This is a genomic window from Vibrio ichthyoenteri ATCC 700023, assembly GCF_000222605.1.
Taxonomy (GTDB): domain Bacteria; phylum Pseudomonadota; class Gammaproteobacteria; order Enterobacterales; family Vibrionaceae; genus Vibrio; species Vibrio ichthyoenteri.
Genome location: NZ_AFWF01000194.1, coordinates 1 through 48,226 on the forward strand (window position 1 = coordinate 1; position 48,226 = coordinate 48,226).

The 48,226-nt window shown below is 45.1% G+C and carries 47 protein-coding genes, 1 tRNA gene and 2 pseudogenes; 22 read left to right on the forward strand and 28 right to left on the reverse strand.

All coding sequences use genetic code 11. The features are described 5' to 3' along the window. On the forward strand, positions 1-185 hold a 185-nt coding region (locus RH85_RS23315), incomplete at its 5' end, for a hypothetical protein (protein WP_039949055.1). A gap of 63 nt (positions 186-248) precedes the next feature. Here RH85_RS23315 and csrA read toward each other — a convergent pair. From csrA to pncC, 5 genes are all read right to left on the reverse strand, one after another. Next, complete coding sequence (gene csrA, locus RH85_RS13650; protein WP_006713243.1) at positions 249-446, reverse strand: carbon storage regulator CsrA; 198 nt, start codon at positions 444-446, stop codon at positions 249-251. Positions 447-522: 76 nt separating this feature from the next. Beyond that, positions 523-1,713 carry an aspartate kinase gene (locus RH85_RS13655; RefSeq protein ID WP_006713252.1) on the reverse strand — a complete coding sequence of 397 codons (1,191 nt, stop codon included), beginning with the start codon at positions 1,711-1,713 and terminating at the stop codon, positions 523-525. A 153-nt stretch (positions 1,714-1,866) separates the two neighbouring features. Continuing rightward, positions 1,867-4,449, reverse strand: coding sequence for an alanine--tRNA ligase (gene alaS / locus RH85_RS13660; RefSeq protein WP_006713253.1), 2,583 nt, complete (start codon positions 4,447-4,449; stop codon positions 1,867-1,869). A gap of 405 nt (positions 4,450-4,854) precedes the next feature. After that, positions 4,855-5,895 (reverse strand): recombinase RecA, encoded by a 1,041-nt coding sequence (gene recA / locus RH85_RS13665; protein ID WP_006713254.1) that lies wholly within the window; start codon positions 5,893-5,895, stop codon positions 4,855-4,857. Between the two features lie 214 nt (positions 5,896-6,109). Beyond that, positions 6,110-6,598, reverse strand: coding sequence for a nicotinamide-nucleotide amidase (gene pncC / locus RH85_RS13670; RefSeq protein ID WP_006713255.1), 489 nt, complete (start codon positions 6,596-6,598; stop codon positions 6,110-6,112). 84 nt (positions 6,599-6,682) lie between these two features. Between pncC and mutS the strand changes: the two genes are divergently transcribed. The 8 genes and pseudogenes from mutS (at position 6,683) to yacG (ending at position 15,497) form a co-directional block, all read left to right on the forward strand. Further along, on the forward strand, positions 6,683-9,250 hold the full coding sequence (gene mutS, locus RH85_RS13675) for a DNA mismatch repair protein MutS (RefSeq protein WP_006713256.1): 2,568 nt from the start codon (positions 6,683-6,685) through the stop codon (positions 9,248-9,250). Between the two features lie 240 nt (positions 9,251-9,490). Next, positions 9,491-9,949, forward strand: coding sequence for a pilin (locus tag RH85_RS13680; protein ID WP_006713257.1), 459 nt, complete (start codon positions 9,491-9,493; stop codon positions 9,947-9,949). Then, a pseudogene (gene pilB, locus RH85_RS13685) lies at positions 9,949-11,650 on the forward strand (type IV-A pilus assembly ATPase PilB). The gene RH85_RS13680 and the pseudogene pilB overlap by 1 nt, the downstream one beginning before the upstream one ends. Positions 11,651-11,704: 54 nt before the next feature. Next, positions 11,705-12,928, forward strand: coding sequence for a type II secretion system F family protein (locus tag RH85_RS13690; protein WP_006713258.1), 1,224 nt, complete (start codon positions 11,705-11,707; stop codon positions 12,926-12,928). Between the two features lie 42 nt (positions 12,929-12,970). Further along, positions 12,971-13,840, forward strand: coding sequence for a prepilin peptidase (locus RH85_RS13695; protein ID WP_006713259.1), 870 nt, complete (start codon positions 12,971-12,973; stop codon positions 13,838-13,840). Positions 13,841-13,843: 3 nt separating this feature from the next. Further along, a complete protein-coding gene (gene coaE / locus RH85_RS13700; protein ID WP_006713260.1) occupies positions 13,844-14,452 on the forward strand; it encodes a dephospho-CoA kinase in 609 nt (202 codons plus the stop codon). Positions 14,453-14,486: 34 nt separating this feature from the next. Then, entirely contained in the window at positions 14,487-15,227 is a 741-nt protein-coding gene (gene zapD / locus RH85_RS13705) for a cell division protein ZapD (RefSeq protein WP_006713261.1), read from the forward strand. A gap of 75 nt (positions 15,228-15,302) precedes the next feature. After that, positions 15,303-15,497: a DNA gyrase inhibitor YacG gene (yacG, locus tag RH85_RS13710; protein ID WP_006713262.1), complete on the forward strand. Its 195-nt coding sequence runs from the start codon at positions 15,303-15,305 to the stop codon at positions 15,495-15,497. A 285-nt stretch (positions 15,498-15,782) separates the two neighbouring features. Here yacG and rplS read toward each other — a convergent pair whose 3' ends face one another. The 5 genes from rplS to ffh form a co-directional block, all read right to left on the reverse strand. Then, positions 15,783-16,136, reverse strand: coding sequence for a 50S ribosomal protein L19 (gene rplS / locus RH85_RS13715; RefSeq protein ID WP_006713263.1), 354 nt, complete (start codon positions 16,134-16,136; stop codon positions 15,783-15,785). 49 nt (positions 16,137-16,185) lie between these two features. Next, positions 16,186-16,935, reverse strand: a complete 750-nt coding sequence (trmD, locus tag RH85_RS13720) for a tRNA (guanosine(37)-N1)-methyltransferase TrmD (RefSeq protein WP_006713264.1) — start codon at positions 16,933-16,935, stop codon at positions 16,186-16,188. A 27-nt stretch (positions 16,936-16,962) separates the two neighbouring features. After that, positions 16,963-17,517, reverse strand: a complete 555-nt coding sequence (gene rimM / locus RH85_RS13725) for a ribosome maturation factor RimM (protein WP_006713272.1) — start codon at positions 17,515-17,517, stop codon at positions 16,963-16,965. A 24-nt stretch (positions 17,518-17,541) separates the two neighbouring features. Next, the gene (gene rpsP / locus RH85_RS13730; protein WP_004410028.1) at positions 17,542-17,790 is read right to left on the reverse strand and encodes a 30S ribosomal protein S16; all 249 of its coding nucleotides are present in this window, start codon (positions 17,788-17,790) and stop codon (positions 17,542-17,544) included. Positions 17,791-18,001: 211 nt separating this feature from the next. Then, on the reverse strand, positions 18,002-19,381 hold the full coding sequence (gene ffh, locus RH85_RS13735) for a signal recognition particle protein (RefSeq protein WP_005593966.1): 1,380 nt from the start codon (positions 19,379-19,381) through the stop codon (positions 18,002-18,004). 182 nt (positions 19,382-19,563) lie between these two features. Here ffh and RH85_RS13740 point away from each other — a divergent pair, with 182 nt between their 5' ends. Both RH85_RS13740 and RH85_RS13745 read left to right on the forward strand, forming a co-directional pair. Beyond that, positions 19,564-20,358: a cytochrome C assembly family protein gene (locus RH85_RS13740; protein WP_006713296.1), complete on the forward strand. Its 795-nt coding sequence runs from the start codon at positions 19,564-19,566 to the stop codon at positions 20,356-20,358. Positions 20,359-20,486: 128 nt separating this feature from the next. Beyond that, positions 20,487-21,761 (forward strand): HlyC/CorC family transporter, encoded by a 1,275-nt coding sequence (locus RH85_RS13745; RefSeq protein ID WP_006713298.1) that lies wholly within the window; start codon positions 20,487-20,489, stop codon positions 21,759-21,761. Positions 21,762-21,936: 175 nt separating this feature from the next. Here the strand turns inward: RH85_RS13745 and rpoS are convergent, their stop codons facing one another. The 11 genes from rpoS to folB form a co-directional block, all read right to left on the reverse strand. After that, the gene (gene rpoS / locus RH85_RS13750) at positions 21,937-22,920 is read right to left on the reverse strand and encodes an RNA polymerase sigma factor RpoS (RefSeq protein ID WP_006713302.1); all 984 of its coding nucleotides are present in this window, start codon (positions 22,918-22,920) and stop codon (positions 21,937-21,939) included. A 75-nt stretch (positions 22,921-22,995) separates the two neighbouring features. Then, positions 22,996-23,916 carry a murein hydrolase activator NlpD gene (gene nlpD / locus RH85_RS13755; protein WP_006713304.1) on the reverse strand — a complete coding sequence of 307 codons (921 nt, stop codon included), beginning with the start codon at positions 23,914-23,916 and terminating at the stop codon, positions 22,996-22,998. Between the two features lie 2 nt (positions 23,917-23,918). Beyond that, positions 23,919-24,545, reverse strand: a complete 627-nt coding sequence (locus tag RH85_RS13760) for a protein-L-isoaspartate(D-aspartate) O-methyltransferase (RefSeq protein ID WP_006713305.1) — start codon at positions 24,543-24,545, stop codon at positions 23,919-23,921. Positions 24,546-24,547: 2 nt separating this feature from the next. Then, positions 24,548-25,291 carry a 5'/3'-nucleotidase SurE gene (gene surE / locus RH85_RS13765; protein ID WP_006713307.1) on the reverse strand — a complete coding sequence of 248 codons (744 nt, stop codon included), beginning with the start codon at positions 25,289-25,291 and terminating at the stop codon, positions 24,548-24,550. A gap of 26 nt (positions 25,292-25,317) precedes the next feature. Then, on the reverse strand, positions 25,318-26,400 hold the full coding sequence (truD, locus tag RH85_RS13770; RefSeq protein WP_006713309.1) for a tRNA pseudouridine(13) synthase TruD: 1,083 nt from the start codon (positions 26,398-26,400) through the stop codon (positions 25,318-25,320). A 72-nt stretch (positions 26,401-26,472) separates the two neighbouring features. Then, positions 26,473-26,952, reverse strand: a complete 480-nt coding sequence (gene ispF / locus RH85_RS13775; protein ID WP_039949057.1) for a 2-C-methyl-D-erythritol 2,4-cyclodiphosphate synthase — start codon at positions 26,950-26,952, stop codon at positions 26,473-26,475. A 3-nt stretch (positions 26,953-26,955) separates the two neighbouring features. Then, positions 26,956-27,678 (reverse strand): 2-C-methyl-D-erythritol 4-phosphate cytidylyltransferase, encoded by a 723-nt coding sequence (gene ispD / locus RH85_RS13780; protein ID WP_006713313.1) that lies wholly within the window; start codon positions 27,676-27,678, stop codon positions 26,956-26,958. Beyond that, on the reverse strand, positions 27,678-27,959 hold the full coding sequence (ftsB, locus tag RH85_RS13785) for a cell division protein FtsB (RefSeq protein WP_006713315.1): 282 nt from the start codon (positions 27,957-27,959) through the stop codon (positions 27,678-27,680). The genes ispD and ftsB overlap by 1 nt, the downstream gene beginning before the upstream one ends. 104 nt (positions 27,960-28,063) lie before the next feature. Further along, a complete protein-coding gene (locus tag RH85_RS13790; protein ID WP_006713317.1) occupies positions 28,064-28,867 on the reverse strand; it encodes an undecaprenyl-diphosphate phosphatase in 804 nt (267 codons plus the stop codon). A gap of 21 nt (positions 28,868-28,888) precedes the next feature. Then, positions 28,889-29,374 carry a 2-amino-4-hydroxy-6-hydroxymethyldihydropteridine diphosphokinase gene (folK, locus tag RH85_RS13795; RefSeq protein WP_006713318.1) on the reverse strand — a complete coding sequence of 162 codons (486 nt, stop codon included), beginning with the start codon at positions 29,372-29,374 and terminating at the stop codon, positions 28,889-28,891. Then, complete coding sequence (folB, locus tag RH85_RS13800) at positions 29,371-29,724, reverse strand: dihydroneopterin aldolase (protein ID WP_006713319.1); 354 nt, start codon at positions 29,722-29,724, stop codon at positions 29,371-29,373. Before folB ends, folK begins: the two co-directional genes overlap by 4 nt. Positions 29,725-29,872: 148 nt before the next feature. Between folB and plsY the strand changes: the two genes are divergently transcribed. Beyond that, entirely contained in the window at positions 29,873-30,469 is a 597-nt protein-coding gene (plsY, locus tag RH85_RS13805; RefSeq protein WP_006713320.1) for a glycerol-3-phosphate 1-O-acyltransferase PlsY, read from the forward strand. A 77-nt stretch (positions 30,470-30,546) separates the two neighbouring features. Here the strand turns inward: plsY and RH85_RS13810 are convergent, their stop codons facing one another. Both RH85_RS13810 and tsaD read right to left on the reverse strand, forming a co-directional pair. Next, positions 30,547-31,374, reverse strand: a complete 828-nt coding sequence (locus RH85_RS13810; protein ID WP_174269581.1) for an alpha/beta fold hydrolase — start codon at positions 31,372-31,374, stop codon at positions 30,547-30,549. Between the two features lie 163 nt (positions 31,375-31,537). Continuing rightward, on the reverse strand, positions 31,538-32,554 hold the full coding sequence (gene tsaD, locus RH85_RS13815) for a tRNA (adenosine(37)-N6)-threonylcarbamoyltransferase complex transferase subunit TsaD (RefSeq protein ID WP_006713322.1): 1,017 nt from the start codon (positions 32,552-32,554) through the stop codon (positions 31,538-31,540). Between the two features lie 478 nt (positions 32,555-33,032). Here tsaD and rpsU point away from each other — a divergent pair, with 478 nt between their 5' ends. From rpsU to RH85_RS13845, 6 genes are all read left to right on the forward strand, one after another. Continuing rightward, positions 33,033-33,248, forward strand: a complete 216-nt coding sequence (gene rpsU, locus RH85_RS13820; RefSeq protein ID WP_001145625.1) for a 30S ribosomal protein S21 — start codon at positions 33,033-33,035, stop codon at positions 33,246-33,248. 25 nt (positions 33,249-33,273) lie between these two features. Next, positions 33,274-33,717, forward strand: coding sequence for a GatB/YqeY domain-containing protein (locus RH85_RS13825; RefSeq protein ID WP_006713323.1), 444 nt, complete (start codon positions 33,274-33,276; stop codon positions 33,715-33,717). 142 nt (positions 33,718-33,859) lie between these two features. Then, complete coding sequence (dnaG, locus tag RH85_RS13830) at positions 33,860-35,623, forward strand: DNA primase (RefSeq protein WP_006713324.1); 1,764 nt, start codon at positions 33,860-33,862, stop codon at positions 35,621-35,623. A 98-nt stretch (positions 35,624-35,721) separates the two neighbouring features. Further along, positions 35,722-37,581: an RNA polymerase sigma factor RpoD gene (rpoD, locus tag RH85_RS13835; protein ID WP_006713325.1), complete on the forward strand. Its 1,860-nt coding sequence runs from the start codon at positions 35,722-35,724 to the stop codon at positions 37,579-37,581. 143 nt (positions 37,582-37,724) lie between these two features. After that, positions 37,725-37,800: transfer RNA gene (locus RH85_RS13840), tRNA-Ile, on the forward strand. Between the two features lie 162 nt (positions 37,801-37,962). Next, a complete protein-coding gene (locus tag RH85_RS13845; RefSeq protein ID WP_006713326.1) occupies positions 37,963-39,093 on the forward strand; it encodes a GGDEF domain-containing protein in 1,131 nt (376 codons plus the stop codon). A 77-nt stretch (positions 39,094-39,170) separates the two neighbouring features. On the opposite strand, the gene RH85_RS13850 is transcribed toward RH85_RS13845, so the two are convergent. Continuing rightward, positions 39,171-40,550, reverse strand: a complete 1,380-nt coding sequence (locus RH85_RS13850; protein ID WP_006713327.1) for an NCS2 family permease — start codon at positions 40,548-40,550, stop codon at positions 39,171-39,173. A 487-nt stretch (positions 40,551-41,037) separates the two neighbouring features. Here RH85_RS13850 and RH85_RS13855 point away from each other — a divergent pair, with 487 nt between their 5' ends. Both RH85_RS13855 and RH85_RS13860 read left to right on the forward strand, forming a co-directional pair. Further along, positions 41,038-41,478 carry a hypothetical protein gene (locus tag RH85_RS13855; protein WP_006713328.1) on the forward strand — a complete coding sequence of 147 codons (441 nt, stop codon included), beginning with the start codon at positions 41,038-41,040 and terminating at the stop codon, positions 41,476-41,478. Positions 41,479-41,585: 107 nt separating this feature from the next. Then, the gene (locus tag RH85_RS13860) at positions 41,586-42,422 is read left to right on the forward strand and encodes a hypothetical protein (protein WP_006713329.1); all 837 of its coding nucleotides are present in this window, start codon (positions 41,586-41,588) and stop codon (positions 42,420-42,422) included. A gap of 34 nt (positions 42,423-42,456) precedes the next feature. On the opposite strand, the gene RH85_RS13865 is transcribed toward RH85_RS13860, so the two are convergent. Genes RH85_RS13865 through celB form a run of 4 tightly spaced genes read right to left on the reverse strand, consistent with a single transcriptional unit; the run spans position 42,457 to position 45,390 of the window. Beyond that, positions 42,457-42,774, reverse strand: coding sequence for a PTS lactose/cellobiose transporter subunit IIA (locus RH85_RS13865; RefSeq protein WP_006713330.1), 318 nt, complete (start codon positions 42,772-42,774; stop codon positions 42,457-42,459). An 11-nt stretch (positions 42,775-42,785) separates the two neighbouring features. After that, the gene (locus RH85_RS13870) at positions 42,786-43,091 is read right to left on the reverse strand and encodes a PTS sugar transporter subunit IIB (RefSeq protein WP_006713331.1); all 306 of its coding nucleotides are present in this window, start codon (positions 43,089-43,091) and stop codon (positions 42,786-42,788) included. Between the two features lie 13 nt (positions 43,092-43,104). Beyond that, the gene (locus RH85_RS13875; RefSeq protein ID WP_006713332.1) at positions 43,105-44,070 is read right to left on the reverse strand and encodes a glycosylasparaginase; all 966 of its coding nucleotides are present in this window, start codon (positions 44,068-44,070) and stop codon (positions 43,105-43,107) included. Between the two features lie 3 nt (positions 44,071-44,073). After that, the gene (celB, locus tag RH85_RS13880) at positions 44,074-45,390 is read right to left on the reverse strand and encodes a PTS cellobiose transporter subunit IIC (protein ID WP_006713333.1); all 1,317 of its coding nucleotides are present in this window, start codon (positions 45,388-45,390) and stop codon (positions 44,074-44,076) included. Between the two features lie 285 nt (positions 45,391-45,675). Here celB and RH85_RS13885 point away from each other — a divergent pair, with 285 nt between their 5' ends. Next, the gene (locus tag RH85_RS13885) at positions 45,676-47,439 is read left to right on the forward strand and encodes a lysophospholipid acyltransferase family protein (RefSeq protein WP_006713335.1); all 1,764 of its coding nucleotides are present in this window, start codon (positions 45,676-45,678) and stop codon (positions 47,437-47,439) included. 271 nt (positions 47,440-47,710) lie between these two features. Continuing rightward, positions 47,711-48,226, forward strand: a pseudogene (locus tag RH85_RS13890) (ABC transporter substrate-binding protein); the annotation flags it as partial.

The window sequence follows — 48,226 nt, forward strand, 5'->3', positions numbered from 1 at the left end:
GATACGGTATCAAGCCGTATACTCCCTTAGCAGGGGAGCGCCTTCAGCCTCTCGGCCACCTCACCGTCTTGCGGAGGCACATATTACGATTTACCGAAAATATGTCAAACATTTTCTTGGTAAAAATAGCAAAAAGTCATTCAACCGTTGGCTATTTAATCAAAGCGGTGTTTATTCGAGCTTAAACAAACAAACAACTGCTTTTCTTCACAAAAAAAGCTGACACCGGGCCAGCTTTTTCAAAGTAATTAGTAGTTGCCTGAAGTTGGGGCACCATTACCTTTTTCTGCCTGAATACGCATGTAAATTTCTTCACGGTGTACAGACACTTCTTTCGGAGCATTAACACCGATGCGCACTTGGTTACCTTTAACACCAAGCACTGTTACGGTGACTTCATCACCAATCATTAGAGTTTCACCAACACGGCGAGTTAAAATTAGCATTCTGTGCTCCTTGAGTAATCTCTTAAATATCTTGCTACGAAGCTATTATCCAACAAAAGTTATATTTTCGTAAACTTTATTCGTTTAACGAGGCATGTTTTTGTAGGCAAACGTGTGCTTCATTTGAAGCAATATGGGCATGGTGCAATATGTTAGCTGCTTTGTCGATACTCTCAAGCGATATAGCTAAAGTAATCGACAACCCATCTGATGCTACATGAATCGTTTTGATACTTTGTGCAGCGAGCAATTGACAAGAATGCTCGGCTGATTGTTCAGCTTGCAATCCAACAACCGTTAACAAACCGATAGCTTCACTATTACTAATTTTTTGCTGGAAGGCTAGCTCAAGCTTAGTGTAATCGTCCTGTTTTATCACAACACCTAACCATTCTGGATGTTCGATCACACTACTAATCATAACCCCTAACAATTGACACTGTTTTTCCACATTTAAAAAGTTACTACTTTCTATGTGAATCAGGCACATATCACGCTGGATTGCCAAGCCAGTGATTGCACTTTGACACGCCTCCCCTTTAACTAACGTGCCGCTGTTTAGCTCAAAGCTCGACAATACACGCAGGGGCACTTGATGTCGCCAAGCATATTGAACCGAAGGCAGATGAAGTACTTTTGCTCCATGATAGGCCATACGCTCCATCGATGGAAAGTCGATCTCGGCCAACCGTTGAGCCGCTGTCACCACTCTAGGATCACAACTATATATGCCATCGACATCGGTAAATATCTGGCACTCATGAGCATTTAACGCACCCGCTAAAGTGACCGCCGTCGTGTCCGACCCGCCACGGCCTAGCGTGGTGATATCACCCAACTCATTCATTCCCTGAAAACCGGCCACAATCACAATATTGTCTTGCGCTAACAAGTTAGTGATTAACGTGGTATCGATACGACTTATCGTTGCATCATTGTGACGTGTATCGGTCGTTATGCCCGCTTGGCTTCCGGTCAAAGAACACGCTGCATAGCCAAGCTTGTTGAGTGTCATCGCTAATAGTGCCATCGACACCTGCTCACCAGCAGAAAGCAATACATCGAGCTCTCGCGCTGTCGGAATCGCATCCACCTGCTTTGCCAAGTCCATCAAACGATTGGTTTCACCAGACATCGCTGAAACAACCACGACAAGATGATTGCCTTGTTTCTTCGCATTGATTATATGTTCTGCGACCGCATGAATTCGTTCAATTGAACCGACAGATGTTCCACCAAACTTTTGTACAATCAGGGGCTTTTTCACCAGCCTTCACCTTCCTAAGAACCAAGTCCACTTTGCCATTCGTCAGAGATTACAAACGGCGATTCAATCAGTGAGTATCCTCTACTCAAATTTTCCTCTCCACAAAAAAGAACGCCCAACCAAATGGTTGAGCGTTCATTTCTATTTTAAGGTTTATAGTCGCTCTGCAATCCAAGCATCGACTGAAGCCAGAGCGGCAGGAAGAGCTGAAGCATCAGTACCACCGGCTTGCGCCATGTCTGGACGACCGCCGCCTTTACCGCCGACTTGTTGTGCAACCATATTAACCAACTCACCCGCTTTTACTTTACCGATTAAGTCTTTGGTTACACCGGCAATCAGACCAACTTTATCGTCAGCAACGTTGCCTAGCATGATGATGCCGCTACCCATTTGGTTTTTCAGCTCATCTACCATACCACGTAGTGCTTTGTTGTCTGCGCCATCAAGCTGTGCAATCAACACTTTCACACCCGCGATGTCTTTCACTTGGTCCGTTAGGCTTGCGCTTGCTTGAGAAGCCAACTTGTCTTTCAACTGTTGGATTTCTTTCTCTAGCGATTTCGCTTTGTTAGCCGCTTCTGCCAATTTCTCTTCGTACTTCGCAGTTTGCGCTTCGATTACGTCAAGTGCCGCTTCACCGGTTACAGCTTCAATACGACGAATGCCCGCAGCAATACCACCTTCAGAGGTGATCTTAAACAGACCAATATCGCCAGTATTTTCTGCGTGGATACCACCACAAAGCTCGGTTGAGAACTCGCCCATTGATAGCACGCGAACTTCGTCATCGTACTTCTCACCAAACAATGCCATTGCGCCTTTTTCTTTTGCAGACTCAATATCCATTACATTGGTTTCAATATCGTGGTTACGACGAACTTGTGCGTTAACAATACGCTCAACTTCTTTTAATTCAGCCGCCGTTACGCCTTCAAGGTGTGAGAAGTCAAAACGTAGATTATCCGCTTTTACTAGTGAACCTTTTTGCGTTACGTGCTCACCCAGCACTTTACGTAGCGCAGCATGTAATAGGTGCGTTGCCGAGTGGTTTAGCGTAATTGCAGTACGACGAGCTGCATCAACGATTGCATGTGCTTTATCGCCCTTAGCAAATACGCCTTCCGCCAATACACCGTGGTGAGCAATGGCATTGCCCAGTTTCTGTGTATCTTCAACGGTAAACAGACCCGAATCCGTTTTTAGCACACCTGCATCACCCGATTGACCGCCCGACTCAGCGTAGAATGGCGTTGCTTCAAGAACGATGATCGCTTTGTCGCCAGCAGAAAGTGATTCCACTTCATTGCCTTCAACAAACAATGCTGCGATAACACTTTCGCCTTCAGTGCCGGTATAGCCAGAGAAATCAGTTTCTACGTCAGTCTTGATCACCGCGTTGTAATCAGTACCAAATTGGCCAGCTTCACGAGCGCGTTGACGCTGCTCTTCCATCGCTTTTTCAAAACCTTCTTCGTCAATCGCAAACTCACGCTCACGAGCAACGTCATTAGTTAAGTCAGCTGGGAAGCCGTAAGTATCGTAAAGTTTAAATACGGTTTCACCGTCTAATACTTTACCGTCAAGGTTATCTAACGCTTCGTTTAGAATTGTCATGCCACGTTCAAGCGTACGTCCGAAGTTCTCTTCTTCGATTCGCAGTACTTTCTCTACCAACGCTTGTTGACGTTTTAGCTCTTCGCCAGCGGTACCCATGATACCCGCTAGTACACCAACCAATTTGTGGAAGAATACGCCTTGTGCACCAATCTTGTTACCATGACGAACTGCACGACGAATAATACGACGTAGTACATAGCCACGACCTTCGTTTGAAGGCATTACGCCATCAACGATCAAGAATGAACATGAACGGATATGGTCAGCAATAACGCGTAGCGACTGATTCGATAGGTCTTCACAACCAATCAGTTCAGCTGTTGCTTTAATCAGCGCTTGGAACACATCGATTTCGTAGTTTGAGTGAACGCCCTGCATGATTGCAGAAATACGCTCAATACCCATACCCGTATCTACCGATGGTTTTGGTAGCGGTTCCATCGTGCCGTCAGCTTGACGATTGAACTGCATAAATACGTTGTTCCAGATCTCGATAAAACGGTCACCATCTTCTTCAGGAGTACCTGGACGGCCACCCCAGATGTGATCACCGTGATCGTAGAAGATTTCAGTACATGGACCACAAGGACCGGTATCACCCATTTGCCAGAAGTTATCTGACTCAAATGGTTTACCACCTTTCTTATCGCCGATACGAATGATGCGATCTGCTGGAATGCCCACTTTCTGGTTCCAAATATCAAACGCTTCATCATCGGTTTCGTAGATAGTAACCAGCAGACGGTCTTTTGGTAGCTGTAGTGTTTCCGTTAAGAATTCCCAAGCAAACGCAATCGCGTCTTCTTTGAAGTAGTCACCGAAGCTGAAGTTACCTAGCATTTCAAAGAAAGTGTGGTGGCGAGCAGTAAAGCCAACGTTTTCTAAGTCGTTGTGTTTACCACCAGCACGTACACAGCGTTGAGCCGTAGTCGCTCGAGTGTAGGCGCGTTTTTCTAAACCTAAGAAACAATCTTTAAATTGGTTCATACCTGCGTTAGTGAAAAGCAGGGTTGGGTCGTTATGCGGTACTAACGATGAACTTTCTACGATTTGGTGTCCTTTGGTTTCAAAGAACTTAAGGAACGCGTTACGAACCTCATCTGTGCTCATGTACATGCAGCTCTTCCTGAAAATAGTCGAGATAGAATTTTGCTGTATTGTACACATAAGCAAGCACTAGATGCTAGTTTCGCCATTGCTCTATTTGTGGGGTTTTTGTGGTGTTTTTCTGACCTGATGGGGAAATACGTGCCAATTGCTACTAAAACAATCTATTAGCTTCGATGCTTACCATCGCTCTTCTCTCGCAGATTTTACTCGCCATCTATTCGTTCGAGGCACGCACCGATTTTGCGTCTGATTACCGTTGACTCACCGCAGATGAAATCAATCAATCGATAGCGCGTTATCGCCTCCGCAATATGGGCAATTTTAAACTTAGTCGCGAGAAAAGTTTGGTAACAGGATCGTTAGATAAAATAAAGCCCTGCAAGATAGCAGGGCTTCGATGACTCTAAAGGATTAGAACTCTTCTTCTTGAGGCATTTCGCCTACTTCTGGCTCTTCTGGTTGAGCCGGAGTTAGTAGCATTTCACGCAGTTTGCTATCAATTGTCTTGGCTGCTTCGGTGTTTTCTTTCAGGTATTTACACGCGTTCGCTTTACCTTGACCGATCTTGTCACCATTGTAGCTGTACCATGCACCCGCTTTTTCAATCAGCTTGTGTTTTACGCCTAGGTCAACCAGTTCACCTTCACGGTTAAAACCTTGGCCGTAAAGAATTTGAGTTTCAGCTTGCTTAAATGGCGCAGCAATTTTGTTCTTAACCACTTTGATACGAGTTTCGTTACCCACCACTTCATCGCCTTCTTTGATAGAGCCAGTACGGCGAATATCAAGACGAACTGATGCGTAGAATTTTAGTGCGTTACCACCAGTAGTGGTTTCAGGGTTACCAAACATCACACCAATTTTCATACGAATTTGGTTGATGAAGATACACATACAGTTTGACTGTTTTAGATTACCCGTCAGCTTACGCATTGCTTGGGAAAGCATACGAGCTTGAAGACCCATGTGGCTATCGCCCATCTCACCTTCAATTTCTGCTTTTGGCGTTAGAGCCGCAACAGAATCGACAACCAACACGTCAATCGCACCTGAACGAGCCAATGCATCACAAATTTCAAGAGCTTGCTCACCAGTATCAGGCTGAGAAACTAACAAAGCATCGATATCAACGCCTAGCTTCTTAGCATAGATAGGATCAAGCGCGTGCTCAGCATCGATAAACGCACACGTTTTACCAACACGTTGCGCAGCGGCAATCAGTTCAAGAGTTAATGTCGTTTTACCTGATGATTCTGGACCGTAAACTTCTACGATACGACCCATTGGTAGGCCACCAGCACCCAATGCGATATCTAGAGAAAGTGAACCGGTAGAAATGGTTTCAACATCCATTGTACGGTTGTCACCAAGGCGCATGATTGAGCCTTTACCAAATTGCTTTTCAATCTGACCTAGCGCAGCGGCGAGCGCTTTCTGTTTGTTCTCGTCCATCACTTTCTCCAAACTATCCATCAGGCTTGATGAATAAAAATTTTGTTGAGTCCTGTCCAGTCGCACTGAACAATCAATGAGTGTCATTATACTGTTGATTCATACAGTGTCTATAGCTGTATGAATTTTTTTTGATTTCGCTCGATAGACTACTGATCTAGCGACAATTTTAAACTTAAAAACACGAAACCATGATCGTTCACTCAACTTTCGTTTAATGAGCTTTTAAATAGTCACAAACTGTTTTTAGCGCATATTCAATTGCTTGGAATCGAACTGAGTCTCGATCACCAGAGAAATGGACTGTTTTGACCAGCAGCCAACCGTTTACATCCGCCCAAGCAAAACAGACGGTACCAACCGGCTTATTTTCACTGCCACCACCTGGGCCGGCAATGCCACTCACCGAAATCGCGATAGACGCATTTGATTGCTCAAGCGCGCCAGCAACCATCTCTTGAACCACCGTTTCGCTTACCGCACCATGACGTTGTAATGACTCCGCACGTACTGCCAGCATCTCCATCTTCGCTTCGTTACTGTAAGTAACGAAAGCGCGATCAAACCACGCAGAGCTTCCTGCTATATCGGTCACCGCTGTCGCAATACCGCCACCAGTGCAAGATTCTGCAGTTGCCAGTATTTGCTGATGCTCTGCCAGCAACCTACCCAGCTCCAAACTCAATATTTGATGTGATTCCATATTCAAAATCCTGATTGTGACTTTTCGCCTGAGATCGATTGACGTATCCTAAGCCGCAATTGTCATAAACGAAAGAAGTTAGCCGTGAAAGCCGAACAAAAACACACCCCGATGATGCAACAATATCTTAAGTTGAAAGCCGAAAACCCTGAGATCATGTTGTTCTATCGCATGGGTGACTTCTACGAGCTTTTTTATGATGACGCCAAGCGTGCTTCGCAATTACTGGATATTTCACTAACAAAGCGCGGGGCTTCTGCTGGTGAACCCATTCCTATGGCTGGCGTTCCTTATCATGCGGTAGAAGGTTACCTTGCGAAATTGGTGCAACTGGGTGAATCCGTCGCTATTTGCGAGCAAATTGGTGATCCCGCAACGAGCAAAGGCCCAGTAGAGCGTAAAGTGGTTCGAATCGTCACCCCAGGCACCGTCACCGACGAGGCTCTACTGTCTGAACGTGTTGACAACTTGATTGCGGCGATTTATCAACATAACGGTAAATTTGGCTACGCGACACTCGATATCACCTCAGGCCGCTTCCAATTAACGGAGCCTCAAACTGAAGAAGCGATGGCAGCTGAACTGCAGCGTACTTCACCTCGTGAGCTGCTTTTCCCAGAAGATTTTGATGCGGTGCATTTGATGGCTTCACGCACCGGCAATCGACGTCGCCCGGTATGGGAATTTGAATTAGAGACGGCAAAACAACAATTGAATCAGCAATTCGGTACGCGCGATTTGGTCGGTTTTGGCGTCGAGAATGCCACACTTGGTCTGTTCGCCGCTGGCTGTTTGATCCAGTATGTAAAAGATACCCAGCGCACAGCTTTACCCCACATTCGCTCGCTGACTTTTGATCGACAAGATCATTCGGTAATTTTAGATGCCGCGACACGCCGCAATCTAGAAATCACCCATAACCTCTCAGGTGGCCTTACCAATACATTAGCGGAAGTATTGGATAAAACGGCAACGCCTATGGGGAGTCGAATGCTCAAACGCTGGTTGCACCAACCGATGCGCTGTGCTGATACTTTGAACCAACGCCTTGATGCAATCAGCGAAATCAAAGATCTGACACTATTTGGTGATCTATTACCTGTGCTTAAGCAAATTGGCGATATTGAACGTATTCTCGCTCGACTTGCGTTGCGTTCGGCTCGACCACGCGACCTGGCTCGCCTACGCCACGCAATGCAACAACTTCCTGAGTTAGCGTCCGTAGTCAGCGAACTCAACCAACCGTACCTTGCCAAGCTCGCACAATATGCCGCGCCAATTGATGACGTTTGTGACTTGCTTGAACGCGCGGTAAAAGAGAACCCACCAGTGGTGATCCGCGAAGGTGGTGTGATCGCTTCCGGCTATAGCGCGGAGCTCGATGAATGGCGTGATTTAGCTGATGGTGCAACAGAGTATCTCGACAAACTGGAGCGTGAAGAGCGCGAGCAGCATGGCATTGAAACCCTAAAAGTGGGTTATAACGCCGTGCATGGCTTTTTCATTCAGGTGAGTCGTGGCCAGAGCCATCTAGTGCCAGCACACTACGTGCGTCGCCAAACACTGAAAAATGCTGAGCGTTACATTATTCCTGAACTCAAAGAACATGAAGACAAAGTCTTGAGTTCAAAATCAAAAGCACTGTCGATTGAGAAAAAGCTGTGGGAAGAGTTATTCGATCTACTCATGCCGCATTTAGAGCAGCTACAAAATTTGGCATCGGCAGTATCGCAATTAGATGTGCTGCAAAACTTAGCCGAGCGTGCTGATAGCCTCGATTATTGTCGACCAACACTGACGAAAGAACCGGGAATTAATATCCTTGCCGGTCGACACCCTGTGGTTGAGCAAGTAATGGATGAGCCATTTATCGCTAACCCTGTCGCACTCAACCCATCGCGTAAAATGCTGATCGTTACTGGTCCGAATATGGGTGGTAAGTCGACCTATATGCGTCAAACTGCGTTAATCGCTCTAATGGCACATATCGGTTCGTATGTACCAGCAGAAAGCGCTCAAATTGGTTTGATAGATCGCATCTTTACTCGTATTGGCGCTTCTGACGATCTCGCCTCAGGTCGCTCAACCTTCATGGTAGAAATGACAGAGACAGCCAATATTCTGCACAATGCCACTGAACGTAGTTTAGTTCTGATGGATGAGATTGGCCGTGGTACCAGTACTTATGATGGACTATCGCTAGCTTGGGCCAGTGCTGAATGGCTAGCAAAACAAATTGGTGCACTCACTCTGTTTGCAACTCACTATTTTGAGTTAACTGAGCTACCAAATCAGATGCCACATTTAGCCAACGTCCACTTAGATGCGGTTGAGCATGGTGACAGCATTGCCTTCATGCATGCTGTACAAGAAGGAGCGGCAAGTAAATCTTATGGCTTAGCGGTGGCTGGGTTGGCAGGGGTCCCTAAAGCAGTGATCAAGCAAGCGCGAGCGAAACTCACACAGTTGGAGCAACTCAGTCTTGCGAGCAATAGTTCAATGCCAATCAGTAGCGCGGTTGATATTGCTAACCAGCTCAGCTTAATCCCAGAGCCTAGTGAAGTAGAAGAAGCGCTCGCCAGTATTGATCCTGACGACCTAACTCCTCGTCAGGCATTAGAGGCACTGTATCGATTGAAAAAGCTACTTTAAATCGCCGCTTAGCATTCTCTGCTCAGACATACCGCGCCTCTAAGCGCGGTATTTTTTTACGCAATGTTTCACGGTAATAAAGTCATTAGCGATGGCGAGCTGTTTCAAAGCGAAACGAAAATGTTGTGTAACCCGTAGCCTAAACTCTCCTGTGCGTCTCGGAATAAACCGCGACCAATTTTTCTTTTTTAGCCCCTTGTTCCACTCTAGCTCACACATCAATCCACCAGTGGAGCTTACATGAATAAACCTACCCCTCATTCTCAACACGGTTTTACTCTTATTGAACTGATGGTCGTCATGGCTATTGTGGCCATATTAGCGGTGTTTGCTGTCCCGGCTTATCAAGATTACACCAAGCGAGCAACCATGGCAGAGTTCCCCACGATCGCCGCCCCGGTAAAGTTGGCGGTGGAAATTTGCGCTTTAGAAAAGGCGTCTGATAGCAGTTCCTTTGCAACCAACTGCAATACCAATGCCGGTCACGTTGCGAGCGCCGCCATCAACAGCATCAGTGTCACAGCAAACAATGTTTCTGGTGCAATCCAAGTTATTGCTCAAGCCTCCGCAAATAAAGGACCAATAAAATCTGGCGAAGAATTTATTCTCAGCGCCAGCTATAGCAACAATGGCATTACCTGGAGTGCCAGTTGTAAAGATGCTGGAGGTAACTCACAGACAACGTACTGCCCAGATTAATGAGCCAACACTTAGCCACTTTGTTACATCAACAGGGCCTACTTGAGAACAAGCATCTAAATCGATCGAATCTAAGCCAGTCTAACCGAGCGCTGACTGAAGCGAATTTTGATGTTTCAATTCTCGAGTCGCTCAGTGCTTGTCAATTGGCAAGTGCAGTCAGCAAGCTGTTTGATTTGCCTTTAGTTGATATCAACGACTTTGATTTTACCACTACTTGTGAAGCGTTAGGGCTCGGTACACTGATTCAAAAATACCATTCTTTACCGTTACAACAAACCGACCGAGTCCTGACCCTTGCGGTCGCCGATCCAACGCTAGAAGTGATTGAAAATGAATTCCGCTTCGCGACTGGCTTACAAGTCGAGCTGGTTATCGCGGATTACAATCGCATAATAAAGGCCATTTATTCACTTTATGGTCGCAATCTTCAATCTCATGCGATGGCCAAAAAAGAGATAAATGCATACGAGTTGGAGCAATTAGTCGATCTCAGTGAGGCTGAAATTGGCCAGGAAGAAGATTTAGGTCAAGATAACGCTCCCGTCAGCCGCTACATCCACCAAATATTGCTCGAGGCGATTCGCAAAGAAGCCTCGGATATCCACTTTGAGCCCTACGAAAAGCACTATCGAGTACGATTGCGTTGTGATGGCCTGTTAGTTGAAACTCATCATCCAGCATCTCAGCTTGGTCGACGCTTATCAACTCGGCTTAAAATCTTAGCCAATCTAGATATTGCTGAGCGTCGTCGCCCTCAAGATGGAAGAACCAAAATCAGGCTCAATGCTGATCTTGCTGTGGATATGCGAATTTCAACCCTGCCAACCTTATGGGGAGAAAAAGTCGTGTTGCGACTGCTAGAGAGTGGTGCCAGCATTCTTGATATTGAACAGCTCGGCTACAACAAAGAACAAAAAGACCACTACTTGGCGGCACTAAAAAAACCGCAAGGTCTTATTTTGATCACCGGACCTACCGGCAGTGGAAAAACGGTCTCGCTCTATACTGGCTTAAATATTTTAAACACCGCTCACGTTAATATTGCCACGGCAGAAGATCCTGTAGAGATCAACCTCACGGGGATCAACCAAGTTCAGGTTCAGGTTCAGCCACAGATCGATTTTGATTTCGCCGCGGCATTACGATCGTTTTTACGCCAAGATCCCGACATCATCATGGTGGGGGAAATTCGGCGATCTTGAAACGGCTGAGATCGCGATCAAAGCGGCGCAAACTGGCCATCTCGTTCTTTCGACCCTGCACACCAATTCCGCAGCCGAAACGCTAGTAAGGCTACGCAGTATGGGGATTAAAGCGTATGATCTTGCCTCTTCTCTCAGTTTAGTGATTGCGCAGCGCTTGGTGAGAAAACTCTGCCCTTATTGCAAATTCACCACCAACCTCAACTCTGATGAGCATAAAGATCTCTCTCCCCTGCACAGCGAAAAAACTTTTGTTGCCAACCCTACCGGCTGCACGCACTGCAATCATGGTTACCAAGGCCGCATTGGGTTATTTGAAGTCATGAAGGTGACCCCTGAACTGCAACAGGCGATGTTGCAACAGTTGCCAACTCATGACATCGAGGCCATTGCCAAACGGCAAGGAATGATGACTTTACAAGAATCTGGCATCGCCAAATTGCGCTCTGGCGAAACCAGCCAACAAGAGTTGCAACGCGTACTATTTTTACCCTAACCAGCCTCATCCATGTTCAAAAAAATAAGTAACAAAGCCAGGCCAGAATCCACTATGCGGCATAAAGAAAAGAGTGTACTTAAAGTCTATCGTTGGAAGGGAACCAATGCGCTAGGTCGACCGATTTCAGGTAAGTGCCTGGCCGTTAACCAAAGCGAGGTTCGCGAGCGCCTCAAATTACAAAAGGTACGCATTCAAAAACTTACTAGTTACAAAATATCATGGCTAAAACGCCAATTAGAATCGGTAAAACCCAAAGACATCACCGTACTCACTCGGCAACTTGCTACTATTTTGGCGACAGGTATCCCTCTCGTACAAGCGCTTAAATTAGTTAACGACAACAACAAAAAATCCGAGATGGTTTCACTACTGCACTCGGTCACTAAAAAAATCGAGTCAGGCTTACCTCTCAGCCAAGCCCTAGCCAGCAGCCGACATTTTGATGCGCTTTATATTGATTTAATCACTACTGGTGAAGAAACGGGCCGCCTTGATCAAGTTTTTACTCGCATCGCAAATTATCGGGAAAAATCAGAACGTCTAAAAGCAAAAGTGATCAAGGCGATGATTTACCCTTCGATGGTATTACTCACCGCTCTTGTGGTTAGCTGGGTCATATTGACCATGGTCATTCCTGAGTTTGAGGACATGTTCCAAAGTTTTGGCGCGGAACTTCCTGGGTTTACGCAACGAGTGCTATCCCTATCTTCCTACGCTCGTGAGCATGGCATCGCCCTATTTCTGTGCCCTATTGTGGCCTTACTACTCACTAAGTTAGGTTGTAAATATTATTACCCTTACCGATTTCAGCTCAGTCGTTTAAGCTTGCGCCTGCCCTTAATTGGCTCTGTTGTTAGCAAAGCCGCTATTGCAAAATTTAGTCGCACCATGGCAACCAGTATCGCTGCTGGCATTCCTATTTTGGCCGGTTTAAAGTCAGCCGCAAAAACCACTAATCATTGTTACTATCAAGCAGCGATTAGCCGAGTCTATAAGGAAACGGCTGCAGGTATGCCACTCTATGTGGCAATGCGTCATAGCAATACATTTCCCGAAATGCCGTTGCAAATGATCATGATCGGAGAAGAAACAGGGCGACTCGATGAAATGCTACATAAAATTGCAACACTCTACGAAACTGAAATCGATGAGACCGTTGATAACTTGGGTAAAATAATTGAACCCGCCATTATTATCTTCCTTAGCCTTATCGTGGGAAGTCTCGTGATCGCTATCTATCTACCAGTGTTTAATTTAATGAACGTTATAGGCTAAGATAGCTGCTCATTATTAGGCCATGCGCTCAACGAGTTCTCTATGCAACCATTTATTTATTATCCTTGGCTCTTCCCGCTTCTTGCGACTGTGTTTGGTCTCATTGTCGGCAGCTTCCTTAATGTGGTCATCTATCGCTTACCCATCATGATGGAACGCGAGTGGCGTCGTGATTGTGCCGAGAGTTTCCCTGAATGCAAACTGGAAGTGCCACAAGATACCTTTAATCTAAGTATCCCTCGTTCAGCTTGTCCTACGTGTAAAACACAGATCCGTGCGATCGACAATATTCCAATTATTAGCTGGCTGCTACTGCGTGGAAAGTGCCATCAATGCAAAAGTAATATCAGTGCCCGTTACCCATTAATTGAGCTGCTGACGGGGGGCTTGAGCTTTCTTGTCGCAAGCCATTTTCCAATCAGCTACTTCGCCATTGCACTGCTGTTTTTCACCTTCGTCTTAATCGCGGCAACGTTTATCGATCTTGATACCATGCTACTGCCCGATCAGCTGACATTACCGCTCATGTGGAGTGGCATAGCACTCGCCCTGTTCGGTTTCAGCCCCGTTAGCTTGCAAGATTCCGTCATTGGAGCAATGGCGGGCTACCTTTGCTTATGGAGTGTGTATTGGGCTTTTAAACTCATCACCAAAAAAGAAGGCATGGGATACGGTGATTTCAAACTGCTCGCTGCACTAGGTGCTTGGTTGGGTTGGCAGTACCTACCAATGATCATTTTAGTTTCATCATTAGTTGGACTGGTGTTTGGCCTAATTCAATTACGACTACAGAGCAAAGGCATAGACAAAGCCTTTCCATTTGGCCCTTACCTGGCGATAGCCGGTTGGATTGCCATGCTCTGGGGGGAACAAATTCTCCAAAGTTACTACCGTTTCCTACTAGGAGCCTAGCTAATGCCTATCGTTATTGGCCTTACTGGCGGTATTGCAAGTGGCAAAACCACCGTCGCGAATTTATTTCATGAGCAATTTGGGATTGATATTGTCGATGCCGATATCATTGCTCGTGACGTTGTTGAGCCTGAAAGTGACGGGCTCAAACAAATAACCAACCGATACGGAACCGAGATATTACTCAGTGACGGAACGTTAAATCGCGCAAGGCTGCGCGATATTATTTTTGCCGATCCAAGTGAAAAGCAGTGGCTCGATTCATTGTTACACCCGATGATCCGTCAGGCAATGCTAGAACAACTAGCTCAAGCATCGACACCTTACGCATTATTAGTGATCCCATTGATGGTGGAAAACAACCTTCAAACGCTTGCTGATCGAATTTTGGTGATAGATGTCGACCAAGATAGCCAAGTTGAACGCACGATGTTGCGAGATGGCATCTCAAAACAACAAGCTCAAGCTATCGTCAATTCTCAAGCAACGAGAGAGCAACGACTCGCGATTGCCGACGATGTGATTAAAAACCACACAAAAAACCAACAACTTTTGTACCAAATCACAGAATTACATAAAAAGTACCTAGAAATGTGTAGGGAAAATCGGTGAGAATAAAGCGACAAAACTTCAGGGCTGCATGTAAATGACCACTCACTACTTTGAACACCCACTGAACGAGAAAACTCGCATCTACCTACGTGTAGAGGCGTTGCTGCATCAGTTGGATGTTTCAGGCCAATTCAGTGATGACTTACAGCACCTAAATTTCTTTCGTGCCTTATTTGATCTGCTAGAAATTTTTGAGCAAATTCAACTTAAAAGCGAGTTAGCCAAAGACATTGAGAAGCAGCGACAGACTTATCGTAACTGGCTCAACGTTGACGGCGTCGACCAAAACACCTTGCAAGATATCCTGCAAGAAGTCGACCAAGTGCATAGCCAATTAATGGCGGCTGAACGTTTTGGTCAACGCTTAAAAGAAGACCGCTTCTTAAGTGCGATCCGCCAGCGATTTAATTTACCTGGTGGGGCGTGCTGCTTTGACTTACCAGCTCTCCATCATTGGTTGCATCTCCCAAGTGAAGAGAAACAAGCCGATGCGAGCAACTGGATGGAATCTCTGGGTGCGTTATCCAACGCTCTGCAACTATGGCTCAAGCTTACGCGTGAAACCGGGCACTTTATTACTCAGCAAGCTCACAACGGTTTTTATCAAAGTGATGCCGAAGAAGCGAATATTTTGCGCTTAAACATTCCAATGCAATATGGTGTTTATCCCATGATTTCCGGACATAAAAACCGTTTTGCCATCAAATTTATCGAGTTCAAATCAGGCCAAGCCTTTGCTGGTAATGTCGCGTTTGAACTGGCCGTTTGCTGTTAAGCCATCTATCCCAAGCTTACGTCTACAACGTTAATTGCTATACTGGCGATAATCTTTACTGATCGAATACTATTTATGACTAAAATTACTAAAGTTCCATGCCCACAATGTGGCACTGAAGTCGTTTGGGGTGAGCAAAGCCCATTTCGTCCATTCTGCAGCAAACAATGCCAAATGATCGATTTTGGTGAGTGGGCCGATGAAGAGAACAGCATTGCAGGCGCACCGGACATGTCTGACAGCGACGGTTGGTCAGAAGACCAGTACTAAGCGAGAAGCGAGAAGCGAGAAGCGAGAAGCGAGAAGCGAGAAGCGAGAAGCGAGAAGCGAGAAGCGAGAAGCGAGAAGCGAGAAGCGAGAAGCGAGAAGCGAGAAGTATTTTTAAGGGTTGGCGTTCTGCGTCAACCTTTTTTATTTTCTAATACATGATATTGCCTAGCATCTCGAACTCTATAGCGCAGCGTTCTAAGATCTCGTAGCAAGGCGTTCATTGTTGTAAAAAAAAGCGGAGGCCAAATGGCCTCCGCTAATACTATGAGAACGCTAGTTATAGCATTACTTCTTAGTAAGTTTCTCTTTGATACGAGCTGACTTACCAGAACGCTCACGTAGGTAGTACAACTTGGCACGACGTACTGCACCGCGGCGTTTAACTTCAATGCTATCAACGATTGGAGAGTGTGTTTGGAACGTACGCTCAACACCTTCACCGTTAGAGATTTTACGTACAGTGAAAGCAGAGTGCAGGCCACGGTTACGGATTGCGATTACAACGCCTTCAAAAGCCTGTAGACGCTCACGCTCACCTTCTTTTACCTTAACTTGTACAACAACAGTGTCACCTGGTGCGAATTTAGGTAGGCCTGATTTTAGTTGCTCTTCTTCAAGAGCCTTGATGATGTTACTCATTTTAATAAATTCCTAGAATAAACTGATACTTAATAAAATAGGTTACTGCTTACTTTTCACCTGCGCGATGCGCTTTGATGAATTCAGCCAGTAATTGTTCCTGTTCGTCAGTCAGAGCTAGGTTTTCCAGGAGTTCTGGTCTTCTTAGCCAAGTACGGCCTAGCGATTGCATTAATCGCCAGCGACGAATGTCCTTATGATTGCCTGACATCAGTACCGCAGGTACTTCTTTGCCATCCAATGTTTCAGGGCGCGTATAATGAGGGCAATCTAACAGACCATTTGCAAAAGAATCTTCTTCTGCCGACGCAAAGTCTCCAAGTACACCCGGTATAAACCTTGATACTGAGTCAATTAACGTCATGGCTGGTATTTCACCACCCGTCATCACAAAATCCCCAATTGACCATTCTTCGTCAACTTCAGATTGAATGATGCGCTCATCCACCCCTTCGTAGCGACCACAAATAAGAAGCAAGTTCTCGTTCGTTGCCAGCTCTTCAACCCCAGTTTGGTCGAGCTTGCGACCTTGAGGTGATAGGTAAATGACTTTCGTCTTTCCCGGTGACGCCTGTTTTGCTGATTGAATGGCATCGCGCAAAGGCTGAACCATCATCAACATCCCTGGACCACCACCGTAAGGTCTATCATCAACAGTGCGATGTTTATCATGAGTGAAATCACGAGGATTCCATGTCTCAATAGATAAAAGACCTTTTTTAACCGCTTGACCTGTTACTCCAAAATCAGTAACAGAACGGAACATTTCAGGAAACAGGCTAATTATGCCAACCCACATGTGTTCTCTCGCTCTGTAATTTTGGAATTAGAATCCAGGATCCCAGTCAACTTCGATCCGTTGAGCTACGCGATCAACTTTGATGATCACTTGCTCTTCAAGAAACGGGATTAATCGTTCCTTTTGTCCGAAAGCATCTTTTAGATTTGCTTTAACAACCAGAACATCGTTTGAGCCAGTTTCTAGCATGTCGGTAACAACACCTAGATCGTAACCTTTTGTGGTTACTACTTGCATACCAAACAATTCGCGCCAGTAGAATTCTTCTTCTGACAGCTCAGGAAGTACCGCAGGGTCAATAGCAATTTCAAAGTTGGTTAGTAGTTGCGCGTCTTCGCGAACATCTAACCCTGCTAGTTTACATACATAACCTTGGCCATGACGTTTCCAGCTTTCTACTTTGTACTCAACCCATTCGCCTTTTTGGTTTAAATACCAAGGGCTATAATCGAAAATACTTTCAGCATTGTCTGTGTAGGAGAAAACTTTAAGCCAGCCACGAATACCATAGGTAGACCCAAGTTTACCCACAATGATTCTGTTGTTTTGCTCACTCATAGTTTCTTCACCCTTCATCGACATAAGCTATTTCTCTATAAAAAAGAATTAAGCCGCTTTTTGAGCGTCTTTAACTAGCTTAGCTACGCGGTCAGATAGAGATGCGCCTTGACCAACCCAATGGTTAACGCGATCTAGGTCTAGACGTAGACCTTCTTCTTGACCTTGAGCAGTAGGGTTAAAGAAACCTACTTTCTCGATGAAACGGCCAGTTGCAGCGTTACGGCTATCCGCAACTACGATTTGGTAAAATGGACGCTTTTTAGCGCCGTGACGTGCCAAACGAATGGTAACCATGTCGTCCTCTTTGCTTTCTCAAAAATAAAATTAACCCCAATAACCGTCTAATAAGTTAAACAGTTTGGGGTCTCGTGCCAAAATAAAGCTCCGGAATTTTACTCTTATTCAGGAGCAATGCAAGGTGTTTAGCTATTTTTTCACCACCACAAATTGGGAAATAAGTATGTGATTTAGCTAACACCTTGAAACTTCATTTGTGTTTGTACAATTAACGACCAAATGGGTTAAAACCACCACCCATACCGCCGCCCATCATACCTTGCATGTTACGCATCATGCCTTTCATGCCACCCTTCTGCATTTTCTTCATCATCTTCTGCATTTGAGTAAACTGTTTCAGCAGACGGTTAACATCTTGTACTTGAGTACCCGAGCCTGCTGCGATGCGTTTTTTGCGTGAACCTTTAATCAATTCTGGGCGCTGACGCTCTTTCATCGTCATCGAGTTAATGATCGCTTCCATTTGGTGGAACATTTTGTCATCAACTTTATCTTTTACGTTGGCGGGTAAGTTGCTCATACCTGGCAGCTTATCCATCATGCCCATCATACCGCCCATGTTTTGCATCTGACCAAGCTGTTCGCGGAAATCTTCCAAGTCGAAGCCTTTCTTCTCTTTGAATTTTTTCGCTAATTTTTCTGCTTTTTCAGTGTCAACATTACGTTGTAGATCTTCAATCAGTGACAGTACGTCACCCATACCAAGAATACGTGAAGCCACACGATCAGGATGGAAAGGTTCTAGTGCGTCGGTCTTCTCACCTACACCCAAGAATTTAATTGGTTTGCCGGTAATGTGGCGAACTGATAGTGCCGCACCACCACGCGCATCACCATCGACTTTCGTCAAGATGACACCGGTTAGTGGAATGGCATCACCAAATGCTTTCGCAGTATTAGCCGCATCTTGACCCGTCATTGCATCAACAACGAATAGCGTTTCAACCGGGGTAATCGCAGCATGGAGATCTTGGATCTCCGCCATCATCACTTCATCAACAGCCAGACGACCCGCAGTATCGACAATCAGCACATCGTAGAATTTCTTCTTCGCGTGGTCGATTGCTGCATTCGCGATATCAAGTGGCTTTTGATCAGGCGATGATGGGAAGAAGTCAACGCCGATATCGGTCGCGAGTGTTTCTAGCTGCTTAATCGCCGCAGGGCGATAAACGTCGGCAGAAACAACCAGAACTTTCTTCTTCTCACGCTCTTTAAGTAGTTTTGATAGTTTACCTACTGAGGTGGTTTTACCCGCACCTTGTAGACCAGCCATCAAGATAACCGCAGGTGGTTGAGCGGCAAGGTTTAGCGCCTCGTTCGACTCACCCATAACCGCTTCAAGCTCAGCCTGAACGATTTTGATAAATTCTTGGCCTGGCGTAAGAGATTTAGACACCTCAACACCAACAGCGCTTTCTTTAATACGTTGAATGAAATCACGAACTACTGGTAATGCAACGTCTGCTTCCAGTAAGGCCATGCGTACTTCACGTAAGGTATCTTTTATATTGTCTTCAGTCAGACGACCTTTACCACTGATGTTCTTCAGGGTTTTGGATAGGCGATCCGTTAAATTCTCAAACATCCTTTACTCTTCGCTATTTTCGGCGACATATTACTGTGAGTATACCTTAGCCAACCCTTGCTTGGCACTAGTCGATTAGAAATTGATATCTCATCTCTCACAATTGACCTGATATAAGCCATGGCTCATGCGGTAGATGCAAGGTATAATTTGTTAACAATCGACCAGCTTAATTGAGAGTAATGGATAACTTAATCGCTGTAAGCGCAGCAATACTCTATGTATTGGCTATTGCCACTATCATTCCCGGTCTTGTTCAACAAACGGGGATTCGCGCCAAAACTGTATTGATCAGTGCCCTCATGGCTCTGTTTTTTCATGCGTGGTCTCTCAGCGACCTTATTTTTTCGAGCTCAGGACAAAACTTAAGCATTCTCAATGTTGCCTCATTAATCAGTTTTATTGTCTCACTGGTCATGAGTGTTGCTATGCTCAAGACTCGCATTTGGTTTTTACTACCCGTTGTCTATAGTTTTGCGGCGATTAACTTATGTGCGGCAACCTTCTTGCCAAGCTCTTACATGACGCATTTTGAGAACGATCCAAAATTGCTGATCCATATTTCTCTTGCGCTGTTCTCTTATTCTACGCTCACAATCGCAGCGCTATACGCACTGCAATTAGCTTGGCTAGATAACAAATTAAAAGCAAAAAAAGCACTCGCCATCAATCCAAATGTACCACCGCTGCTTATGATCGAACGTCAGTTGTTCAAAATTATTTTGATTGGTAATTTGCTGCTGACCGCGACCTTAATTACTGGTTTTACTTTTGTTCAAGATATGATTGCTCAAGGAAAAGCCCATAAAGGTATTCTCTCTTTTATTGCGTGGATAATTTATTCCGTGCTGCTTTGGGGACACTATCAACGAGGTTGGCGCGGTAAAAAAGTCACTTGGTTTGCCGTAGCTGGGGCGACAATCTTAACTCTGGCCTACTTTGGCAGCCGCTTTGTGCGTGAGATAATCCTCAGTTAAACCCAATGAAGCACACTCTGTGTGCTTTTTTATTGCTAACAAATGGAACGCCATTCTGTATTTGAAATTGACTTCACGCTTCAGTTAGGTCATAAATTAGCCAAGGCTTCACAAGGAAACAAAGTGTTTTGAACGACATATCAACGGGTATCTTGTTTGCGCTACTCGCGTGTCTTATTGTTATCTCGGGTTATTTTTCTGGTTCAGAGACAGGCATGATGGCCCTGAACCGGTATCGACTAAAGCATCTCTCCAACAGTGGCCATAAAGGAGCGCGTCGAGTAGAAAAACTACTGGATCGCCCTGATCGGTTAATAGGCCTGATCCTCATTGGTAATAACCTCGTTAACATTCTTGCCTCTGCTATCGCCACCATTTTGGGTATGCGTCTTTACGGTAACCTTGGCGTCGCCATTGCAACTGGTGCGCTGACCCTTATCATCCTCGTATTTGCCGAAGTCACACCAAAAACATTAGCAGCGCTGTATCCTGAGCGCGTCTCTTATGCCAGTAGTATTGTGCTCACCGTGCTGATGAAGTTGCTTTCTCCGGTCGTCATTTTTGTTAACTTCATTACTAATGGTTTTATTCGCTTAATGGGGATCAAGGTCAATCATAATGATGAAGACCATCTCAGCTCGGAAGAGCTGCGTACCGTGGTAAATGAAGCGGGAACTCTGATTCCAAGGCGCCACCAAGATATGCTGATCTCAATCCTTGATCTTGAGCACGTCACCGTCAATGACATTATGGTGCCGCGAAATGAGATCACTGGGATTGATGTAAACGATGATTGGAAATCTATCGTACGCCAACTCACCCATTCACCTCACGGTCGTATTGTGCTGTATCGTGACCAAATTGATGAAGCGGTGGGCATGCTACGCTTACGAGAAGCGTCGCGTCTGATGCTAGAAAAGAATGTATTTGATAAAGAGACCCTGCTGCGCGCAGCTGATGAAGTCTATTACATTCCAGAAAGCACGCCTCTCAACGTACAGTTGCTTAAATTTCAGCGTAACAAGCAACGTATCGGTTTGATCGTGGATGAATACGGCGACATCATTGGTTTGATTACACTAGAAGATATTTTAGAAGAAATCGTAGGAGAGTTTACTACTTCAATGACGCCAAGCTTATTGGAAGATATCGATCCGCAAGATGACGGTAGCTTTTTAATTAAAGGCAGCGCCAATATTCGTGATATCAATAAAGGCTTAAAGTGGCAGTTGCCGACTAATGGCCCTCGTACATTAAATGGCTTAATTTTGGAACATTTAGAAGATATTCCTGAAAGCCATTTAAGTGTTCAAGTGGCTGGTCATCCGATGGAGATCGTCAAGATTGAGGAAAATCGAATCAAATTAGTCAAAGTATCACCGTCACTATCCAACGCATCGTAACGGTTTACGACCACGCATCTAAAAATTAAAGCTAGGACGAGAGTTCTTATGCTCAGGCTCCTTATCGGCTGACTTGAAATTTTGCGAGTATAAAAACGCCTTGGTACCAAGGCGTTTTTTACTGTCTAACCGATGGCAATAAAACCATCACCGCTGAGCGAGTATGCTTTGCTACTTAATCATCTTCAACGCTGAACAGATTTTCCATACTCAAACCTTGTTTGATCAGGATTTCACGTAAACGACGTAAACCTTCTACTTGAATCTGACGCACACGCTCACGTGTTAGGTTGATTTCGCGTCCCACTTCTTCAAGCGTTGAGGGTTCATACCCAAGCAGACCAAAACGGCGAGCTAAAACTTCTTTTTGCTTAGGATTGAGTTCATCGAGCCAATTAATCAATGAATCTTTAATATCATCGTCTTGCGTTGATACTTCAGGATCGGAGTGTTTCACATCCGGGATGATATCCAACAATGCTTTTTCACCATCACCACCAATAGGTGTATCGACCGAGCTGATACGCTCATTCAGACGCAGCATTTTACTCACATCATCAACAGGCTTATCTAATTGCGTTGCAATTTCTTCTGCCGTTGGCTCATGGTCAAGCTTTTGAGAAAGCTCTCGAGCAGTACGCAGGTATATGTTTAGCTCTTTGACGACGTGAATCGGTAAGCGAATGGTACGTGTTTGATTCATCAGCGCACGTTCGATGGTTTGGCGAATCCACCAAGTCGCATACGTTGAAAAGCGGAAGCCACGTTCTGGATCAAACTTTTCTACGGCACGAATAAGGCCTAGGTTGCCTTCTTCAATTAAATCAAGCAGTGCTAGTCCACGATTGCTATAACGGCGAGAAATTTTTACCACCAAACGCAAATTACTTTCGATCATACGTTTACGGGCCGCTTCATCACCACGTAATGCACGGCGTGCGTAAAGCACTTCTTCTTCTGCGGTTAATAGTGGTGAGAAACCAATTTCACCCAGGTAAAGCTGTGTTGCATCAAGGCTCTTATTAGAGACTTCATACTCTTCTTTCACCGTTTCATTGGTTGATGCTGATTTGTTTGCGGTTTGCTCTTCAACCTCTAACGTTTCCATGTTATTGAGATCAAATTCTTCAACTTTTGCTGCTGTATTGCTCATACTCATAGCGCCTCCCCATGGCGAGTTAGCAAGACATTTTATACATCCTATGCCGCTAATTTTTACTATTTGCAAGTCAAGTTATGGTAAGTAGCGCTTTGGATTCACCGACTTACCTTGGTAGCGTATTTCAAAGTGCAAGCGAACACTGTTGGTACCCGAACTACCCATTGTTGCGATTTTTTGTCCTGCTTTTACACTTTGTCCTTCGTGTACTAGCAACTTATCGTTGTGCGCATATGCGCTTAAATATTTATCGTTATGTTTTATTATTACGAGGTTGCCATAACCTCGTAGGGCATTACCTGAATATACGACGGAACCCGCTGCAGTAGACGTAATGGCTTGGCCACGCTGGCCGGCAATATCAATGCCCTTGTTGCCTTGATCGCCTGCAGAAAAATTCTTAATTACTCTCCCTTTTGTTGGCCATAACCAGCTGGAAACTTTAACGTTAGCAGGTGTCGTTGAATTGACACTTTTATTAACATTCTGTTTACCTTTAGAGCCAACATACTCCTTTGGTTTAGATTGTTCAACCCCTTTGGAAGCCGTTTTTTGTGCTACTGGTTTCTTAGCGACAGGCTTGCTTGCTGTAACTTGTTGATTAGAGTTTTTGCTCGACGGTGACGGTTTTGCAGCGGTTGCGGCGACAGCCCCCGCCGCTACTGAGCTAGTGGTCGCGACAGTAGTGGCTTTCCCATAGGAAGGTGCTTGATATGCGGGTTGCCACAATTTAAGTTTTTGCCCAGGATAAATTGTGTACGGCGCTTGTAAATGATTGAAACGTACAATGTCGTTTACATCTTTATTGGTGACATAGGCGATAAAATAGAGCGTATCTCCACGCTCTACTTCATAGTAACTTCCGCGGTAGCTGCCGCGTGAAATTGCATCATAATCTTTATTCAAGCTTGATACTGGCGCGGGGGAATGAGCAGCACACCCAACTAGTGCGCTACCTAAAGCAAACATCAATAATGAATTAGACTTAACAAACATGATTAAGCGAGATCACCTGCAATTAACGGCACAAAACGCACCATTTCAATCAATTGAGACTGGTACTCGCCATCGCGACGAGTGATTTTTAATAACTGCTGCTCATCAACGCCAACCGGTATCACCATGATGCCGCCTTCATTGAGCTGTTCAAGTAATACCGATGGAATAGAGTCAGCGGCTGCAGTAACAATAATGGCGTCAAACGGCGCTTTCGATGCCCAACCTTGCCAACCATCGCCATGCTTGGTTGAGATATTATAAATATCTAATTGTTTGAGGCGACGTTTCGCATCCCATTGCAATGCTTTAATTCGCTCAATGGAATAGACATGGTCAACTAATTGAGCCAGTACAGCGGTTTGATATCCCGACCCAGTCCCTACTTCTAGGACCTTACTTTCTCTTTTAAGTTCAAGGATTTCAGTCATCTTAGCCACGATGTAGGGCTGAGAAATCGTCTGTCCATGACCGATCGGTAAAGCATTATTATCATAAGCCTGATGCAGCATCGCTTGAGAAACAAAACTCTCGCGAGGCAGATGATAGATCGCATCCAATACCGCTTGATCGTGAATGCCACTAGCGACAAGAAACTGCTTTAATCTGTCGGCATGTGGGTTTGCCATAGCTAATTACCTTTTAACCAATGATTCATTGCAGGGAGAGATTCGTGTGCCGTCAGATCCACCTGCAAAGGCGTAATCGAAACATAGCCATGTTCCACTGCGTAGAAATCTGTACCTTCTCCTGCGTCTTGCTCTTTACCTGGAGGGCCAAGCCAATAGATATCATGCCCACGAGGATCTTTCTGCTTGATCATATCTTCTGCGTGATGACGCGCACCTAATCTTGTGACTTGCGTACCTGATAGCTCGGCAAACGGGCGATCAGGGATATTGACGTTCAAAAGTCGATTGGTTGGGATTGGTCGCTGTAAATGTTGTTTCACCAGATCGATAGCAATTTGCGCTGCTGTCGCAAAGTGTTGCTTACCCACGAGTGAGAGAGCAATAGATTGCACGCCAAGGAAGTGTCCTTCCATTGCCGCAGCCACCGTACCAGAATAAAGCACATCATCACCAAGATTCGCGCCATGGTTAATACCCGAGAGCACAAGATCAGGTAAGTCACCTTTCATCAACTCGTTCAAAGCAAAGTGCACACAATCTGTTGGTGTCCCTTGCACTGAATAGGTTGCATCCGCGATTTTATTCACGCGCAGTGGTTGCTCTAGCGTCAATGAATTAGACGCACCTGAACGATTGCGATCAGGCGCAACAATCACGATATCGGCAAACGGCTTTAGAGCATTAGCCATGGCGTGGATACCTTCGGCATTCACACCATCGTCATTGCTTAGCAAAATTTTCAATCGACGTTCCGTGTTGACAGAGGAGATCATGAATACACACGCTCCACTTCGATCTCTTCAATCAGTTCACGAACGATAGATGTCGCAAAACACCCTGAATCCAAAGCAAAGCTTAGAGTAATGCTATCGCCATCGACTGACCAAGTGAGATCTTGGGCTTTCAAAGCAATACTACGACGATCGTGTCGCATACGATTACCGCGAATTAATGCCATCAAATCAGGCTCAGAATCAAGGCATGGTTGCTCTAACAACAAAGCGTCATCTTGCGTTGGTAGCGCGTTATCACCCGCCATTGAAGCGCTAATTTGCATGCTATCGTTAGCCACTGACTCTTGTACGCTAGCGAGGTTATCTGACGTCACCAAGATCGGTTTAGCATTGGTTACACCGGTTTCTTCATCACTCATTTTTACATCGCTTAAAGCGACATCACCCAAGATAACTTGAGTAAAATTGTTTTGCTCAATGCGCGCAGAAACAATCTTATTGAAAATCCATGAACGAGCACTAGAAAGAAACAGGCTGCGCTTGTTTTGATCTTTGGTACGAACGTTGTTGCGTCCCCAGCGACGTGCTTCGCTTAAGTTATTGCCTTTGTGACCAAAGCGCTGGCTACCAAAGTAGTTCGGCACGCCGGTTTCCGTGATCGTTTCTAAGCGGCGAACAACATCAGCCACGTCAGTCACTTCAGACATCGTCACAACAAAACCATTACTCGTATGATCACCCGGACGTAGCTTTTTGTTATGGCGGTCGGTCTTGATGATTTCGATCTGAGGGTACTGCGCTAAGAACGCAGAAAAATCCGGTGTTTCACCTTTTGGCAAGTGTACACTCAACCATTGCTCTGTCACCGCGTGGCGGTCTTTTAAACCCGACCAACTAACATCTTTTGATTTTACGCCACATGCTTTTGCCAGTTCATTGGCAACAAAAGCGGTATTCTCGCCAGTTTTGCGTATACGCACCATCAAGTGCTCACCGTGTCCGGCAAACTCAAACCCTAAATTTTCGAAAACTTGGAAGTGCTCAGGTTGTGCTTTTAGCTTACCTTGAGCGGTTGGTTTACCCGTTAGGTAAGCCAATGGAGATAGAATATCTGACATGATGAGTTCCATCGCTGAACTTAACCATAAGCGTCAAGGATGACGTCCTATCGCGAGCTCAACGATTAAAAATTAATTTTGTTTAACCAGTAATACCACCGCTTCACAAGCGATGCCTTCTTTACGGCCCGTAAAGCCTAAGCGCTCTGTCGTGGTCGCTTTCACATTGACGTTGCCAAGATCCGTTTCAAGATCCAGGGCAATTGCCGCGCACATCGCTTCGATATGTGGGGCCATTTTTGGCGCTTGCGCCATAATGGTCACATCCGCATTGCCCAAGGTGTAACCTTGTTCTTTGACTCGACGATAGACATCACGCAGCAACATACGGCTATCAGCCCCTTTCCATTCATCATCTGTATCAGGGAAATGACGGCCAATATCACCCGCTGCAATCGCACCAAGTAACGCATCACAGAGTGCATGCAAGGCAACATCCCCATCAGAATGGGCAATCAATCCCTGTTCATACGGAACGGCCACACCACCAATAATGACTGGGCCTTCACCACCAAATTTATGTACATCGAAGCCGTGACCAATTCGCATCATGTTTTATCCTTTTTCTCGCTCAAGATAGAACTCTGCTAACGCTAAATCTTCTGGCTGAGTGATTTTAATATTGTCCGCGTAACCTTGCACTAATGCAGGCTGTAAGCCAGCCCATTCAAAGGCAGAGGCTTCATCGGTAATCATAGCACCCGCGGAAAGAGCATCACTTAAAATGCGCGTTAACGGTTCTGTTTTAAACATTTGTGGGGTTAATGCATGCCACAACGCTTCGCGATCTACCGTATGGTCTATATTGCCATTTTGGTTTGATCGCTTCATCGTATCACGCACCGGAGAAGCCAAGATCGCTCCAACATCGTGTGCCTGTGATACAGAAATCAGTGTATTTAAGTCTTCCATCCGCACGCATGGACGCGCGGCATCATGCACCATCACCCATTCACCTAACTGCTGAGCTTGCACATATCGCAGCGCAGACAAAACAGAATCAGCACGCTCTTTTCCACCAGAAACACGAATCACTCGCGGATCGGAGGCAATGCTTAACTCAGGAAAATAAGGGTCGCCATCAGTAATGGCAACAACGACAAGTGCCACCGCGCTGTGTGCTAACAGTTTTTCAACCGTATGCTCAAGTACCGTTTGTTGGCCTATAGTGAGGTATTGCTTAGGTTTGCCCGCTTTCATGCGGCTGCCAACACCGGCGGCAGGAACAATCGCAACAATAGATTGCAACAGCATAGAATCAGGGGATTGAGTCACCATTATTTGTGATCATCTCCAATAATGCGGTAGAAGGTTTCACCTTCTTTAACCATACCAAGTTCATGACGAGCACGCTCTTCGATAGCATCAAGCCCTTGGCGCAAATCATCAATTTCGGCAAACATTTCATTATTACGCAGAGCAAGGTTAGCATTAACCTGATTTTGCACTTCAATATCCGCACTGACCACTTGAAAGTCAGTGATACCATTCTTGCCCAGCCACAAGGTGTACTGAAGCCAGCCAAATAGTAATAATAAGATCAGAGCAAAAGCGCGCATAAATTTTTGTTAAAGAAGAGAAATAGAAAGACCACATATATACCACAATGTCGCTAATGGCGCGAGATTGGGTTATGTGGTCTTAGCAGGAAAGTGGGGATGAGTTAGTTAAAAGCTAAAAATGCCAGTAAACCAAAGCCCAAAATCAAACGGTAAATCACAAATGGCAGCATACCCATCCGAGAAATAAGCTTTAAGAAGAAGTGAATACAAATATAGGCACTAATAAATGATGTGATGATACCGGTCGCCAACACAGAGAAATCAATCGCAGCACCACTTTCTACTAGCTTAAGGCTCAAATACCCACCCGCGAGTAAAATAATAGGAATCGACATTAAAAATGAAAAACGCGCTGCCGCTTCACGGGTAAAGCCCAGATAAAGTGCCGCGGTAATCGTTGCACCAGAGCGAGAGGTGCCGGGGATCATTGCCATCGCCTGAGCGATACCAATAAACAGCGCCTTCTTCCATGTGGTTTGGTATTCATCTTCAACCAAGCTAGCATTCTTATCGACATACCAAAGCAACAAACCAAACACGATGGTGGTAATCGCGATAATCCAAGCGCTGCGCAAATAGATTTCGATGATGTCTTTCATCAATAAACCGAAGATACACGCTGGGATCGTTGCTAGTACGATCATCCAGGCCAATTTCGCTTCTTTGCTGCGTTCACCTTTAAAGATTGAACCGAAAAATGCCGATAGCAAGCTTACAACTTCAGTGCGGAAATAGATCATCACCGCCGCTAATGTACCAACATGCACAGCCACATCGAACGCCAAACCTTGATCGGCCCAGCCAAACACTGCCGAAGGTAGAATCAGGTGAGCAGAGCTGGAGATCGGTAAAAATTCAGTTAAGCCTTGGATCAAGGCCAAGATAAACGCTTCAAATGTACTCATTTTACTCTCATTTACGACAAATCAAAAAAACCATGGCTTAACCATGGTTAAAACTTCAGGGTAATTGGTAGAGGTAAAAATTTGATTAATCGTTCTACCATCTCCTGGGACAACTAATTGTGGGCATAGTTCATTAAGTGGTTGAATCACAAATCCAAATTTATAAATATCTTCACGTGGTATTTGCGGTTGATGTTCACTCACCAACTCTCCAAATAAGATGATATCCAAATCCAATGTGCGAGCCTCAAACTTAGCGGCGTCTTCCCTTCGCCCCCATTTAAGCTCTATCTTACGCAGGGCATGTGAAAATTCCGTGACTTCCAGAGCGGTTTTCATTTTCACCACTAGATTGTAAAAAGGCTCACTTTTGAAACCAACCGCTTCACACTCATAAATTGTAGAGATTTGTAACTCTTCTCCAATTCGAGACAATTCGACAATGGCAGTCTCAATGTGCTTTTTACGATCAATATTGGAGCCAACCCCAATATAAGCCGTGATCATAGCTGTCCGCGTTCGATCACTACACCGACGCCTTTGGCTTGAGGTACCGCACCCGGTTTGGTTAAACGGATCTTGATCCATGGCACACAAAATTGTGACATGATCAACTGCGCCACTTCTTCTGCTACACGTTCAACCAATAGAAAGCGTCCACCAGCGATATGGTTAATCACCGCCGCACTGACTTGGGCATAGTCCAAAGCATCAGCAACGTCATCACTCTTTCCAGCAACGCGATTGTCATGTGCCATTTCAATATCCAGCACAAGTTTTTGCTTAATCTCTTGCTCCCAGTCGTAAGCACCAATAGTCGTGATTACTTCAAGTTGTTCGATAAATACTTTGTCCATTCTTCGTCGCTTCCTATACAGGTCGGATACCCAATAAAGAGAAAAAATCGTACTATTTAGTCATCAACTACTTACAGTAAGTAGTTAGAGCACGATATGATATCAATTACTTGCACCATAGACACTTTTTTCATCGAGTTGACTCTTTATGACGCCATTAGCACTAGCCATGATCATTTCTGCCTATTTACTAGGTTCGATCTCTAGTGCCGTCTTGATCTGCCGGATCTTGCGCCTGCCCGATCCCCGTAAAGTGGGCTCCAACAACCCTGGTGCGACCAATGTTTTGCGCATTGGTGGGCGTAAAGCCGCGTTATCAGTATTGCTGTGTGACATGCTCAAAGGCACCATTCCTGTCTGGGGCGGCTATTTACTAGAAATTGATCCGATAATGCTGGGGATTGTCGCCATTGCGGCATGTCTTGGTCACATGTACCCACTATTTTTCCACTTTTCTGGCGGAAAAGGGGTCGCCACCGCGCTAGGGGCAATCGCTCCGATCGGTTTAGATCTTACCGGCATGGTGATCGCAACCTGGATCATTACTGCTTTTATCTTCCGGATTTCATCACTGGCTGCTCTGGTCACCGTATTACTGGCACCAATGTACACTTGGATGATCAAGCCACAATATACTCTGCCGGTTGCTATGCTTTGCTGTTTGATCGTCTTCCGTCATCATCAAAACATCCGCCGACTATTCGATGGCACCGAACCTAAATTGGGTAGTAAAAAATTCAAATAACCCTCTTTATACCCAACAAGCAATGATATAAAAAAGGCCTCTTCAGAGGCCTTTTAAATTTTTCGAACAGCATCATCTTAATGCAATGCCTCACCCAAAAAATCACTTAATAACGCCGTGACAAATTCAGGTTGCTCTAGATTTGAAATATGACCTGCGTTCGGGATTTGCACCAACTGCGCACCATCAATGCAATCTTGCATTAAGTACGACTCTAAATAAGGACGAGGGGCATCTTCCGCTCCCACCGCAATTAAGGTCGGTAACGTAAATTTATACAGTTCATCAATCAGATCTCGACGACCAAATACCATGCGGCCAATTTTTACAATGGCCTCAGCTCGCTCAGCTTTGATTTGAGCAAGATGTCGCTTAAACATTGCTACTAACTCCGGGTTATCTTGTTCGGCGTTGCGAGCAAAAAACAGAGGTGTCACCGCTTCAATGAGAGCTTCTGGTACATGCTTAACCGTATTGATGGTATCTAGCATAGCGAAATACTTTTTATGTGCGACTTCAGGCTCTAAGCCGACAAAGGTATCCATTAATGCAATCGCGCGAACACGTTGCGGCGCCAGTGCAACGACCTCTGCCCCCCACATACCGCCAACAGATAAACCGACGATCGCAAATTGATCAATATTAAGATGATCCATTAATGCCAAGATCTGCTTGGCGTAGTCTTGCAACGATCTTGTCGCGCTTGGAGCATTGTCGGATTCACCATGTGCCCAAAGATCAGGCACGATACAACGGAATGATTGACTTAACTGCTCGATTTGCGGCGCCCACATCTGGCTGTCCCACAAATAACTATGACCAAACAGCACCACCGGGCCTTGACCCACATCTTGATACGCCATTTCACGGCCATCGATCGCAAATTTATTCACACTTCTATCCATTGTGTCGCTTTCCTATCGTTACTCGATATTGCAGATCTACATTTATCCATTGTTTCAATGCGATGGCAACCTGAAATTAGTCAATTTTTTACTACCCTATGGACTGCAAAAATAACGCAAAAAAAAGGCCGCTGTTAAAGCGACCTTGATTCAAATTTATCGTTTATGCGATAGGTTCAAGCTGATCAATCGGCCAACGCGGCTTCGCTTCAACAGAAAGATCCGTGGCTTCGCTATTTTTCAAACGCTGCATACCCGCGTACGCGATCATCGCACCGTTATCGGTACAAAATTCCGTACGTGGGTAGTAAACCTCACCGCCGATTTTTTGTGCCAACTTACCCAGTTCAGCGCGCAGACGCTTGTTCGCACTCACTCCACCCGCAATAACGATACGTTTAAATCCGGTTTGATCCAATGCACGTTTACATTTGATCACCAAGGTGGCACATACCGCTTCTTCAAACGCCAAAGCAATATCAGCACGAGTTTGATCATCGTTACCATTTGCAGCAATAGTGTTAGCCGTAAACGTTTTAAGACCAGAGAAGCTCATATCAAGCCCAGGGACATTCGTCATCGGACGTGGGAACTTAAAACGACCCGGAGTGCCTTTCTCTGCCAATTTCGACAACAGTGGACCTCCTGGGTAATCAAGCCCCATCAGTTTTGCGGTTTTATCAAATGCTTCACCAGCGGCATCATCCACAGACTCGCCGAGAATTTTGTATTCACCGATCCCTTTCACTTCAACCATCATCGAGTGACCGCCAGAAACCAATACCGCCACAAACGGAAATGGTGGTGGGTTGTCTTCGAGCATAGGAGCAAGCAGGTGGCCTTCCATGTGATGAACGGCTACCGCTGGAATGTTCCACGCGTAAGCCAAGCTGCGACCAATCGTTGCGCCCACAAGCAGTGCTCCTGCAAGACCAGGGCCTGCGGTGTAGGCAATACCATCGATATCCTTCGGCGTAAGATTCACTTCAGCCATCGCCGCTTTGATCAGCGGAATGGTTTTTTTAACGTGATCACGCGAGGCCAATTCAGGCACGACACCGCCGTAATCGGCATGCAGTTTTACCTGACTGTAAAGCTGGTGAGAAAGCAAACCCTTCTCATCATCATAAATAGCAATGCCTGTTTCATCACAAGAGGTTTCAATACCGATAATACGCATGGTTAACTCGGAAGGCTTCTGTCGACTGTTTCAAATTGGCGCCAATCTTACCTTGCCTTGGCTTGGCAAACAAATTTTGTACCATTAGAAGTGGCAAAACTCTGTTGCAATCACAGGCGATGACAGACAGCAATAATTGGTTGGAATGATGCTAACGTTCTACAGTTAATCTTAGTTTTATCAGTAATGACAATAGATTAGCGCACACATAAAAATTAATCTCCACGGTTGAATTAGGTTAATTTTTTGATTTAGAGATGTTAAGCGACTAAATTTGTGCATTAACCCAAATCCATGCGCCTGCCAATCAAACTATACCTTGGCGTTGCATGGATATATACTCGACAAAATGCTTTACAAAGCTATTGTGATCGGATTAAAATTCCGCACCATTTTTGATCAAGCTGGTTATAGACCGAACAGCATGTTTGGACTACCGATGCCAGCGTTAACGAATAACCCCTGAGGTGAAAGGCATATGCCAGTAGTTAAAGTACGTGAAAACGAACCGTTCGACGTTGCACTACGTCGTTTCAAGCGCTCTTGCGAAAAAGCAGGTATCCTTTCTGAAGTGCGTCGTCGTGAGCACTACGAAAAACCAACTACAGTTCGCAAACGCGCTAAAGCAGCAGCTCAAAAGCGTCACGCTAAGAAGCTAGCTCGCGAAAACGCTCGTCGCGTTCGCCTGTACTAATAACTAAGTCCATTAGGAAATAGTTATGGCTCTCATTGATACTCTCAAAGACGAGCAAAAATTAGCGATGAAAGCCAAGGATAAATTACGCCTTGGCACTATTCGTTTAGCCTTGGCAGCCGTTAAGCAACGTGAAGTTGACGAACAGATCACTCTGAACGACGACGACATTCTTGCTGTGCTGACTAAAATGGTTAAACAACGTCGCGACTCTGTCGCTCAATACGAATCAGCGGGTCGTCAAGATTTAGCTGACGTGGAAAGCGCCGAAATTACAGTACTTGAGGATTTTATGCCTCAACCGTTAACCGAAGAAGAAGTTGCGCAGCTTATTGAAGCGGCAATTGCTGAATCTGGTGCCGCGGGCATGCAAGACATGGGTAATGTAATGGGCGTTCTTAAACCACAAATTCAAGGGCGTGCAGATATGGGTAAAGTAAGTGGTTTAGTTCGCGCTAAGCTGGCTTAATTACCCAACCCTATTGCAACAAGCCGTGCATTCCATTGGATAGCGCGGCTTGTTTGTATCTGAATACATGAAATAATCGACTGTTTCTGCGATACTAAATTGCGTCGCTCACTCTATTCTCTTTTCTTTTTTGTTAGGTTTTATGGCTGGACACATCCCTCGCAGTTTTATTGATGACCTCCTAGCTCGACTTGATATCGTCGATATCATTGACGCACGCGTGAAACTTAAGAAAAAAGGCAAGAACTACGGCGCTTGCTGCCCCTTCCATAACGAGAAAACCCCATCCTTTAGCGTTAGCCAAGAAAAGCAGTTCTATCACTGTTTTGGCTGTGGTGCGCATGGTAATGCCATCGACTTCATGATGGAGTACGAGCGCCTTGAATTCGTTGAAGCGATAGAAGAGCTTGCCTCTTTCATGGGCCTTGATGTGCCTCGTGAGCAGCGCCAAGGAGGTGGCTTTCGCAACGATCAACCGCAAGCAAGCAGTGATCAAAAGCGCTCTCTTTATGATCTTCTGGGTAGCGTTGGCCAGTTTTATCGTGACCAACTTAAGCAATCCAAAAGCAAGATCGCCATTGATTACTTAAAAGATCGCGGGCTTTCTGGCGAGATCGTGCAAAAATTTGGTATCGGTTACATCCCTGACGAATGGGATCTGGTACGTAAAAACTTCGGACAGCAGAAAAACAGCCAAGACATGCTCGTTTCAGGCGGCATGTTAATCGAAAACGACAAAGGCAATCGCTACGATCGTTTTCGTGGTCGAGTCATGTTCCCTATCCGTGATCGTCGTGGCCGTGTAATTGGTTTTGGTGGCCGAGTGATTGGCGAAGGCACACCAAAATACCTCAATTCTCCCGAAACGCCAGTGTTCCATAAAGGCAAAGAACTGTATGGTCTTTATGAAGTTTTACAGGCGTATCGTGAACCACCTCGTATCCTTGTCGTAGAAGGCTATATGGATGTGGTTGCTTTAGCGCAATATGGCGTCGACTACTCGGTAGCCTCGCTTGGCACCTCGACCACTGGCGATCATCTACAAGTTCTGTTTCGTCAAACGAGCTTAGTAGTGTGCTGTTACGACGGCGACCGAGCTGGACGTGAGGCTGCATGGCGAGCAATGGAAAACGCCTTGCCCTATTTGACCGATGGCCGACAGCTGAAGTTTATGTTTCTACCCGATGGCGAAGATCCCGATTCGTACATTCGTCAGCATGGAAAACAAGCATTCGAGCAGCAACTCGATTCGGCAACCTCATTGTCTGAATTTATGTTCAGTTCATTGATGCAACAAGTCGATATGTCAACGAGAGAAGGCATGGCAAAACTCACCAGTCTTGCTATTCCACTGATTGACAAGGTACCCGGTGGCACCTTAAGACTCTATTTAAGAGATCTACTAGGTAAACGCCTCGGTTTAATGGATGAGCGCCAACTTCAGCAATTAATTAGCAAAGAAGGACAAAAAGAAGAACGTCCTCAGCCACACAAAGAGATTAAACGCACACCAATGCGTGAGGTGATCGCTTTGCTAATTCAAAATCCGAGCTATGCTGAAATGGTACCGGAGCTAAGTAGTGTAAAGAATCTATCGGTTCCAGGATTAAGTTTATTCATTGAGGTGCTTGAATATTGTCAATCGCACCCCCATATCAACACAGGCCAATTGCTTGAGCATTGGCGAAATAGTCGCCATGAGGCCCTATTGTCACGTCTCGCAGGATGGCTAATCCCTCTCGTAGACGACAATGAAAAAGATATATTTTTAGATTCATTGGATAAAATCTTGTCCCAGTGCGTCGAAAAGCAAATTGAAAATCTGCAAGCCAAAGAAAGAAGCATCGGTTTATCAGCCGAAGAGAAAAGGGAGCTACTAGCGTTAATGCTAGATTTAAAAGCGTAACCCTGTTTGATTAGGCAGCACACAATTAATTTGTTAACATGTATGGTTTGCATATCGCATACTAATTCCTTCACCAGATACTAAGTTGGATACCGTCTATGGATCAAAATCCGCAGTCACAGCTAAAACAACTTGTCATTAAAGGCAAGGAACAAGGCTATCTGACCTACGCAGAAGTTAACGACCACCTGCCTGCAGAAATCGTAGATTCTGAGCAGGTTGAAGACATCATTCAGATGATTAATGACATGGGTATTCGAGTAGTTGAAACTGCTCCGGATGCTGATGATCTTGCACTGAACGATGATGACGCCATCACCGATGAAGATGCAGCTGAAGCTGCTGCAGCGGCACTTTCAAGCGTTGAAAGTGAAATTGGCCGCACAACAGACCCAGTACGTATGTACATGCGTGAAATGGGTACGGTTGAGCTGCTAACTCGCGAAGGTGAAATCGATATCGCTAAGCGTATCGAAGATGGTATCAACCAAGTTCAAAATGCCGTTGCAGAATACCCAGGTACTATTCCTTACATTCTAGAACAGTTCGACCGTATTCAAGCTGAAGAGCTACGTCTTACTGATCTGATTACAGGTTTTGTCGATCCTGATGCTGATGAAACGGCAGCACCAACCGCAACGCATATCGGCTCGGAACTAACCGAAACTGATCTTAAAGATGAAGATGATGATTCTGAAGAAGACAGTGACGACGATAGCGATGACGAAGAAGCTGAAGAAGATACTGGTATTGATCCTGAACTTGCGCTCGAGAAGTTTACTGCTCTACGCAACACATTCCAGAATCATCAGCTAGCGGTAAATGAACACGGTCAAGAAAGTGCACAAGCACAGCAAGCTCACGAGCTTGTGATTGATGTGTTTAAAGAATTCCGTTTAACGCCAAAGCAATTCGACTACCTAGTTGAAGAGCTACGTACTTCAATGGAACGCGTTCGTACTCAAGAACGTCTTATCATGAAGGCAACGGTTGAATACGGTAAGATGCCGAAGAAATCATTCATCACGCTATTTACTGGCAACGAATCAAGCAACGCTTGGTTAGATGAAGTTCTTGCATCAGATAAACCATACGCAGATAAAATTCGTCAAAGCGAAGATGATATCCGTCGCTCTATCCTGAAGCTAAAAATCATCGAAGAAGAAACTTCTTTGACGGTACAAAGCATCAAAGATATCAGCCGTCGTATGTCTATCGGTGAAGCGAAAGCTCGTCGTGCTAAGAAAGAGATGGTTGAGGCGAACTTACGTCTAGTTATCTCGATTGCTAAAAAATACACCAACCGTGGTCTACAATTCTTGGATCTAATCCAAGAAGGTAACATCGGCTTGATGAAAGCAGTTGATAAATTTGAATACCGCCGTGGTTACAAATTCTCAACTTACGCAACTTGGTGGATTCGTCAGGCAATCACTCGTTCGATTGCAGACCAAGCTCGTACTATCCGTATTCCGGTTCACATGATCGAAACGATCAACAAACTAAACCGTATCTCACGCCAAATGCTGCAAGAGATGGGTCGTGAACCGCTACCGGAAGAACTTGCTGAGCGCATGCAAATGCCTGAAGACAAGATCCGTAAAGTACTGAAGATCGCTAAAGAGCCAATCTCAATGGAAACACCTATCGGTGATGACGAAGATTCGCACCTAGGTGACTTCATCGAGGATACTACGCTAGAACTGCCTCTTGATTCAGCAACGGCGACAAGCCTACGTGCTGCAACTAAAGATGTTCTTGCTGGCCTAACACCTCGTGAAGCGAAAGTACTGCGCATGCGTTTTGGTATCGATATGAACACTGACCATACTCTAGAAGAAGTGGGTAAGCAGTTCGACGTTACTCGTGAACGTATCCGTCAGATCGAAGCAAAAGCACTACGTAAACTTCGTCACCCAAGCCGCTCAGAAACACTGCGCAGCTTCCTAGACGAGTAATTCGTAAGCGATTAAAGAAAAAGGTGAGCTCTGGCTCACCTTTTTTGTATCTAGCGCGTTTAACTGAATAAAAACTAAACGGAATTACCCCCTCCTCGGCTAGACACTACAGGGCGCTTCCCCTATAATCAGTCACCTAATTCGGCCCCTTAGCTCAGTGGTTAGAGCAGTCGACTCATAATCGATTGGTCCCCAGTTCAAGTCTGGGAGGGGCCACCAAATTTAAAAAAGCTCGTAGAGAAATCTACGAGCTTTTTGCTTTTCTCTTCCCCTAAATCTAGCCATGGGCTCAACCTCAAATTAACCCTCTAATTTTCTGTTTATTTAGAACGCTGGCTAGTAAAATCCGCAGCGGTTAGAAAAATATAAGCTGTAGTTATTATGCCAAATAGCGAAATCGTGGTTTTTCCGTGGAACCCCAATTTTGAAACTGGAATAGATCACATTGATGCCCAGCATAAGACGTTGTTTCAACTGGTCAATAAACTCGCCAACTCTTTAGTGCATGAAAATCGTATTGAAGTTGCCGAAGTGTTTGATGAACTCGCCAATTACGCGACCTATCACTTTGCTGAAGAAGAACAAATATGGGCAGAGCATTTCCAGTGTGACCACTGGATGTTGTCACACACCCATGCCCACAATTCTTTTTTACCTGATATTGAAAAAATCAAACGTGATGCCATCACCAACTGCTGGCAGGATACGATTGAAAACGTACTGCAGTTTCTTATTCGCTGGCTCGCGCTACACATCCTTGATGATGACAAAAAAATGAGCCTGGTCGTCAATGAACTAAAAAATGATGTTAGCCTTAGCGAAGCAAAAAAAGCGGCAAAAAGACAGATGCGCGGCTCTGTCGGCGTGTTGATTGATACCGTATTAACCATGTACGATGAATTGTCTTCACATGCAATTGAACTGATTCGAGAAAAGCATCGCCGTATCATTGCTGAAAAGAACCTCACCGCACTCAATGCTCAACTGCAGCAACAAGCAATGACGGATCAACTGTCAGGCCTCTTCAACCGACGTCATTTCATGGCAATAATCGAAGCCAAAATTCAAAAGGCGAACCGGGGAAAATCCCCCCTTTGTTTTATATCGTTAGATTTGGATTTATTTAAATCCATTAATGACACGCTTGGCCACCTTAAAGGTGATGAAGCAATTGAGCGAGTGGGTAGCGTATTGGCCCAAATAACAGCCGATAACAATGGCTGTGCCTTTCGTATGGGTGGTGAGGAGTTTTTGCTTGTAGTGGCAAATCGCGCCCACCATGACGGCCTAACGCTCGCAGAATTAATTCGTCTTAAAATTGCTAACATTGTACTGACCAATCAAGAAAAAAAACTTAGCCATCATCTGACATGTTCAATTGGTGTGTTTTGCCATACCCCACAACACGATGAAGACTTTTTGTTTTTCTTAAACAAGGTGGATGATGCGCTATATCAAGCAAAATCTGCCGGCCGCAATAGCGTTATCTCAGCCAATCAAAAAGCATCATGATCACCAGCTAGATATCACCGCTAAAAACAAAAATGGCTACCTAGGGTAGCCATTTTTAATGTTGCATTTATTGTGGATTAAATCGCCCAACCACCAGCATAAAACGCGACAAGGATGGCGGTCAAAATAACAATACCAAAGCTCAGTTTCTTCCATTCACCTGAGACGACACGGCCAACAACGAGACATAGAAAACCCAACATAATACCGGTTACGATATTCGCGGTAAGTACGATGAATACCGCACAAACAAGCCCAGACAGCGCATCAATCGAATCGGAGAAATCTAACTTACTCACATTGCTTAGCATCAGTAAGCCTACATACATAAGCGCAGGCGCAGTCGCATAGCTTGGAACTAGATAGCTAATTGGTGAAATGAATAGTAGTAGTAAAAACAATACGCCCACGACCACCGCCGTCAGACCGGTTTTACCACCAGCAGCGGTACCTGCCGCAGACTCAATATAAACAGCAGCCGGCGCTCCACCAACAGCACCTGAAACAATGCTACTAACAGAATCCGAAGTCAGTGCTTTACCGCCATCAATGATGTTGCCATCTTTATCAAGCAAGTTTGCTTGGCCAGCGACTGCACGAATAGTACCGGTCGCATCAAAGATAGCTGTCATCACCAGCGCAAGTACACTCGGAAGTACTAATGGGCTAAACGCCCCCATGACATCCATCGTACCAAACAGAGAGTTCTCACCACCAAACGATGGCATGGCGAACAGACCATGGTAGGTCACATTTGGATCAAAAATAAGACCAAGAATGGAAATGACCACGATCACCAGTAAGATACCGCCCGGTATGCGACGCTTCTCTAAGCCAAAGATAGCAGCAAGACCTAATACTGACATCATGACTGGCAAAGATGTGAAGTCACCGAATTTAACTGGCAGGCCTTCAGCAAGGTTCTTTTCAACGATACCAACGCCATTCGCAGCAATCAGCAACAAGAACAGGCCAATACCAATGCCTGTACCGTGTGCAATACCCACCGGTAGGTGCGTCAAGATCCATTGACGCAGACCCGTTACCGTTATCGCGGTAAACACTACCCCCATTAGGAACACAGCGCCCAGAGCTACAGGGATAGAAACGCCCTGCCCAAGCACAAGGCTGAATGCCATAAAGGCAGTTAAGGATATAGCACAACCAATCGCCATCGGCAGGTTTGCCCATAGCCCCATCAATAATGAACCAAACGCAGCCACTAAACAGGTTGCAACAAATACCGCACCTTGATCAAACCCTGCCGCACCCAACATGCTTGGCACCACAATCACCGAATAGACCATGGCGAGAAAAGTGGTTAATCCTGCAAGCATTTCTTGGTGAACATTACTGCCTCGCTGCGTAATTAAAAAGAAGCTATCGAGCTTACTTCCCATTGGAGATGATGCGTTTTGGTGGTTCTCAGTATGTTGAGAAGGAGTCTTATCAGACATGTGATTTCCTATTCGATTTTATGACGCGATACCATAAGAAGCATTGAAGTCTGCTTAGCGACTTAGCTTTCAACACTTGGTTGGAATAGATCATTAGTGGATATTTTACAAAGCAATACTTGGCTTAAACACAGCAACTCGAGTTTGCACTCTTGTTTAAAGGCGGAGAAACTACAGGGTTATTTTGCTGATGACAAGTAATTTAAACCTTTGCGGCAAACGATACCGTCCCGCAGTACAACAAGGCTCGCCAGTCACTAACCATGCTTAACATTTTAACCTTCAAGCACTTATTGCTGACTCAATAATGCCAACTTAATTGTGCTCCTATTCAAGCGAAATTCATACCCATTATGACTTTGCTTCGTTGATAGAAAGCACCACAGCCACTCGTGAGACCGACAATGAAGAGAGTACAAATGAGTTTAGACACGCTACAATACAGCAAAGATTTGAGTTGAAAATTTAATGACGAAGCAGGATAACGATGCAGCTTGATTATACCTACCAATGCCTATCCACCATGCCTAGAGATGAGCTTGAACAACTGAGCCTTAAAATGATTCATCGCTTAGTGCCTGAAGATTATCTGAGTGAAATATTCACCTTTGATGGGGAAGAAACGGAATCAGAAGACAAACTACATGAAGCTCAACTGGATGCGATGTTACGTCTTAATGCCATCGCGCTGAGCCAATTACCAGCACTGTTTCAAGAGTCAGAAAATGCAGAGCAAAATACGCTGCGCATGCAACGTCTGCTGCTATGGCATTTTTACGCTATTTCCTTCCACCTTGAGCGAGCTATTTCTTTAGAAGTGCATTGCAACCACGTTGAAGTACTCCTAAAACAGAGCCCAGAAAACACCTTGGAATGGGTCACAACCTTAACGGATTTATTGCGTCAATACGCTAAGATTGCGCAGTAATGTAAATAACGACGGACATCAAGTCACACACGGTGATTAGATGTCCTGACACTCAAGTCGTGATATATTGAATCACGATCAAATATAGGTTGTGATTGTCTATTTATATGGAAATTAAACTTCATTCAAACGCTGCGACCACACCAAAAATTCGCAAATATATTAAGAATTCCGATAAGTCAGATGCCGAACTCGCACATGAGCTAAGCATCTCAATCGATACCGTCAAAAAGTGGCGTCACCGTGAAGATGTCTACGATAAATCCCATCGTCCTAAAGTGATTCATCGTCGCCTAACTCCAGAGCAAGAATGGCTTATTATCTATTTGCGCCATCGTCTTTCGCTATCCCTTGATGAGCTACTCGAAGTGGCACAATTGCTCATCAATAAAGCACTATCACGCGCTGTTCTCAATCGTTGCTTGAAAAAATACCAAGTACCTAGAATGACAAAGCCCACTCTTTGTCAAAGTGGAACCGTCCTCGTTGATATGCTCAAATTGCCCACCGAGTTAGCTCAAAAGTCACCTTACTTACTTGTATTAACCGAACAATATTCAGGTTTTGTCAGCTTTGCTTTAGTCCAATCATTGGATGATAAATATGCTATTGAGGGTCTAAATGAGTTTGCTAAGCATGCTCTACCCTACACCATTAAACAGATGGTGTTACCTGAGTTGCCTTTCGCTACCCAATGGGCAGAGAGCATGGATATTGAATGGCAAATGCATGATGAAATGACCCGTTTTACTTTAGAAACGGAACAAGCGGTGAATTTTCATCAAAGCTATGATTGCTTCCTTGATGGTGAACACTTTGACAAGCGATTAGGCTTACCTTCTATTTTGTTATGTTATGAAGATTTACTGAATAAGCGCGTGATGCGCAGTCGATTAAAAAGCCTAACGCCAAGTGGTTACTGGAAAAATAAAACAGGGAGCTAAAGCTCCCTGTTCTTCTAGCAGATAACCAAACATTTTAAGCTTGAGATACCTTTCTTAAATCAATGATTTCTTCAGCCATATCCATCAATAACACTGCGTTCATCAGATGATCTTGAGCATGCACCATCACAATATGAACGGGGAGCTTACCTTCGCCCTCATCATACTCAATCAATTGTGTTTGAATGTGGTGCGCCTCTTTCAATGCTTGCTTAGCACTAGAGATTAATTCATCAGCGCTCGCAAAGTTTCCTTGTCGAGCTTCTCTCATCGCATTCATCAACATGCTACGACATTGACCAGCTTGTACGATAAGCGACATTACCCACTCTTCGTATTGCTCTTTATCCATAGCCAATCCCCTTAAACCGCCATACTCATCGCTTGAGCAAGGATTTTCTTACCATCTGTCATTCCGTAGTCCATCATATTGATCAGCGCGATAGGACGGTTATGACTATTAGCAACCGCTTGAAAGTCATTAAGCTTGTAACTGATTTGAGGAGCCAATAAATAACAATCGAACTCGCCAGCACAGTCGTCAAAATCTTGTGAACCTTTGGCTTCAATCAGTGCATCAATCCCTTCAGCTTGCGCCGCTTCTTGCATACGTTTTACCACCAAACTGGTCGACATTCCCATATCGCAGATAAGCAAAATCTTTTTCATATTCAACTCCTAGTTATTCTATTGGTGCGGTAATACGCGCTTGGTAGGCATCCATCCAATCAGAGGTTGCCGGGGAGTAATGCGTAAAACCTTGTTGATCACGTTCACAAACATAAACCGTTGCCGGATGTTTGGCCGTTATAACAGAAAAAGAGAAACTATCGATATTGGTTGCAGCGCCAAATTCACCTTCTTTGTTGATGCAAACCACAGACAAGTCACCTGCTTTTCCATAACGGGCGATGAGTTTTTGTTCCAACTCTCGTACAGTACTGTCAGCCGCTTGTTGTGGAGTCATCCCCTCCCCCATGCGACGGACGATTTCATAACTAATGCAACCTTTCATCAGGTCCTCACCAAGGCCTGTTGCAGTTGCAGCGCCAATATCACTATCGGCATAATAACCTGACCCAGATACTGGTGAATCACCTACGCGACCAGGGCGTTTCATGAATAAACCACTGGTTGAAGTACCAACACAGATATGGCCGTCAGTATCCAGCGCAGCAATACCGACAGTATCATGCCCAGTGTAAGGAGAAAGTCCTCGCAAAATCGTTTCGCGACAACGCTTCACATAATGCTGCTGAGCACGCTCAGTCAGCATGTTTTTCTTCTCAAACCCTTGGTCAAATGCCCATTGCTCAGCACCCTCTCCAACCATAAAACTATTGAAGCGCTCGCGGCTTAGCTTCTCTGCAACCAAAATGGGGTTTGCGATATCTTTTACGCTCGCTATCGCCCCTAGGGCCATCGTAGTGCCATGCATAAAAGCGGCATCCAACTCAACGACCCCTTTCTCATTTGGTAAACCACCGTAGCCAACACTTTTGTAATATGGGTAGTCTTCAACACGAGCGACTGCCGTTAGCACAGCATCGCTCGCTGTCTGTGAGTCTTGCAACATCTCAGCGCCTTCACAAATGCCATCAAATGCCATTCGCCATGTGGCGATAATTCCCCAGTTTTTTGTTTCCATTGATTAAGCCTTTGCCGTTTCTAATGTTGGTTGTTGTTCTGTTTCTTGGGGTACTTCTGCACTGCGATATTGTTTATCGATAATACGAAGGAACGGGAGATATATCATGGCACCAATCGTTAGGTTGACTATCTGCATAACCGCTCCGGATATGCTCGCCGTCACAATAAAGCCGGATAATACCGGAGGTAATGTCCAAGGAATAAAGGCTCCCGTAGTGGTTGATACCAAACCTATCGACATTACTACGTATTGCAAAGTAACCAACACTAATGGCACCAAGTTAAATGGAATCAACATGATTGGGTTCATGATAATAGGTAGACCAAATAGCACTGGCTCATTGATATTAAAAATGGATGAACCTGCGGCCAATTTGCCCACTTTCTTAATATGTTGAGAACGAGCAAACATCAAAATAGCGATGATCAACGAAAGCGTTGCACCCGCGCCGCCCATCCAAATAATGTCAAAAAATTGCTCAGTCACAACATGGGGTGGCGTAACACCATTCGCCATTGCACTTAGGTTATCTTGCTGGTTTTCAGCCCAGACAGGACGCATGATGCCATTCACCATTGAGCCACTGTTAATGCCTACAGACCAAAGCAGGGTAATGGTTAACGATGTCATTAATGCGCCAAAGTAAGAGGTACCAAATGATCGAACGGGTGTTGCCAATACATCATAAATAAACTGATGAATGGTGTTGAAATCAGTCACGGCGAAGGCAAGGCGAATCGCAAGCGCTAAACATAAAACGACGGTCGCAGGCACTAACGCCGCAAACGACTTCTCAACAGCTGGTGGAACGCCATCTGGCATTTTGATTGTAATGCGCTTTTCGATAAACCAACGGAAAATTTCTGTCCATAGTAGAGCTCCGATCATCGCAACAAATAGGCCTTTCGAGCCTAACCATTCGGTAGGAATAACCGTACCAACACCTTCAACATAAGCAAATGGAGTTAAAACCATAAATGCTGAAAGAGATAAGACGCCAGCCGAAATTCGGTCAACTTTGTAACGCTCTGCAAGACGGTATGCGACCATAAAAGAGATAAACAGAGACATTCCAGAGAAGATAACCGAAAACGGTATTTCTATATTCGCTCCCCAATTAGGGCCAAAGATCGAAGCCATAAAATCTTTGTAGCTAGCGCTAGGGAAAGAACTAATAACAAGTAAGATTGAACCAACGATGATAAACGGCATAAATGAGATATACGCATCGCGAATCGCTCCTAAGTGGCGCTGTTGAGCCACTTTTCCAGCAATTGGCATCATGCGACTTTCAATAAAGCGCATTACCTTTTCCATATAAACCTCCAATAAGCAATCATGTGATACTTCATTAAGTGTGCATAGATATTAAGATGATTAAATTCAAATTAACTTGGCTTAAATCACATCACTGCTATTTTTGTATCACATGATTGCATTATGAATTGCGTTTGTGATCTACCCCTCGAATTCATTATTTCAGTGCCAATAGCACGCGTGCCTAACCGTAACCAACCTTTCATTTTTACCTCACGAAATTGCAGTATCTCTGACATATTCGCCGCCTAGACTTGCTCTGTGCTGTTATATATCGAGGAACATATGGAAGTGATAAGTCCTTTTCGCCTGCCGCGTAAAACCCCATTCGGCTTGGCTGAACATGTAACTGAATGGGCGACGGGCCTAAGCCAACTAGACAAATTTTATGCTCAGCGCCCAGTGCATTGTGATACCGAAACCTTTTTGCGTTTTACCTTGCAAGTCCTTGGCATTGACTACCAAGTAGTGAAAGGTTCAATCAATCAAGTTCCGACGGAAGGGGCGACAGTGATTGTTGCCAACCATCCGCTTGGGTGTGTCGAGGGGGTGATTTTGGCTGAAATGCTATTGATGATCCGCCAAGATCTCAAGATCCTTGCCAATCATTATCTCAAGACCGTGCCTGAGTTGGATAAGCTCTTCATTGGCGTTGATGTACTCAATGGCAAAGATGCCGTCAAAGCGAATCTCAGAGCAATGCGCGAAGCTCATCGCCATGTGGCACAAGGCGGTTTATTACTGCTGTTTCCTGCTGGAGAAGTGTCGCAACTGGTCAATGGAAAAACCAACCAAGTCGAAGATAAAGAGTGGAGCCGTTCAGTCAGTGCATTGATTAAGCGCAGCCAAGCGACAACCATTCCAATCTTCATTCATGGGCAAAACTCAAAGCGTTTTTATATGGCCGGTAAAGTGCATTCTTTATTACGCACACTGATGCTTGGCCGAGAACTACTGAATAAATCTCAGCAACCGATTGAAATTACCATCGGTAGCGCGATTCGTTACAAGGAAATCAGCGCGCTCAACGACGATTGTTTAGTCAGTTACTTACGCCTAAATACTTACCTATTAAAACCTCAATCAACCAACCACCGGCTATTTTCCACCTCGAGCCATTCAGATGTTCCAGCGCAACCTATCTCTGCACCACTCAATCTAAATCGCCTCGAAGCTGATTTTGCCGATATTCCCAAACAAGACCACCTACTAACCAGTGGCGAATTTGAGGTGTACTGCACGCGAGCAAAATATATCCCTAATCTACTGTATGAGATTGGCCGCCTACGTGAAGAAAACTTCCGAGCGGTTGGTGAAGGTACTGGTAAAGCCTTGGACATCGATCACTTTGATCCTCACTATCGTCATCTGTTTGTTTGGGATTCCAGCCAGCGCCGGTTAGTGGGGGCTTATCGTTTAGGCTTGGTAGATCGTTTAATCGATCACTGTGGGATGAATGGCCTCTATTCCAGGACGCTGTTTAATTATGATCAGCGATTCTTAGACCGAATGGGCAAATCAATCGAACTTGGCCGCTCAGTTATCGCGGCAGAATACCAACGCAGCATGAGTGCTTTATTGCTGCTATGGAAGGGCATTGCTACTTTTATTCAACGTAATCCCGACTACACCCATCTATTTGGCCCCGTCAGTATTAGCAACGATTACAGCCCAAGTGCGCGCCAACTACTCGCTGAATCGATGGAAATGCATCACTTTGACGGTCATGGCGCACAATTAGTGAAAGCTTCACACCCTTTACGCAACAAGCACACCCATTGGAACACCAGCATGTTAAGTGCTTTGGGCGACTTGCAGCTTCTTTCACGAGTAATTGCGCGTCTGGATGAAGGGAAAAGCGTACCAGTCCTTCTACGCCAATATTTGGCTTTGAATGGCAAATTGGTCAGCTTTAATGTCGATCCTGACTTCAACAATGCTTTGGATGGCCTGATCGTCGTTGATTTACGCCAAGTACCACTAAAAACACTCTCCCGCTATATGACCAAGCCGCTCGCAGAGCAGTACCTCAACTTACACCAAGCTTGATGGTCAATAATGCAACACGGCAAAACCCTTTCGTTTTGCCGTGATCCCTTCCCCATATTTAATAACACGATCATTCTCTAATGAAGAGGATTTGCGCATCATAACGACGTGACAATATCGATCAAATCCTGATTCTACCCCAACAACAAATAGCCATTAAGCACAATCATCCAACTTATCTTTACCAATCAGAATGTCACGCCCTTGACGGTAATCAATAGAACAAGAACCCTGATCCCTGCTCAATTCGTCATGACAGGAAGTTATAATAATGAACACATGGTTTAAACCAGCCGTCACCGCTATCGCCGCACTCTCCGTTGGCTTTGCCTCACTCAATGCTTTTGCTCAAGAGCAAGTTTATCGTCTAAAACTCGCAGAAACGTGGGGGCCAAATACGCCAATTCTCGGTGATGCATCGAAAAACATGGCCAAACTAGCCGAAGAAATGTCTAACGGTCGCCTACAAATTCGTATTGATTCAGCCAACAAACATAAAGCGCCACTCGGTGTATTTGATATGGTCAAATCAGGCCAATACGATATGGGCCATTCCGCCTCCTATTACTGGAAAGGTAAAGTGCCAAACACTTTGTACTTTTCGGCAATGCCGTTTGGCATGATGTCGACTGAGCAATACGCATGGTTTTACCGTGGTGGTGGTATGGAGCTCATGCAAGAAGTGTATGCACCGCACAACCTCCTGTCTTTCCCTGGAGGCAATTCCGATATTCAAATGGGCGGGTGGTTTCAAAAAGAGATTAAGACCATCGATGATCTAAAAGGC

What these genes read in the sequence shown, in the direction of transcription:
- folK (WP_006713318.1), bottom strand. Translation starts at nt 29,374, where the DNA reads ATGATCACGGCTTATATTGGGGTTGGCTCCAATATTGATCGTAAAAAG.
- RH85_RS13885 (WP_006713335.1), top strand. Translation starts at nt 45,676, where the DNA reads ATGGAAGTGATAAGTCCTTTTCGCCTGCCGCGTAAAACCCCATTCGGC.
- RH85_RS13695 (WP_006713259.1), top strand. Translation starts at nt 12,971, where the DNA reads ATGCAACCATTTATTTATTATCCTTGGCTCTTCCCGCTTCTTGCGACT.
- RH85_RS13870 (WP_006713331.1), bottom strand. Translation starts at nt 43,091, where the DNA reads ATGAAAAAGATTTTGCTTATCTGCGATATGGGAATGTCGACCAGTTTG.
- RH85_RS13740 (WP_006713296.1), top strand. Translation starts at nt 19,564, where the DNA reads ATGGATAACTTAATCGCTGTAAGCGCAGCAATACTCTATGTATTGGCT.
- trmD (WP_006713264.1), bottom strand. Translation starts at nt 16,935, where the DNA reads ATGTGGGTTGGCATAATTAGCCTGTTTCCTGAAATGTTCCGTTCTGTT.
- yacG (WP_006713262.1), top strand. Translation starts at nt 15,303, where the DNA reads ATGACTAAAATTACTAAAGTTCCATGCCCACAATGTGGCACTGAAGTC.
- rpoD (WP_006713325.1), top strand. Translation starts at nt 35,722, where the DNA reads ATGGATCAAAATCCGCAGTCACAGCTAAAACAACTTGTCATTAAAGGC.
- rplS (WP_006713263.1), bottom strand. Translation starts at nt 16,136, where the DNA reads ATGAGTAACATCATCAAGGCTCTTGAAGAAGAGCAACTAAAATCAGGC.
- RH85_RS13760 (WP_006713305.1), bottom strand. Translation starts at nt 24,545, where the DNA reads ATGGCAAACCCACATGCCGACAGATTAAAGCAGTTTCTTGTCGCTAGT.
- RH85_RS13845 (WP_006713326.1), top strand. Translation starts at nt 37,963, where the DNA reads ATGCCAAATAGCGAAATCGTGGTTTTTCCGTGGAACCCCAATTTTGAA.
- csrA (WP_006713243.1), bottom strand. Translation starts at nt 446, where the DNA reads ATGCTAATTTTAACTCGCCGTGTTGGTGAAACTCTAATGATTGGTGAT.
- RH85_RS13680 (WP_006713257.1), top strand. Translation starts at nt 9,491, where the DNA reads ATGAATAAACCTACCCCTCATTCTCAACACGGTTTTACTCTTATTGAA.
- RH85_RS13875 (WP_006713332.1), bottom strand. Translation starts at nt 44,070, where the DNA reads ATGGAAACAAAAAACTGGGGAATTATCGCCACATGGCGAATGGCATTT.
- RH85_RS13825 (WP_006713323.1), top strand. Translation starts at nt 33,274, where the DNA reads ATGGCTCTCATTGATACTCTCAAAGACGAGCAAAAATTAGCGATGAAA.
- RH85_RS13860 (WP_006713329.1), top strand. Translation starts at nt 41,586, where the DNA reads ATGGAAATTAAACTTCATTCAAACGCTGCGACCACACCAAAAATTCGC.
- rpsU (WP_001145625.1), top strand. Translation starts at nt 33,033, where the DNA reads ATGCCAGTAGTTAAAGTACGTGAAAACGAACCGTTCGACGTTGCACTA.
- rpoS (WP_006713302.1), bottom strand. Translation starts at nt 22,920, where the DNA reads ATGAGTATGAGCAATACAGCAGCAAAAGTTGAAGAATTTGATCTCAAT.
- RH85_RS13810 (WP_174269581.1), bottom strand. Translation starts at nt 31,374, where the DNA reads ATGGATAGAAGTGTGAATAAATTTGCGATCGATGGCCGTGAAATGGCG.
- nlpD (WP_006713304.1), bottom strand. Translation starts at nt 23,916, where the DNA reads ATGTTTGTTAAGTCTAATTCATTATTGATGTTTGCTTTAGGTAGCGCA.
- folB (WP_006713319.1), bottom strand. Translation starts at nt 29,724, where the DNA reads ATGGACAAAGTATTTATCGAACAACTTGAAGTAATCACGACTATTGGT.
- rimM (WP_006713272.1), bottom strand. Translation starts at nt 17,517, where the DNA reads ATGTCGATGAAGGGTGAAGAAACTATGAGTGAGCAAAACAACAGAATC.
- recA (WP_006713254.1), bottom strand. Translation starts at nt 5,895, where the DNA reads ATGGACGAGAACAAACAGAAAGCGCTCGCCGCTGCGCTAGGTCAGATT.
- tsaD (WP_006713322.1), bottom strand. Translation starts at nt 32,554, where the DNA reads ATGCGTATTATCGGTATTGAAACCTCTTGTGATGAAACAGGCATTGCT.
- ispF (WP_039949057.1), bottom strand. Translation starts at nt 26,952, where the DNA reads ATGATGCGAATTGGTCACGGCTTCGATGTACATAAATTTGGTGGTGAA.
- RH85_RS13790 (WP_006713317.1), bottom strand. Translation starts at nt 28,867, where the DNA reads ATGAGTACATTTGAAGCGTTTATCTTGGCCTTGATCCAAGGCTTAACT.
- alaS (WP_006713253.1), bottom strand. Translation starts at nt 4,449, where the DNA reads ATGTACATGAGCACAGATGAGGTTCGTAACGCGTTCCTTAAGTTCTTT.
- ispD (WP_006713313.1), bottom strand. Translation starts at nt 27,678, where the DNA reads ATGGTGACTCAATCCCCTGATTCTATGCTGTTGCAATCTATTGTTGCG.
- RH85_RS13690 (WP_006713258.1), top strand. Translation starts at nt 11,705, where the DNA reads ATGCGGCATAAAGAAAAGAGTGTACTTAAAGTCTATCGTTGGAAGGGA.
- zapD (WP_006713261.1), top strand. Translation starts at nt 14,487, where the DNA reads ATGACCACTCACTACTTTGAACACCCACTGAACGAGAAAACTCGCATC.
- ffh (WP_005593966.1), bottom strand. Translation starts at nt 19,381, where the DNA reads ATGTTTGAGAATTTAACGGATCGCCTATCCAAAACCCTGAAGAACATC.
- RH85_RS13850 (WP_006713327.1), bottom strand. Translation starts at nt 40,550, where the DNA reads ATGTCTGATAAGACTCCTTCTCAACATACTGAGAACCACCAAAACGCA.
- dnaG (WP_006713324.1), top strand. Translation starts at nt 33,860, where the DNA reads ATGGCTGGACACATCCCTCGCAGTTTTATTGATGACCTCCTAGCTCGA.
- pncC (WP_006713255.1), bottom strand. Translation starts at nt 6,598, where the DNA reads ATGGAATCACATCAAATATTGAGTTTGGAGCTGGGTAGGTTGCTGGCA.
- truD (WP_006713309.1), bottom strand. Translation starts at nt 26,400, where the DNA reads ATGTCAGATATTCTATCTCCATTGGCTTACCTAACGGGTAAACCAACC.
- ftsB (WP_006713315.1), bottom strand. Translation starts at nt 27,959, where the DNA reads ATGCGCGCTTTTGCTCTGATCTTATTATTACTATTTGGCTGGCTTCAG.
- coaE (WP_006713260.1), top strand. Translation starts at nt 13,844, where the DNA reads ATGCCTATCGTTATTGGCCTTACTGGCGGTATTGCAAGTGGCAAAACC.
- RH85_RS13855 (WP_006713328.1), top strand. Translation starts at nt 41,038, where the DNA reads ATGCAGCTTGATTATACCTACCAATGCCTATCCACCATGCCTAGAGAT.
- celB (WP_006713333.1), bottom strand. Translation starts at nt 45,390, where the DNA reads ATGGAAAAGGTAATGCGCTTTATTGAAAGTCGCATGATGCCAATTGCT.
- RH85_RS13865 (WP_006713330.1), bottom strand. Translation starts at nt 42,774, where the DNA reads ATGGATAAAGAGCAATACGAAGAGTGGGTAATGTCGCTTATCGTACAA.
- rpsP (WP_004410028.1), bottom strand. Translation starts at nt 17,790, where the DNA reads ATGGTTACCATTCGTTTGGCACGTCACGGCGCTAAAAAGCGTCCATTT.
- plsY (WP_006713320.1), top strand. Translation starts at nt 29,873, where the DNA reads ATGACGCCATTAGCACTAGCCATGATCATTTCTGCCTATTTACTAGGT.